59 protein-coding genes (2 of these 59 only partly in view) are annotated in these 57,671 nt (G+C 28.2%); 30 read left to right on the top strand and 29 right to left on the bottom strand.

Annotated features, from left to right (window positions below):
- Together ACW9XA_RS04575 and ACW9XA_RS04570 are read left to right on the top strand one after the other, a co-directional pair.
- A protein-coding gene (locus ACW9XA_RS04575; protein ID WP_457763210.1) for a nucleotide sugar dehydrogenase crosses the window boundary here: on the top strand, positions 1-969 show its 3' portion. Its footprint begins 411 nt before the window's first position; only the last 969 of its 1,380 coding nucleotides appear in the window; the start codon falls outside the window, past its left edge; its stop codon occupies positions 967-969.
- 3 nt (positions 970-972) lie between these two features.
- Positions 973-2,145 carry an asparagine synthase-related protein gene (locus tag ACW9XA_RS04570; RefSeq protein ID WP_457763209.1) on the top strand — a complete coding sequence of 391 codons (1,173 nt, stop codon included), beginning with the start codon at positions 973-975 and terminating at the stop codon, positions 2,143-2,145.
- 8 nt (positions 2,146-2,153) lie between these two features.
- Here ACW9XA_RS04570 and ACW9XA_RS04565 read toward each other — a convergent pair whose 3' ends face one another.
- Both ACW9XA_RS04565 and ACW9XA_RS04560 read right to left on the bottom strand, forming a co-directional pair.
- Positions 2,154-3,206 carry a glycosyltransferase gene (locus tag ACW9XA_RS04565; protein WP_457763208.1) on the bottom strand — a complete coding sequence of 351 codons (1,053 nt, stop codon included), beginning with the start codon at positions 3,204-3,206 and terminating at the stop codon, positions 2,154-2,156.
- Between the two features lie 72 nt (positions 3,207-3,278).
- Entirely contained in the window at positions 3,279-4,010 is a 732-nt protein-coding gene (locus ACW9XA_RS04560) for a class I SAM-dependent methyltransferase (RefSeq protein WP_457763207.1), read from the bottom strand.
- 136 nt (positions 4,011-4,146) lie between these two features.
- On the opposite strand from ACW9XA_RS04560, the gene ACW9XA_RS04555 reads away from it, so the two are divergent.
- A complete protein-coding gene (locus ACW9XA_RS04555; RefSeq protein ID WP_457763206.1) occupies positions 4,147-5,013 on the top strand; it encodes a glucosamine inositolphosphorylceramide transferase family protein in 867 nt (288 codons plus the stop codon).
- A gap of 74 nt (positions 5,014-5,087) precedes the next feature.
- Positions 5,088-5,585 (top strand): hypothetical protein, encoded by a 498-nt coding sequence (locus ACW9XA_RS04550; protein ID WP_457763205.1) that lies wholly within the window; start codon positions 5,088-5,090, stop codon positions 5,583-5,585.
- Here the strand turns inward: ACW9XA_RS04550 and ACW9XA_RS04545 are convergent, their stop codons facing one another.
- Positions 5,586-6,809, bottom strand: coding sequence for a glycosyltransferase (locus tag ACW9XA_RS04545; RefSeq protein WP_457763204.1), 1,224 nt, complete (start codon positions 6,807-6,809; stop codon positions 5,586-5,588).
- A 72-nt stretch (positions 6,810-6,881) separates the two neighbouring features.
- On the opposite strand from ACW9XA_RS04545, the gene ACW9XA_RS04540 reads away from it, so the two are divergent.
- The 3 genes from ACW9XA_RS04540 (at position 6,882) to ACW9XA_RS04530 (ending at position 10,162) form a co-directional block, all read left to right on the top strand.
- Positions 6,882-8,102 carry an asparagine synthase-related protein gene (locus tag ACW9XA_RS04540; protein ID WP_457763203.1) on the top strand — a complete coding sequence of 407 codons (1,221 nt, stop codon included), beginning with the start codon at positions 6,882-6,884 and terminating at the stop codon, positions 8,100-8,102.
- 46 nt (positions 8,103-8,148) lie between these two features.
- Positions 8,149-9,213, top strand: a complete 1,065-nt coding sequence (locus tag ACW9XA_RS04535; protein WP_457763202.1) for an ATP-grasp domain-containing protein — start codon at positions 8,149-8,151, stop codon at positions 9,211-9,213.
- Between the two features lie 70 nt (positions 9,214-9,283).
- On the top strand, positions 9,284-10,162 hold the full coding sequence (locus tag ACW9XA_RS04530) for an NAD-dependent epimerase/dehydratase family protein (RefSeq protein WP_457763201.1): 879 nt from the start codon (positions 9,284-9,286) through the stop codon (positions 10,160-10,162).
- Here the strand turns inward: ACW9XA_RS04530 and ACW9XA_RS04525 are convergent.
- Genes ACW9XA_RS04525 through ACW9XA_RS04515 form a run of 3 tightly spaced genes read right to left on the bottom strand, consistent with a single transcriptional unit; the run spans position 10,155 to position 13,125 of the window.
- Positions 10,155-11,000 carry a class I SAM-dependent methyltransferase gene (locus ACW9XA_RS04525; RefSeq protein ID WP_457763200.1) on the bottom strand — a complete coding sequence of 282 codons (846 nt, stop codon included), beginning with the start codon at positions 10,998-11,000 and terminating at the stop codon, positions 10,155-10,157. The genes ACW9XA_RS04530 and ACW9XA_RS04525 overlap by 8 nt on opposite strands.
- 13 nt (positions 11,001-11,013) lie before the next feature.
- Entirely contained in the window at positions 11,014-12,027 is a 1,014-nt protein-coding gene (locus ACW9XA_RS04520) for a class I SAM-dependent methyltransferase (protein ID WP_457763199.1), read from the bottom strand.
- A 3-nt stretch (positions 12,028-12,030) separates the two neighbouring features.
- Entirely contained in the window at positions 12,031-13,125 is a 1,095-nt protein-coding gene (locus ACW9XA_RS04515) for a DegT/DnrJ/EryC1/StrS family aminotransferase (protein ID WP_457763198.1), read from the bottom strand.
- Between the two features lie 75 nt (positions 13,126-13,200).
- Here ACW9XA_RS04515 and ACW9XA_RS04510 point away from each other — a divergent pair, with 75 nt between their 5' ends.
- Positions 13,201-14,082 (top strand): NAD-dependent epimerase/dehydratase family protein, encoded by an 882-nt coding sequence (locus ACW9XA_RS04510; RefSeq protein WP_457763197.1) that lies wholly within the window; start codon positions 13,201-13,203, stop codon positions 14,080-14,082.
- A gap of 62 nt (positions 14,083-14,144) precedes the next feature.
- Positions 14,145-15,482 (top strand): nucleotide sugar dehydrogenase, encoded by a 1,338-nt coding sequence (locus ACW9XA_RS04505; protein ID WP_457763196.1) that lies wholly within the window; start codon positions 14,145-14,147, stop codon positions 15,480-15,482.
- Between the two features lie 8 nt (positions 15,483-15,490).
- On the opposite strand, the gene ACW9XA_RS04500 is transcribed toward ACW9XA_RS04505, so the two are convergent.
- Positions 15,491-17,026 (bottom strand): ArnT family glycosyltransferase, encoded by a 1,536-nt coding sequence (locus tag ACW9XA_RS04500; RefSeq protein ID WP_457763195.1) that lies wholly within the window; start codon positions 17,024-17,026, stop codon positions 15,491-15,493.
- A gap of 171 nt (positions 17,027-17,197) precedes the next feature.
- On the opposite strand from ACW9XA_RS04500, the gene ACW9XA_RS04495 reads away from it, so the two are divergent.
- Complete coding sequence (locus ACW9XA_RS04495; RefSeq protein ID WP_457763194.1) at positions 17,198-18,637, top strand: B12-binding domain-containing radical SAM protein; 1,440 nt, start codon at positions 17,198-17,200, stop codon at positions 18,635-18,637.
- 8 nt (positions 18,638-18,645) lie between these two features.
- A complete protein-coding gene (locus ACW9XA_RS04490; RefSeq protein WP_457763193.1) occupies positions 18,646-19,542 on the top strand; it encodes a glycosyltransferase family 2 protein in 897 nt (298 codons plus the stop codon).
- Positions 19,543-19,552: 10 nt separating this feature from the next.
- Here the strand turns inward: ACW9XA_RS04490 and ACW9XA_RS04485 are convergent, their stop codons facing one another.
- From ACW9XA_RS04485 to ACW9XA_RS04470, 4 genes are read right to left on the bottom strand one after another with little or no spacing between them, the layout of a single operon-like run.
- Entirely contained in the window at positions 19,553-19,909 is a 357-nt protein-coding gene (locus tag ACW9XA_RS04485; RefSeq protein ID WP_457763192.1) for a holo-ACP synthase, read from the bottom strand.
- A gap of 4 nt (positions 19,910-19,913) precedes the next feature.
- Complete coding sequence (locus ACW9XA_RS04480; RefSeq protein WP_457763191.1) at positions 19,914-20,336, bottom strand: MaoC family dehydratase; 423 nt, start codon at positions 20,334-20,336, stop codon at positions 19,914-19,916.
- Positions 20,329-20,568, bottom strand: coding sequence for an acyl carrier protein (locus tag ACW9XA_RS04475; RefSeq protein ID WP_457763190.1), 240 nt, complete (start codon positions 20,566-20,568; stop codon positions 20,329-20,331). Before ACW9XA_RS04475 ends, ACW9XA_RS04480 begins: the two co-directional genes overlap by 8 nt.
- The gene (locus ACW9XA_RS04470) at positions 20,568-22,319 is read right to left on the bottom strand and encodes an HAD-IIIC family phosphatase (protein WP_457763189.1); all 1,752 of its coding nucleotides are present in this window, start codon (positions 22,317-22,319) and stop codon (positions 20,568-20,570) included. The genes ACW9XA_RS04475 and ACW9XA_RS04470 overlap by 1 nt, the downstream gene beginning before the upstream one ends.
- 99 nt (positions 22,320-22,418) lie before the next feature.
- On the opposite strand from ACW9XA_RS04470, the gene ACW9XA_RS04465 reads away from it, so the two are divergent.
- Genes ACW9XA_RS04465 through ACW9XA_RS04450 form a run of 4 tightly spaced genes read left to right on the top strand, consistent with a single transcriptional unit; the run spans position 22,419 to position 25,032 of the window.
- On the top strand, positions 22,419-22,949 hold the full coding sequence (locus ACW9XA_RS04465) for an acyltransferase (RefSeq protein WP_457763188.1): 531 nt from the start codon (positions 22,419-22,421) through the stop codon (positions 22,947-22,949).
- Between the two features lie 37 nt (positions 22,950-22,986).
- Positions 22,987-23,859, top strand: coding sequence for a polysaccharide deacetylase family protein (locus ACW9XA_RS04460; RefSeq protein WP_457763187.1), 873 nt, complete (start codon positions 22,987-22,989; stop codon positions 23,857-23,859).
- A 5-nt stretch (positions 23,860-23,864) separates the two neighbouring features.
- The gene (locus ACW9XA_RS04455) at positions 23,865-24,110 is read left to right on the top strand and encodes a hypothetical protein (protein WP_457763186.1); all 246 of its coding nucleotides are present in this window, start codon (positions 23,865-23,867) and stop codon (positions 24,108-24,110) included.
- 4 nt (positions 24,111-24,114) lie between these two features.
- The gene (locus ACW9XA_RS04450; RefSeq protein ID WP_457763185.1) at positions 24,115-25,032 is read left to right on the top strand and encodes an NAD-dependent epimerase/dehydratase family protein; all 918 of its coding nucleotides are present in this window, start codon (positions 24,115-24,117) and stop codon (positions 25,030-25,032) included.
- Here ACW9XA_RS04450 and ACW9XA_RS04445 read toward each other — a convergent pair.
- From ACW9XA_RS04445 to ACW9XA_RS04430, 4 genes are read right to left on the bottom strand one after another with little or no spacing between them, the layout of a single operon-like run.
- The gene (locus tag ACW9XA_RS04445; RefSeq protein ID WP_457763184.1) at positions 25,029-25,730 is read right to left on the bottom strand and encodes a TylF/MycF/NovP-related O-methyltransferase; all 702 of its coding nucleotides are present in this window, start codon (positions 25,728-25,730) and stop codon (positions 25,029-25,031) included. The genes ACW9XA_RS04450 and ACW9XA_RS04445 overlap by 4 nt on opposite strands.
- A 34-nt stretch (positions 25,731-25,764) precedes the next feature.
- A complete protein-coding gene (locus tag ACW9XA_RS04440; RefSeq protein ID WP_457763183.1) occupies positions 25,765-26,538 on the bottom strand; it encodes an SDR family NAD(P)-dependent oxidoreductase in 774 nt (257 codons plus the stop codon).
- Positions 26,531-26,770, bottom strand: a complete 240-nt coding sequence (locus tag ACW9XA_RS04435; protein WP_457763182.1) for an acyl carrier protein — start codon at positions 26,768-26,770, stop codon at positions 26,531-26,533. Before ACW9XA_RS04435 ends, ACW9XA_RS04440 begins: the two co-directional genes overlap by 8 nt.
- A 2-nt stretch (positions 26,771-26,772) precedes the next feature.
- Positions 26,773-28,521: an HAD-IIIC family phosphatase gene (locus tag ACW9XA_RS04430; protein ID WP_457763181.1), complete on the bottom strand. Its 1,749-nt coding sequence runs from the start codon at positions 28,519-28,521 to the stop codon at positions 26,773-26,775.
- Between the two features lie 132 nt (positions 28,522-28,653).
- Between ACW9XA_RS04430 and ACW9XA_RS04425 the strand changes: the two genes are divergently transcribed.
- Genes ACW9XA_RS04425 through ACW9XA_RS04400 form a run of 6 tightly spaced genes read left to right on the top strand, consistent with a single transcriptional unit; the run spans position 28,654 to position 34,120 of the window.
- Positions 28,654-29,295 (top strand): PIG-L deacetylase family protein, encoded by a 642-nt coding sequence (locus ACW9XA_RS04425; protein ID WP_457763180.1) that lies wholly within the window; start codon positions 28,654-28,656, stop codon positions 29,293-29,295.
- Positions 29,296-29,313: 18 nt separating this feature from the next.
- On the top strand, positions 29,314-30,102 hold the full coding sequence (locus ACW9XA_RS04420; protein WP_457763179.1) for a DapH/DapD/GlmU-related protein: 789 nt from the start codon (positions 29,314-29,316) through the stop codon (positions 30,100-30,102).
- A 53-nt stretch (positions 30,103-30,155) separates the two neighbouring features.
- A complete protein-coding gene (locus ACW9XA_RS04415) occupies positions 30,156-31,352 on the top strand; it encodes a glycosyltransferase (protein ID WP_457763178.1) in 1,197 nt (398 codons plus the stop codon).
- Between the two features lie 27 nt (positions 31,353-31,379).
- Positions 31,380-32,453, top strand: a complete 1,074-nt coding sequence (gene wecB, locus ACW9XA_RS04410) for a non-hydrolyzing UDP-N-acetylglucosamine 2-epimerase (RefSeq protein WP_457763177.1) — start codon at positions 31,380-31,382, stop codon at positions 32,451-32,453.
- A 36-nt stretch (positions 32,454-32,489) separates the two neighbouring features.
- Entirely contained in the window at positions 32,490-33,206 is a 717-nt protein-coding gene (locus ACW9XA_RS04405; RefSeq protein ID WP_457763176.1) for an SDR family oxidoreductase, read from the top strand.
- Positions 33,207-33,250: 44 nt separating this feature from the next.
- The gene (locus ACW9XA_RS04400; RefSeq protein WP_457763175.1) at positions 33,251-34,120 is read left to right on the top strand and encodes an FkbM family methyltransferase; all 870 of its coding nucleotides are present in this window, start codon (positions 33,251-33,253) and stop codon (positions 34,118-34,120) included.
- Here ACW9XA_RS04400 and ACW9XA_RS04395 read toward each other — a convergent pair.
- From ACW9XA_RS04395 to ACW9XA_RS04375, 5 genes are all read right to left on the bottom strand, one after another.
- Positions 34,117-35,055: an NAD-dependent epimerase/dehydratase family protein gene (locus tag ACW9XA_RS04395; RefSeq protein WP_457763174.1), complete on the bottom strand. Its 939-nt coding sequence runs from the start codon at positions 35,053-35,055 to the stop codon at positions 34,117-34,119. The genes ACW9XA_RS04400 and ACW9XA_RS04395 overlap by 4 nt on opposite strands.
- Positions 35,056-36,357, bottom strand: a complete 1,302-nt coding sequence (locus tag ACW9XA_RS04390; protein ID WP_457763173.1) for a nucleotide sugar dehydrogenase — start codon at positions 36,355-36,357, stop codon at positions 35,056-35,058. It lies immediately after the preceding gene.
- 47 nt (positions 36,358-36,404) lie between these two features.
- Positions 36,405-37,550, bottom strand: coding sequence for a glycosyltransferase family 4 protein (locus ACW9XA_RS04385; protein ID WP_457763172.1), 1,146 nt, complete (start codon positions 37,548-37,550; stop codon positions 36,405-36,407).
- A 97-nt stretch (positions 37,551-37,647) separates the two neighbouring features.
- Positions 37,648-38,814, bottom strand: a complete 1,167-nt coding sequence (locus ACW9XA_RS04380; protein ID WP_457763171.1) for a lipopolysaccharide biosynthesis protein — start codon at positions 38,812-38,814, stop codon at positions 37,648-37,650.
- A 2-nt stretch (positions 38,815-38,816) separates the two neighbouring features.
- Positions 38,817-39,758: a glycosyltransferase family 2 protein gene (locus ACW9XA_RS04375; RefSeq protein ID WP_457763170.1), complete on the bottom strand. Its 942-nt coding sequence runs from the start codon at positions 39,756-39,758 to the stop codon at positions 38,817-38,819.
- A 122-nt stretch (positions 39,759-39,880) separates the two neighbouring features.
- Between ACW9XA_RS04375 and ACW9XA_RS04370 the strand changes: the two genes are divergently transcribed.
- Complete coding sequence (locus ACW9XA_RS04370) at positions 39,881-41,929, top strand: radical SAM protein (protein WP_457763169.1); 2,049 nt, start codon at positions 39,881-39,883, stop codon at positions 41,927-41,929.
- Between the two features lies 1 nt (position 41,930).
- On the opposite strand, the gene ACW9XA_RS04365 is transcribed toward ACW9XA_RS04370, so the two are convergent.
- The 5 genes from ACW9XA_RS04365 to rfbF are packed head-to-tail and all read right to left on the bottom strand — an operon-like array spanning position 41,931 to position 46,323.
- Positions 41,931-42,731 (bottom strand): NAD-dependent epimerase/dehydratase family protein, encoded by an 801-nt coding sequence (locus tag ACW9XA_RS04365; protein ID WP_457763168.1) that lies wholly within the window; start codon positions 42,729-42,731, stop codon positions 41,931-41,933.
- A 1-nt stretch (position 42,732) separates the two neighbouring features.
- Positions 42,733-43,254 carry a dTDP-4-dehydrorhamnose 3,5-epimerase gene (gene rfbC, locus ACW9XA_RS04360; RefSeq protein WP_457763167.1) on the bottom strand — a complete coding sequence of 174 codons (522 nt, stop codon included), beginning with the start codon at positions 43,252-43,254 and terminating at the stop codon, positions 42,733-42,735.
- Positions 43,254-44,486: a methyltransferase domain-containing protein gene (locus ACW9XA_RS04355; protein ID WP_457763166.1), complete on the bottom strand. Its 1,233-nt coding sequence runs from the start codon at positions 44,484-44,486 to the stop codon at positions 43,254-43,256. Before ACW9XA_RS04355 ends, rfbC begins: the two co-directional genes overlap by 1 nt.
- Positions 44,483-45,547 (bottom strand): CDP-glucose 4,6-dehydratase, encoded by a 1,065-nt coding sequence (gene rfbG, locus ACW9XA_RS04350; protein ID WP_457763165.1) that lies wholly within the window; start codon positions 45,545-45,547, stop codon positions 44,483-44,485. Before rfbG ends, ACW9XA_RS04355 begins: the two co-directional genes overlap by 4 nt.
- Positions 45,544-46,323: a glucose-1-phosphate cytidylyltransferase gene (gene rfbF, locus ACW9XA_RS04345; protein WP_457763164.1), complete on the bottom strand. Its 780-nt coding sequence runs from the start codon at positions 46,321-46,323 to the stop codon at positions 45,544-45,546. The genes rfbG and rfbF overlap by 4 nt, the downstream gene beginning before the upstream one ends.
- Positions 46,324-46,428: 105 nt before the next feature.
- Here rfbF and ACW9XA_RS04340 point away from each other — a divergent pair, with 105 nt between their 5' ends.
- From ACW9XA_RS04340 to ACW9XA_RS04310, 7 genes are read left to right on the top strand one after another with little or no spacing between them, the layout of a single operon-like run.
- A complete protein-coding gene (locus ACW9XA_RS04340; protein WP_457763163.1) occupies positions 46,429-48,252 on the top strand; it encodes a UDP-N-acetylglucosamine 2-epimerase in 1,824 nt (607 codons plus the stop codon).
- A 60-nt stretch (positions 48,253-48,312) separates the two neighbouring features.
- Positions 48,313-49,626 (top strand): PQQ-dependent sugar dehydrogenase, encoded by a 1,314-nt coding sequence (locus ACW9XA_RS04335; protein WP_457763162.1) that lies wholly within the window; start codon positions 48,313-48,315, stop codon positions 49,624-49,626.
- A 34-nt stretch (positions 49,627-49,660) separates the two neighbouring features.
- The gene (locus ACW9XA_RS04330) at positions 49,661-50,218 is read left to right on the top strand and encodes a GNAT family N-acetyltransferase (protein WP_457763161.1); all 558 of its coding nucleotides are present in this window, start codon (positions 49,661-49,663) and stop codon (positions 50,216-50,218) included.
- A gap of 30 nt (positions 50,219-50,248) precedes the next feature.
- Positions 50,249-51,295 (top strand): ATP-grasp domain-containing protein, encoded by a 1,047-nt coding sequence (locus tag ACW9XA_RS04325; protein ID WP_457763160.1) that lies wholly within the window; start codon positions 50,249-50,251, stop codon positions 51,293-51,295.
- A gap of 2 nt (positions 51,296-51,297) precedes the next feature.
- Positions 51,298-51,975, top strand: coding sequence for an HAD family hydrolase (locus tag ACW9XA_RS04320; RefSeq protein ID WP_457763159.1), 678 nt, complete (start codon positions 51,298-51,300; stop codon positions 51,973-51,975).
- Positions 51,972-52,877 (top strand): NAD-dependent epimerase/dehydratase family protein, encoded by a 906-nt coding sequence (locus ACW9XA_RS04315; protein WP_457763158.1) that lies wholly within the window; start codon positions 51,972-51,974, stop codon positions 52,875-52,877. Before ACW9XA_RS04320 ends, ACW9XA_RS04315 begins: the two co-directional genes overlap by 4 nt.
- 6 nt (positions 52,878-52,883) lie before the next feature.
- A complete protein-coding gene (locus tag ACW9XA_RS04310; protein WP_457763157.1) occupies positions 52,884-53,612 on the top strand; it encodes an N-acetylneuraminate synthase family protein in 729 nt (242 codons plus the stop codon).
- Positions 53,613-53,615: 3 nt separating this feature from the next.
- On the opposite strand, the gene ACW9XA_RS04305 is transcribed toward ACW9XA_RS04310, so the two are convergent.
- The 3 genes from ACW9XA_RS04305 to ACW9XA_RS04295 are packed head-to-tail and all read right to left on the bottom strand — an operon-like array spanning position 53,616 to position 56,518.
- Entirely contained in the window at positions 53,616-54,698 is a 1,083-nt protein-coding gene (locus tag ACW9XA_RS04305) for a DegT/DnrJ/EryC1/StrS family aminotransferase (protein ID WP_457763156.1), read from the bottom strand.
- The gene (locus tag ACW9XA_RS04300; protein WP_457763155.1) at positions 54,699-55,457 is read right to left on the bottom strand and encodes a cytidylyltransferase domain-containing protein; all 759 of its coding nucleotides are present in this window, start codon (positions 55,455-55,457) and stop codon (positions 54,699-54,701) included.
- Between the two features lie 59 nt (positions 55,458-55,516).
- Complete coding sequence (locus ACW9XA_RS04295) at positions 55,517-56,518, bottom strand: SDR family NAD(P)-dependent oxidoreductase (protein ID WP_457763154.1); 1,002 nt, start codon at positions 56,516-56,518, stop codon at positions 55,517-55,519.
- A gap of 90 nt (positions 56,519-56,608) precedes the next feature.
- On the opposite strand from ACW9XA_RS04295, the gene ACW9XA_RS04290 reads away from it, so the two are divergent.
- The gene (locus ACW9XA_RS04290; protein ID WP_457763153.1) at positions 56,609-56,992 is read left to right on the top strand and encodes a hypothetical protein; all 384 of its coding nucleotides are present in this window, start codon (positions 56,609-56,611) and stop codon (positions 56,990-56,992) included.
- Here the strand turns inward: ACW9XA_RS04290 and ACW9XA_RS04285 are convergent.
- Positions 56,989-57,671, bottom strand: partial view of an SIS domain-containing protein gene (locus ACW9XA_RS04285; RefSeq protein WP_457763152.1) — the 3' portion only. 328 nt of this gene lie beyond the right edge of the window; 683 of the gene's 1,011 nt are visible here — the last part of the coding sequence; its start codon lies off the right edge, out of view; it ends in the stop codon at positions 56,989-56,991. The two genes, ACW9XA_RS04290 and ACW9XA_RS04285, sit on opposite strands and share 4 nt — an antisense overlap.

The following is a 57,671-nucleotide window of genomic DNA, read 5'->3' as shown; positions in this document are numbered from 1 at the left end:
AAATTGATAATCATTGAAAGTACAGTTGAACCCGGTTTTGTTGAAAAGGACTTTCTTGAAATTCTTGAAGGATTTGAAAAAAAATTAGGAAAACATTTCTGTTTAGGAGTCTGTCCTGAAACTGCCAATCCTGGACAAATTCTAAATGATTTTGAAAGATTACCCCGATTAGTTGGAGCTATGGATGAAAAAACACAAAAATTAATCACTAAAATCTATAAACATGTTTTTACAGTAAATTTAATTCCAATGCCTGATTGTAAAACAGCAAATGCTGTAAAATTAACAACAAATGTATTTAGAGATTTAAATATCGCATTTGTAAATGAATTGGCATTAATCTTTGAAAAAGCTGGAATAGATATAATGACAGTTCTTGATGCAGCAAAAACAAAATATAATTTTCAAGTACATTATCCTAGTGCAGGTGTTGGTGGACCGTGTTTACCTGTAAATTCTTACCAAATGATAAATTTTGCAAAAAAATTTACTTCTAAAACTTTTGAATTAGTTGAATATGGAAGAAAAATTAATGAAAAAATGCCTTACCATACTATAGATCTTCTTGAAGATGCATTAAAAGAAATTAAAAAATCATTATCAGGCTCATCTATTTTAGTTTTAGGCGTTTCATACAAACCAGATGTAAAAGACATCCAAATTTCTCCAGTAGAAAAAATTGTTGATTTATTAAAAGAGAAAGGTGCAATTATTTCTATTTATGATCCTTATTTTAAAAATTCAGAAGTATTTGGAATAAAAGTACTTGATGATTTTGTTCAAAATTTAGAAATTTTAGACGGATTAATTATTGCTACTGCACACAAAGATTTTCATAATTTAGATCCGGAATTTTTAAAATCTAAAATGAAAAATCCTATAGTAATTGACTCCAAAAATATCATCGATCAGCATTTGGCAAAAAAAGCTGGATTAATTTATCGTGGAATTGGAAGAGGAAAAATATAATACATGAATATAGATTCCATCAAATCCATTCTTACTCTAAGATATGATTATACTCAAATACCAATTCTTCCAAGATTAAATTGGAAGGATCTAGAAAAAAAAAAAGATTTTTCACTAGAAGATATTTCTAAACAATTAACTTTAAATTTATATAAACAAATACCCCGTGACTACTCTGGACCTATATCAATTTCATTAAGTGGTGGAGTTGATTCATCACTAGCATTATGTATGTTAAAACAAAGTTTTCCTAACAATCAAATTGATGCAATTTCAATAAAATTTTCTGATAGTGCTGATGAAACAGAAACTGCATCAAAAATTGCACAAGAGGTTGGAGTTGATCATCATATAATACAAGTTAATAATTTTCTAGAAAAACTTCCTGATGCAATATCAATCACAAAGCTCCCTTTTTGGGATATTCATTGGATATATGTTGTTGAAAATACAAGAAATTTATCAAATTATCTTGTTTCGGGTGATGGAGGGGATGAATTATTTAGCGGATATGTTTTTCGTTATTCAAAATTTTTATCAAAAATAAATCCTAATTCTAGCCCCAAAGACAAAATTCAGGCATATCTTTCGTGCCATGAGAGAGATCATGTTCCTGAACAAGATCAGATTTTTGAAAAAAAAATGCAATTTAAGTGGGATGATATCTGTGACAAACTTCATCCTTTTTTTGATAATCCCTTATCTCCTATTGAACAAGTCTTTTTAGCTGATTATAATGGAAAATTACTTTATAATTTCTCTATTGTTAACAATTCCATTGCAAAACATTTTAACATTAATTCTGTCACCCCCCTCCTATCTCCTGAAATAATTCAAAAGTCAATTAAAATACCTACAATTCAAAAATATGATTCTTTATCAAATATTGGAAAATTACCGCTAAGAAAACTTTTGAAAAAATTTGGAATTGAAGATCTTATTGAAAAACAAAAACTAGGTTTTTCTGTTAACACTGAAAATCTTTGGAAAAATTATGGGTTTGAAATGGCAAAAGAATATCTTTCTGATGGAAAAATTATTCAAGATGGTTGGATAAAAAATGATTGGGTTCAATCAAATTTGGATAATCAAAATATTGACATTAGACATATCAATAAACTTCTTGGATTGTTATCTTTTGAAATTTGGTATAGGGATATTGAATTACAAAATTAAAAATTTTATCATAATTCAAATTTTTCTTTAACAAATTTTAAAAAATCTTCTGAAATTTTTTCCCATGAAAATTTTTCTTTAACAAATTTTCTTCCTGTTTCTCCAAATTGCATAGATTGTTCATTCATTAAAATTGAAATTTTTTCAATTATGTCTGCATCATCATTCTTTTTTACTAAAAATCCTGTTTTTCCATCTTTCATTAATTCTGGAATTCCACCTACTGATGTTGCTATGGTGGGTTTTTTCATTAATTGTGCCTCTAACAATGTTAAAGGTGCCATATCAATTCCACTTATCAGAGCATAGATATCAATTTCTGAAAGAAACTGTCTTACTCCTTTTGGATATTCCAAATTACCGAGCCATTTAAAATTCCCATATTTTGATAACTCTGAATTAATAATTCTTGCATAGGGTCCATCTCCAACCCAATAAAATGTTAATTTTGGAAATTTTTTTAACACCCTTTTTAAAACAAGCATTTCTTGAGTTTTCCCCCAAATGTTGGCACTTTGTACTAATCCTACACATGGGTGTTTTAGCTTAATTCCTTTTTCATAAAACCAATTCTCTGAGTTGATTCCTTGATACAAAACATGTGTCATCTTTTTAGGAAATATTTCATTAACTCTATTTTCAAGGAATTTACAAATTGGTAAAATACAATCTGCATTTTCAAAAACTTGGTTTCCAATAGATTTCCATTTTTCTATGACAATATTTTTTGGAAATTTTTTATATGTTGTTTCTTTTGCCCATTCTATTTCTTTCCAAAAATCTCCTCTCACATGAACTAAAGTAGGAATTTCTTGTTTAACAGATTCTAAAGCAAAATGTCTAGGCCGATCAACAAGAATAAGATTTGGCTTAAAATCATTTACCAATTTATTAAATTGATTTTTTGTTTGAAACCATTTTGAAATTTTTCTGCTTGGAAATCCATCATACAATTCACTATCAATCACTACTTTAGTTTCGATTTTTAAATTTGAAAGAGATCTGGCAAAATCATTTAGATGAAAATTTTTTGATGGTGAACCTCCTATAAGTAATTTCAATTTCTATAGAACTTGAAATCTACTTACTAATATTAAGATCTATTTACTTTTTATCATATTATAGAAAAATTATCATGTATTTTTCATTGTAAAAATATATGAACTAGGAAAAATAGAAGCAAAATATTTTCTAATTTTATGACCTTTATCCTTAAAAATATTATGTCCAGAATAAACTAATGGACCATTTAATTCATCACAAATTGTATATCCATATGACACAAACAAATTTTTCCATTTATTTTTTGAAAATTTAACAATTTCAATAATAAAAGATTTTTCTGTTCCTAATGGGTGAAGAAACAATAAATTTATCAATTTATTTTTTTTATGATTAAATAGATTTTCTTTATTATTCTTTAAAAATTTGTCAAATTTATTTTTTTCAAACAAATATTTTGGCAATAATAAATAATGCAAAAAATTAGTAATGATTGACCACCAATTTGAAGGGACAATGTGTATAATTAGACCATCTTTTTTTAAAACTCTGTTAATCTCTTTGAATAACAAATTCTTATTTTTTACGTGTGCTATGACATGTGATGAAAAAATTAAATCGAATGAATTTTCTTCAAATTCCAAATTAGTACCATTCATTTTTTTTACATCAAAATATGTTGAAGATGGATCAATATCAATAGAGGTTACATCGAAACCCCAATCAGTTAAAATTTTTGCAAAATATCCGTCTTTTCCTCCAATTTCTAAAATTTTCCTCTTTTTTGAATCTAAAAAATACTTTTCAATGGATTCCAATTCTTGCTTCCGAATAAATTCAAGCCATATTTTTTGAACAATCATTTCCAATCTTTATTTTTTTTCTATATTATATGATTAAATCGCCAAATATACTATTTTGCAACATTTCTAATCCTATATTTTACTTAAAATAACTGAAAATTATAATTAACTTATAGCTAAATAGGTGATATCTAATTTGTTTAAAAAAATTCAATCAAAAATTTCCAATCTGCCTTATTTCTATCAATGGAATATTCTTGTAAAAATAAATGATGAAATTTCTACATCCTTTTCAAAATTCAAAGAAATTACTCCTCCTAAGGATAAATTTTGGGCAGACCCATTTGTACTCTATAAAGATGAAAAATATTATATTTTTTTAGAAGAATTTCTAAATTCTAAGAATAAAGGACACTTGTCAGTGTTCACAATTGACAAAGATGAAAATTACACTGAACCTGTAAAATTTTTAGAACGTGATTATCATTTATCATACCCCTCAATTTTTGAATTTGAAAATGAATTATATCTAATTCACGGAACTACTCATAATTCAAAATCATATGTTGAATTATTCAAATGTGAAGATTTCCCATTAAAATGGAAATATGATCGTAAATTAATTAGTGATATCCCACTTGTTGATACTACTATGTTTTTTTATAATAAAAAATGGTGGATTTTTGCATGTAATGCAGAAAATGATGGAACCTCACAGTCTAATGAATTAATGTTATTTTATTCTGATTATCCACTTAGTGATAATTGGATTTCACATCCTATGAATCCTATAATATCCGATATTAGAAAAGCTAGACCTGCAGGAAAAATTTTTGAAATGGATAATAAGATTATACGACCTGCACAAAATTGTTATGAAGTGTATGGAAATGGATTTTCTTTTAATGAAATCATAAAATTAAACGAAAATGAATATGAAGAAAAACAATTGGAATTCTTTAAACCTGATTGGAAAAATCATTTAATTGGAACTCATACTTTTAATTATGATCGTGGTTGTACCGTAATTGATTCAAGAAGAAAGCGAAGCCGACTAAATTAGTCAATTTTTAAAAATTTACGCATAAAATTTTATGGTATAGCGTAATTGATATACTACAATAATTAAAAAAAATCATGAGGCAAAATATTGGGTTTCGAGGATGGTTCTATTTTAGACAAGGATGGACTACTTACTTTGCGTTCGTTTTTGCAGCAATTAACACTATGGTAGTTACCTATTATCTCGCAATTGAAAATATTCCTTTCTTGAAGACTGTTTTCCCAACATTTTATGTCTACTTGGCAATCACAGCATCTTTAGGTATTCCACTACTAATTTTTGTAGGGTATGCACATCAGAAAAAAACTGCATCTTACAAAGCTGAAGCTGATATTTTTTATGAATCAAATCCTCATGCATTAAGAACCTATAATGACATAGAGTTACTTTTAAGATTAAATTTGAATTTAGTAAATTTTCTTATTCTAGATAATGAAAAAAACAATATCTCAAATGAAAAATTAAATGAATTAATAAACTTAAAAAATGAAATTGAAACTTATTTTAAGGAAAGAAAAAATAATAAACGAATTGATATTGAATACTTTAAAAAATTTTCAAACTTGACATAATTAACTCCTAGCCAATCTTTCATATTCTTCCTTCCCCCATACCTTGATATTTTTTTCTCTGAATTTTTTGATATAGATTTTTTCAATACTAAGAATAACAAAATTTTCAAATTTATCTAACATTGATAGTTTTCTATCTAAATCTTTGTTCTTTTTTAATACTGTATAAAAAATATTTTCCCAATCTTTTGAAACTAATTTGGGATCTGATATTTTCTTAACATATTCATATTCTTTTTGTGCTAATTCATCTCTAAATTGTTTTGATTCTACTACTTTATCAATAATTTTAGCAATTTCTGCAGGTTCATTTGATTGTGGTAAAAATGGTGGAATAACTAATTCTCCATCAATTATACTTGGTTTATTTGGTTCACTATAACAAATTACCGGTTTTTTACAATATGCAGCTTCTCTTTCTATCCCCCCCTGAATCCCTACTCTCATTTGTCCCATAATTGCATCAACTCCTGAAAAATAGTTCCCTAACTCCTCTCTTTTTATTAATGGAATAAACTTAACCTTATCTGGTTTTGAATTAATTAATTCTTGATTTATTGAGCTTAATTCATCAAATTCTTCAACAGTTGTGTCTTCAATAAACCACTTTACTTGTAATATTTCAAAATCTGATTTACATAGATCAATTGCCTTCCAAATCCGATCAATTCCTTTTTCTAACCCAACTCGTTGTGCAGATAAAATTGTAAATTTTTTCTTTTTTAATTCAACTGGTTTTATTTTCTCATTAAAAATATCTGTATCTACAAATACCCTATCTAATCTTATTGCATCTGATCTGTATTTTTTTAAAGCCAAAAAATATTCTTCAGATGTCGTAATACATGAAATTGATTTATCCAAAATTTTTTTATAAAAATATTTTTCAACAAAATTATAATTCTTATTATCTTTAGAAAAAGGTGGAGTAGTAATATCGTTTCCTACAAAATACATCATGTAATTTATTCCAGCTAAATATGCTATTCTTGCTCCGGCCCAAGGCAAAGCAATGCATAAATCGTATTCATTCTTAATTTTTTTAATTTTTTCTACTTGTTTTGAAATTAATAATGAATCAAAATATTCAATTTCATCTTTTCCTGTAGTAGTTTTATCTACTCCTTTTTTTGGAAAATCTATCAAATGAATTTGTACATTTTTACTAAATTTTTTCATCAAGTAAATATTACTAGTTGAATCCCCAATTGCCAATATTTTCATTTGTAAAATAACAAAAACTGTTATACTATATTATGTATTTATTATTGTGTTTGTACAAGAGTATGAAAAATTATGATCAAAAATTCAAAAATTGATAATATTTACATCCGTAACATGATGACACTCCGATATGACCCTAGACTGATCTCTAATACTGAGAAAACAATATCTAGAAATTTGTCTGATGAACAAAATGATTCATCAGGAGTAAAAACAGAAAAATTACTAAAACAATCTTTTATTACAAAATTTGGTTCTAATACTTCATCTAAATGTGTTTCATTAAGTAGTGGTATTGATTCTTCTCTATCTTTAGCTCTCTTAAGAAATCTTTATCCTAAAATAAAAATTACTGCGCTATGTGGTGTTTTTGATGAAAGTAATGATGAATCAAGATCAGCAAAAATTATTTCGGAAAAATTCAATGCAGATTTTAAAATTATCAAAATGCCCTCAATTTTTAAAACTTTACCCGAATTAATTTGGATTACAAAAAAACCTAGGTGGAATACTTATACTCATATTATTTCAAAAGAAGCAAAAAAGTTGAACTCTATTTTAATTACAGGTGATGGAGCTGATGAAGTTTTTGGCGGTTACACTTTTCGATATTCAAAGTTTTTAAAATTACATAAAAAAAATGATACTTGGAAAACTAAAACTAAAAATTATTTAGAATGCCATAATCGTGATTGGGTTCCAGATCAAAAATATATGTTTGGAACATCAATTAAATTTTCATGGAATATTATATACAACTATTTTAAAAAATATTTTTTAAATTCATTACTTCCGTTAAAGCAAATTTTTTTAGCAGATTTCAATGGAAAATTAATGTGTGATTTTATTCCTACTGCAAAATCAATTTCAAATTATTATGATATTCAAAATTTTTCACCTTTTTTAAATTCTGATGTTATAAGATTTGGTTTCAGTCTCCCATTAACTCAAAAATATCTTTCTAATACTGGTCAAGGAAAAATTGTTTTGAGACGAATTGCAAAACGATATGAAATTCCCCATATTGAGAGTAAGCAAGGCTTTTCTCCCTCTTTGTTGAATGATTGGAATAAAAATGGAAAAAAATTATTTGATTCTTTAGCAATGGATGAAAAAGCTAACATCTTCAAACAAAAATTAATTGATTACAATTGGGTTGTTTCTTCATTTGAAAAATTATCTCAGGATGGTGATATTAGGTATTTGAATAGATTAATTTCAATTCTATCTCTGGAAATATGGTATAAAATGATAATTTTAAAGGAATTTGATCAAAATTATAAATTCACATAAATCAACTTAATTTAAAATACATCCATGTTTTCTTAATTTTAGAGTTATGACAAATGAAAAAATCTGTGTTTTAATTGCTGGTACTGGTGGGGGCGGAACTGGTATGGAGATATTAAAATCACTCAAAATGGCCACACAAGAATACAAAATTGTTGCCACTGATATGTGGAAAAATAGTTTTGGTTTGATGGAAACTCCCTATAGATATGTGATTCCACCTGCAAATTCTCCTGAATACGTTGATTCATTACTTAAAATTTGTAAAAAAGAAAATGTTCAAGCTATAGCAACTGGATCTGAGCCCGAATTAAAGAAAGTAGCCCAAAACTCCAAGATTTTTGAAGAAAATGGTGTTAAAGTTTTGCTAAATTCATGGGAAACAATTCAGAAATGTACTGATAAATTTACATTAACAAAAATTTTAAAATCACTAAATGTCCCATGTCCAGATTTTTTTCTTTACGAGAATGATGATGACCTATCAAAAATCAAAACTTTTCCAGTAGTGATCAAACCTCGAGTTGGAGGAGGCTCACAAAATGTTTTCCTTGCCATGGATGAAGAAGAGGCAATATTTTTTACAAAATATCTTAAAAAATATGGATTTGAGCCATTAGTTCAAGAATATGTGGGAGATTTTAACAATGAATTCACTGTTGGAATTTTGTATGCAGATAATGGAAAATTACTCACATCTATCGCCATGAACCGTCTATTGGGAAGTGGATTATCTACCCGACAAACAATCGTTTCTAAATCAAACAAAAAATACATTATTTCCTCAGGAATTTCTCAAGGTCTGATAGATGATTTTAAAGAAATTAGAGAAATGGGAATTAAAATTGCTAAAGGTTTACGGGTTAATGGGCCAGTAAATATTCAATGTAGAAAAACAGATGATGAAATTATTCCATTTGAGATCAATCCAAGATTTTCTGGAACTTCTTCTCCACGAAGCTTGGTAGGTTTGAATGAACCTGATATTTTCTGTAGATATAAATTATTTGGAGAAATTCCAACAGAAATTAATTACAAACATGGTTATGTTGTAAGAGGTCTAGTTGAAAAGTTTATAGATTTTAATGAAGCAAAAACTATTCCAACAATATGATTAAACTAATTGTTTTTGATTTTGATGATAGAATTTATAATAAAACAATTATCTAATAATATTAGATACTTTGAAGGTTCTTTTAACAGGCAATACTGGTTTTGTAGGGAGTAATATTGGAAATTTTTTACTAAAAAAAGGATATGTGGTTGAAGGAATTTCCAGAAAAACAATCTCTAGGGATTATCTAACTCATAGTTTTGATCTTAAAAAATCTAATTTTATTGAAAGATTTCAACCCAAAACTAAATTTGATGCAATTATTCACTGTGCTGCAATTACCGACGAGTTGGATATTTCTACCATATTTGAAAATAACATACTTTCAACTTTGAACATTCTAAATTTTTGTAAATTACAAAAAATTAAAAAATTTGTTTTAATTTCTGGTCATAATGTCTATTCACAACACTCTCATACTCCAATTCATGAAAAATCAAAGATTGCCCCATCATCAAATTATGGATTAACGAAGCTCATTCAAGAAAATTTAACACAATTTTTTGCTAAAAATTTTTTGATTAATGTTGTAATACTTAGACTTTCATACACATATGGTGCAAATCAAGATTCCAAAAAAATGATTCCTACATTAATTAACAAATATGTAAATTCAGAACCTATTAAACTAGACAGATATGTTAATGGCTTTCAAAAAATTGATTTGATAAATATTCAAGATGTTTGTAAGGTAATTCCAAATACATTAAAACTAAAAAAACAATTTGATATTTTTAATATTGCATCTGGAAAAACTGTTACAGTTAAAGACATTATAAAAATTTTAAAACAAAATATGAAATCAAAATCATTAATTTCAATTAATGACATTAATAAAAAAATTAATCATTTTCAATACAACATTGATCATGCAAAAAAAATTCTTAATTTTAAACCATCTACAGATCTTGAGAAAGGAATAAATTCATTAATTCCTGATTTTACTTAATTGCAATAATCCTAACATATTTGAATAAGTTTCTTGATAATGGTAAACATTTTTGTAAGTGTTCTTTAATTAAATGATCTGTATTTTTTGAAATTTCATGCTTTACAAATCCTTCCCCAAGATACCATTCATAATTATAAAAGATTTTTCTAAAACCAATTTTTTTCATTATGTTTCTGATCTCCTCTTCTTTGAATCCCCCTTTAGCAGTTTTTTGATATTCTGATTTGATGATAGTTTTTTTCCCTGCAGTATTCAAACTTTTCATTTTTTTCTTTTTATAACCATCTGTAGGATCATTCACATGAATAACTTCATTTTTTAGAAATTCATTTTCAATTTTTCTAGGATCAAATTGTTTTCCATTTTCCCAATAATAATAATTGGGATCTTGATCAGAATAAAAAATTCCATTTTTCTTTAAGCATCTATATGCTTCTTTTAGTGTGGGAGTTAAATCATACAAATGATGTAGAAATCCATACGAGGTACAAATGTCAAAAAAGTTATCTCTAAATGGTAAAACAGAAGTGTTGCCTCTTGCAAGTTCTACATTTCCTTTCTTATTAACTTCTTTTAACATTTCATTTGAAATATCAATACCAATAACATTTGTACTAAATTTTTTTGCTATATCTATCACAAAACCCGTTCCACATCCTATATCAAGAATTTTTGGATTATTTTTTTTAATTAAAAAACCTTTAAAATATTTTTTAACTCGTTTAATATTTTCTGGCTTGTAGCTAGGTTCTTCTAAATTATAATCTTTAGCTTTATGTTTGAAAAATTTTAAATTTGCATCAATTATCTCATTTTCCATTTTTTTGATTTTCATGATATTCCCCTGATTATTGTTTCCTTGCAAGACATGTGTATCCTGCATCACTTTCTTTCAAAAATTTTATTCTTAATTTAAAATCTTTACACCATTCTTCAATTTCTTTCTTTGTATGTCTCCAAGCAAATTTTGGATGATACCAATCAAAATTTACTACATTTGAATATTCAAATCCCCATTTCTCGTTCCAAAAACATTTAAAAAAATGATTGTAAACAAATTGTTGCAAATCATATTTTCCTTTTTTTATGCCTAATAGAGGTAGATCTTCAGAAATTTTTATAGTGATTTTTTGTTTGTTTAAATCTTTACCAAATTTTGTTATACTTTCCATTTTCTTTAGAGATTGCTGTGGTGATGTGCCACTAATTTCTTGCCGAATATAATCATCTACAAATTCCCTAATTGGCGATTTTTTCTTGTATACATAAAATAAGCAATCCCCTCCAGGTTTCAATTTTTTTATAATGTTTTTTAGAGCATTTTTGGTATTTGGTGTATGATGTAGAACTCCATTACTCACAATCACATCAAATGATTTATCTTTATACGGCAAATTATTAAGATCTGCTTGTGCTAGAATTGGGCTTTTACAATAATTTTTGATCGCGTTAGGCACTTTATAGACTGCAGTTGAAATATCAATTCCGTGAAATTCCTTTGCTTGTCCAGCCCATAATCTTGCTGTTGAGCCACTACCTACTCCAATATCCAGAACAGTTTTATTTTTTAGAAATGATAAATCTTTTTCTGAAATTCCCATAAACCCCAGAATCGGCCCTTTCAATTTGGTTTCAAATTCTTTGTCATTTTGACCAAAACTAGAATTTGTCCATTTATAACCAAACGATTTACTTACTTGATTTTGTTTTTTATTCTGTATACTTTCTACAAAATTTGGAATTCCATTAGTAATTTTAAATTTATTATCTTTAGAAACTAAAAAATTATTTTTTTCAATTAATGAATTACCTGTTTGTGGATCCACCCATAAAATGAGTCTTTTTTTTGTATTTTTATTCATAAATTAACCATTTAATGTTTTATCAATAATCCTACAGATATTTTCTTGATCATCTTGAGTCAAATTTTTGTGTAAAGGCAGTGTTAAAGCATTTTTAAATAATAACTCTGAATTTTTTAAATCATCCACTTTTTTCATATTTTTGTATGCAGGCTCTAGATGTAATGCATATGTACCTATTTGACTTTGAATATTTTCTTTTGCTAGGGCCTCTCTGATTTTATCTCTAAAATTTTCTTTTTCTACATAACATGTGTAGGATTGATATGTTTGTCTAGTGTTTTTTCCAACATAAGCTGGTTTTATCCCATCAATCTTTTCAATTAATTCATGATATGTCTTTGCTTTAGATATTCTATCAGAAACAATCTTCTCGATCTTTTTCATTTGAACCACACCTATTGCACTTAGTATGTTTGATAATTTGTAATTCGTTCCTATACTTTCAAAAGAAGATCCTTTAGCTCCAAAGTGTTTAAACGAATAACATTTTTCTGCAATTTCATCATTATCTGTAGTTATCATCCCTCCTTCACCTGTTGTGATTACTTTCCTAGGATGAAAACTAAAACAAGAATAATCAGCAATTTTTCCTACATACTCTTCTCCAATTTTAGCCCCCAAACTACATGCTGAATCCTCTAGCATTTTCAAACCTAATTTCTCACTTTTTCGATAGATTTCTTTTTCTAATGGAACTCCTGCCCATGAAACTGGACTAAAAACTGTCATTTTCTCATCATATGCTTCTTCAAGAATTTCTGTAGTCATATTCATACTAGCAATATCTACATCAGCTAAAACTGGAATTCCACCTGCCAATACAACTGCTTCTGCAGTAGCTGGATATGTGTAATCTGGAACAATCACTTCTTGACCTTTGATATCTAGACACTCTAAAACTGCATGAAGTCCAGTTGTACATGATGTTACTGCAATTGCATGTTTGACACCTAAATAATCAGCGACCATTTTCTCAAATTCTTTTGTCGTAGCTCCTTCAGTTAGAAATCCAGTACCCATCACTTTTCTAATTTCATCAATTTCTTCTTCTCCTACATCTGGTACTGCTAATGGAACAACTTTTTTTTCTGACATAATTTTGACCATCCATTCTCTTGTATTAAGGTATTTTTTAGGAAGCTTTTTTACTTTACAAGAGTAGGCATTTTTATGAAAATTCTGATTATGGGTTCTGAAGGATTTGTAGGACAAAACTTGGTAAGTGGATTATCTAAAAAACATGATGTTCTAAGATCTGATCAGTTAGACTCAAATGAAAAAAATTACTTCAAATGTGATATTACAAATAATGATTCTGTTGAATCTGTAGTAAAAGATGTAGATGCAGTTATCCATCTTACTGCTCATTCACTTGTATCATCATTGGATGGTTCTATTGCTAATGCTCAAGTAAACATAATTGGATTACTTAATCTACTTGAAAGTTGCAGAAAAAATTCTATATCTAAAGTAATTTTTACTTCAGCATCTTCCTTAATTGGAGAACCCTCATCCTTTCATGTAGATGAAGTCCATATTCCAAAACCTAAAACAGCCTATGGAATAACTAAATTAACATCAGAACATTACCTCCGTCTATACCATGAATTATATGACATTGATTACACCGTTTTTAGATTTTTCAATATTTACGGACCATTTCAAAAAAATGGATTAATTCCATCTATCTATAAAAAAATAAAAAATAATGAACCAATTACAATTTTTGGTAAAGGAGATCAAATCCGTGATTATGTCTACATTGAAGATGTAATCCCGTTTTTTGAGAAAGCGGCAACTTCTGAAATTGGAAAAAATAAGGTTTTGAATATGGGTACAGGAAAAGGGACAACAATACTAGAGATTGTTAAAGAAATGTCAAAAATACTTGAAATAGAACCTAAAATTGAGTTTCAGCCTGCTAGACCTGGCGAGATTGGAAATTTTGTTTCTGATACTGTGTTGTTAGATAAAGTATTTGGATCTGTACCCTCAACAGATGTATCTGCAGGTCTTACCCAAACTATCAATTGGCTAAAAAATAATCCATAACTATCTTTAGCATTCTATAAAACGGCATGATTAAATTAGTACTTTTTTACCTAGTGCTATAGTTGGTTACTAAAAAACAGATTTTGTCTAAAGAAGTATTTGCAATCTATGGACTAGGTAATGTTGGAGGCTCTATTGCTGCTGTTTGGCTTAGACATGGTGCAAAAGTAATTGGAGTAGATATTTCAAAATCTCTTTTGACACAGATAAAAAATGGTAGTTCTCATAAAAAAGAACCTTTCTTGTCTGAAACTTTTTCATCCGCACTTAAAAAAAAATCCTTAATTTTGACTTCAGACGGAATAGATGCATCTAAAAATTCCACAGTCAAAATAATTGTAGTTCCAGTTGGATTAAAAAATAATAAAGCTGATCTCAAAGCAGTTGTAGCTGTTGCTAAAAATATTGGCAAAGGACTAAAAAAAGCAGATACTGTTATTTTATCACCTTCTGTTCCTCCAGGTACTAGTGAAAAAATTGTCTTACCAATTCTTGAAAAAGAAAGTAAATTAAAAGCTGAAAGAGACTTTTTCTTAATATATAATCCTGAAAGAATTTTTGAAGGAAGAGCTGTCAAAGATATTGAAGAAAACTATCCTGCAATTATTTCTGGATATGGATCAAAAAGTCTGAAAAAAGCTGAAATTCTTTTTAAAATAATTTCAAAAAAAGGTGTGCTTAAAATGCCTTCATTATCTGAAGCAGAAGCTGAAAAATTATTTGAAGGTGCATATAGAGATGTAAATATAGCACTTGCCAATGAATTGGCAGATTATTGTGAAAAAATTGGAATAAATTATTGGGATACTAGAAAAGCTGCAAACTCTCAACCTTTCTGCCATCTACACTATCCAGGAACTGGTGTAGGTGGTCTTTGCATTCCTGTTTATCCTAGAATTATAATAGAGGATGCATCAAAAATCGGAAAAACAATGCACCTATTACAATATTCTAGAAAAATTAATGATAGCATGCCCAAAAAATGTGTTGAAGAGTCTATAAAATTATTATCTAAAAATAAAATTAAACCTAAAAATGCAAAAATCGCTGTACTGGGATTAGGTTTCAGAGGTGAAGTTACTGATACTAGATTATCCCCTACATATGATGTTGTTAATGAATTTCTTAAAAATAAATGTAAAGTTATTGTACATGATCCTTATATTTTTGAAGATAAAAAATTACCTACATCTGTTCCTCTAACAAAAAATATTTTGGATGCTACAAAGAATGCCAATCTGATCTTTGTTTCATCTGATCATAAAATTTATTCTAAACTTTCTTCCAAATCATTTTCAAAAGAAAAAAAATTAACTCTGTTTTATGATGGACGAAATATTCTTAACCCTAAATTATTCTCAGAAGGAATTCTTAATATTATTGGTATTGGAAAAAACTAATTTTTTTCTTATATTTTTTCATCATGATATTTATCAAAATTAATTTTGAAAATTTTTAAATGTATGTTATATCCATATTTTTTAGAATCATATTCTTTTGTAAGGAATTTATAATTTCCTTCTTTTTTGAAAATATCATCTAAAAAAGTATAATTGTTGTTTTCTTTTATTATCAAATGAGTCAATTCCTTTTTGTTCGCTATTTCCATAAATTCTTCCAAAGAATTTACTCTTGAAATATTTACAACTTTCATTGTATGTGATTCAATTTCACTTGAATTTACTGGAAAAATCTGCATCTTTTCTAATTCTGAAGGAATTCTATATGATGTCTCATAACCAAAATTATTTACAATCTTTTTATTATCAGTAATATTTTTCATCAAATCAAACATTTCTAACTCATTTTCTATATCAATATCTTTCAAAATAAGAAATCCAGAAGACGAAATGATTAATCCTACGACAATCCCTATTTCTAAGATAGAAAATTTTTTGGCATTTAGATTTATCTTATTTAGAAAGAATAATGCTAATATTGAAAAAATTGGATAAAGTGGAAAAAGATATCTTGTCTCATTTGTAAATGAGAATGCATATAGCGTGGGTAGAGAAATAAAAAATAACAATGTAAAAATTATTCCAGTTTTTTGATTTTTAGAGATCAATAAAATGATAAATCCTGCAGGCACAAAAAATATCCAAACGGGAAGTTGTGACCATCCAAGAAATTTTATAAAATTTATCGTACCATCTATCAATAAATTAATCGGACCGCCAACTGATTTTGTTTCTGGGCTTGAATAGATTTCTATAACTCCAGAATCAATTCTGGAGAATAATCCATCATTTTCATTTTCCAAATATCTTTGATATGTTACAGTGCTTAAAATTGTAGATATGATTAACAAGCAAATCAAAATTCTTAAAATAGATTTTTTTGAAATACTTTTCTGCCAAAAATATACTATAACAAATGCTGGAATTAAGAATAATCCTTCACTTCTGACTATTATTGAAAGTCCTAAAATAGTAAAGGCTAAAAATTCAAAATTTTTTCTAGACTTGATTAAAAAAACTACTGCTATGGTCAATCCAATTATGTAAAGAGGATCAGAAATTCCAAATGTTGAATTTTGAACAATTCTTGGTTCAAAAACAAACAAAATGCTTCCTAATAATGCTAAATTATTTGAAAAGAATTTTTTTCCAAGAAAATAAATTGGAATTACAGTCAATGATGATATTATTATTGAAATAACCTTTTGTAATCCCATAAAATCCATATAATTATTTGAATTAAACATACTGAAAAAAAAGCTCAAAAATAATGGCCAACCTGTATTATGAACTTTAAAAGAATTTACTGATCCACCTAAACTATGATCAACTGCATACAAAAAATATTGTAAATTATCTGAATTAAGCGGTAATTCAAAATGAGAAAATACTAATCTAAAATAAATCCCTGAAGCAATAATTACTCCCAAAAGAAATACTGTTTTTTTTGGCGTTAGTTTTAATTCTAAATTACTCTGAGACATTCTGGTTAATCCTAATTTCTCTTATGTTAAGCAATATGTATAAGAAAATTTTGAATTTTTTATCATTTATAGGCATTAAAATTAAGGCTAATTTTCAAAAATATCACAATCAGTCCTAATGTCGAATAATTTCCATTGATGTTTAAATAATGTTCTAAAGAAAGACATAATGTGAAATATAAGCAGATTTTACTTACCAGACCTCCAACTGGCTCAAATGCTTTACAGGGAGGATCTGATAGAGATCCTCATCCACAACCACCTTTAGGATTGGCATATCTTGCAGGCGTAATTGAAAGAATGGATGATGTTAATGTTTTAGATATTCTTGATGGTAATTTTTCAGAAAATTATGTTTACGATGTTAAAATGGCAGTAAAAAAATACAATCCTGATTTTGTAGGTTTTAGTGCATTTACTCCTTTTGCAAATCCTGCATTAGAAGCTGCAACTGCTGTGAAGGAAGTAAATCCGTCAATTCTTACAGTTTTAGGGGGCCCTCATGCGGTTCTTGCCGATGTTACCATGAGAAAATGTCCTGCATTAGATGTAATTGTTTATGATGAAGGTGAAGGACAAATTGAAGAAATTGTTTCTGGAAAACCTCTCTCAGAAGTTTCTGGAATTTTTATTAGACAAAATGGTAAAGTGGTCCCAACAGCTCCTCGCTCATACATTGATAATATGGATTCACTTCCGTATCCCGCATATCACAAATTACCTAATTTCCCTGATGGATACCATCCACATCCTCCAAAAAGTACCGGTAAGAAATGGTGTAGCATAATGTGGTCAAGAGGGTGCCCATTTTTCTGTAATTATTGTAATAGGGAAAATAGTTTTGGATTGCAGTTTAGAAATCAATCTCCTGAATATGTAATTGATCATATCAAATATCTTCATTCAGAATATGGAATTGAAGAATTAACTTTCTATGATGATGTTATGTCTCTTAATAGAAAAGCAACTATGAAATTAATGAAAGAGATGACTCCGGAAAAACTTGGATTCAAACTAGACTGGGATGCAGAAACTCGTGTTGATTTAGTTGATCAAGAATTACTTTATGCCATGAAAAAAGCAGGATGTAGAATGATTTCATATGGTATAGAACATGGAGAATTTATTCATGAAATTAAAGGTGGAAGGGCAACATTACAACAAGCTGAAGATGCTATCAAATGGACTCATAAAGCAAAAATACAAACTGTGGGATATTTTATGATAGGATTACCTAAAGAAACTGAAGAAACAATCAAGAAAACCATATCTTTTGCAAAAAAGCTCAATTGCACATATGCCATGTTTGCAATAACTATGCCATTCCCAGGAAACAAATTGTATGATGAAGCAGTAAAATCAGGTTTAGTAAAACTAGATGAAACATGGGACAAGTTTGTTTATTCTGGAGTGGGTGTAGGTGGTATTCAAGCACCTGTTTTAACCACAAATGCATTATCTGCAACAGATTTGGAATCTTGGGCTAAAAAAGCGTACAAGGAATATTATTTCAGACCCTCCTATATTTTGAACAAGTTTTTTAGTGCCAGAAGCATTAAAGATTTGAAAATGTTTTACGATGGCTATAAAATGTTAAAAAAAGACATGTAGTGAATTTTATGGAAATTACAATAGGAATTCCAGCATATAATGAAGAAAAAAACATTTCAACCATAATTAAAAAATTACAAAAAATCACAGATAGGATAATTGTATGTGATGATGGTTCTACTGACTCAACTGGGAAAATCGCCAAAGAACTAGGTGTAACTGTAATTCGACATGAAAAAAATATGGGTTATGGTTCTGCAATTCGTTCAATTTTTTTAAAAGCACGTGAACAAAAATCTGAAATTTTAATCACTTTAGATTCTGATGGTCAACATAAAATTGAAGATATTCAAACAATTTTAGAACCAATCAAAAATGGTAAAGCTGATCTTGTAATTGGTTCTAGATTTTTAAATAATGATGGAAAAAATGTCCCAAGGTACAGAAAAGTGGGAATCAAAGTTCTTACAAAATTAGCAAATACTTCAATGGAACAAAACATAACTGACTCACAAAGTGGTTTTCGCGGATATGGAAAACGAGTAATTGATGAAATAATTCCCGTAGAATCTGGAATGGGTGTATCTAATGAGATATTAATTAAAGCAAGTAAAAAAGGATTCCAAATTGTTGAGGTTCCAATAGTCATTCTATATGATGGGGATACCTCTTCCCAAAACCCTCTGTCTCATGGAACATCTGTTTTGTTAAGCACGATAAAATTCATCTCAATGGAACATCCACTAAAATTTTATGGAATACCTGGAATTATTTTCCTTGTAATTGGAATGATATTTCTAATTTATACTGTTAGTCTTTTCACTGAAACACGACAAATTCTTTTAAGTTCAGCAATAATCGGAGTTGGTTCTGTAACATTTGGAATTGTTTTGATACAATCTGCTATACTTCTTTATGCAATGGTTAATCTTATTAGAAAAAAAATCTTAAAAAATAATTTTTAAAATTAAATTTTCAATTTTTCTTTTCAAATGAAATTACAACTGCGATAGCAATTTTTTTATCATGACTAACAGAAACTTGAAATTGATATTTTTTTTTGCTTTTTTTAATTTTAATGCTAGGTTTTGATTTAATATGTATTGTTTCTATATCTAACATATGTATATTTTCTGTAATTGATTTAATCGTAGCTTCTTTAATGGCAAATTTTCCTGCAAATCTTTCATAGGGATTTTTGTATTTAAGACAATATGAAATTTCTGATGGTAAAAAAATTTTTTTGTAAAATCCTGGTTTTTTTTCAAATTTTATTCTTTCAAATTTTTCAACGTCTGTAATATCTATGCCAATTCCTACTTCCTTGAACATTTCTTTATCTAACCAATACTTGTGCAGTTCCTTCAACCAATGATTTCCCATCTTGATTTTTAATTGTAGTTTTTAATTTGATTATTTTTGTAGACTCACTTTTATCCATAACTTCTCCTTTTACCGTAACTTGATCAGCTATGAAACATGGTCCAACAAAATTTAGATTTTGAGAGAAATAAAGAGCATTTTTTCCTGGTAAATACATTCCAACTAATCTTGAAAAGAATGACGACAATAACATGCCATGACATACTCTTTTACCAAATTTTGTTTTTATTGCATATTGCTCATCCATATGTAACGGATTAAAATCACCTGAAATTTTAGCAAAATTATCCACTATTTCGTCATTAATAATAACTTCAAAAGAGTGTTTTAACCCAATTTCGATTTTATCAAATGAATAATCTAACGGATCATTCATCTACGTTTATTCCCTTATTTCCTAAATGTCTTTTAATGTCTGCAATATTTTTTACATCCATTGCTTCATTGATAGTGAATTTTACCTCAAATCCAGTCTCTAACTCATTAAGTAATACATATCCATTAAAAGAAGTCCAATTCTCAATCGTTTCTGGTCCTAGTTCGTCAGTAATAACCGAAATATCTATTTTCATCACTTGTGAAATTATTTGATAAAGTTTTTTCAACATTAATCCACCTGTATCTTTAGGTATTCTGGAAATTTAATCTTTGATTTTATTGTATAAGTCCAAGATTTTCCTTCTTTTTCAAACTCACAATTTGGCAAAAAATTCTCAATTGGTTTATTTTTTTGTGTTGGAAGAAAATCTGCTTTTATTTTTTCTACTTTATGTTCATATGCTGTATTAACAATGTATGCCATTATTCCTTTTTCAATATCTCTACCCATTATCCTACAACTCATAAGAAATGTATCTATTACCCATTCTTTTTCATTTTCTTTTTTAATAATGAATACACCTGTAATTCCATTATCTCCAAATTTGTCTTCAACTTGAGCACAACCGACAATAAAATTTGTATCTTGAATCATTTTTTTGATATCTGTTTCTTGATATCTTTTTGTAGTGAGATTAAACTGATTGGTTTTTAAAATTAATTGCGATACTCTGGGTAATGTAAATTCATCAACTTTTTTAATGGAAATTTTTAGATTAAGTTGGCTAAGAAATGTTTGAAGATCTGGAGTTGACTCTTCTAATTTAGTAATCATTTTTTGTTTAAAATACATTTTACCTCTATTCTTATCCTCATCAGTGATTTTTAAAACACTAAAATCAATAATATTTTCAATAGTAGAAGCATATGTAGATGGATCATCTGAAATATCTACAACTAAAATTTCTGGAAAAATAGATTTAACGAATTCCCTATTTACAGGATCATCATCTATGAAAACTAGACTGTCTAAACCAATGTTCATTTCTTGAATTAATTCTTTCATGTTCGTAACTTTATCTTTCCAATTAATCCGCATTGAAGCAAAATGCTCTTCTTTTAAAACCATGTAAGGATGTTCTTTAATGACTTTAATTGCATCATCAAAATTATTTTTACTATTAATTGCTAAAATAATTCCTCTCTGATGTAATGATAACAACACACGTTGAAATTCTATAAATGCATTTCCTGGAGGTTCAGGACCCAACTTGATTCCATTAAAACCATCTTCACCAATAATGCCGCCCCAAAGCGTATTATCTAGATCCAAAACAATACATTTTTTTGTAATCCCAAGATAAGCAATCACATATTTCATTAAATCTTGTCCAAAAACAGGCAAGTATTCCATTGAAATTTTCAAATCCCCAAAAAAGAATTGACTATAATCAAAAACGTGATCTTCTCCATTCTTTGCAACAAACTTTTCAAAATCATAAACAAACACATTTTCAGAACTAAGATAATTTTTAGTTAATTTATGATTAAAATCTTCTATCATATTTTGAAAACTATATTCCGTTTTTGATTCAAAAATACCATTCGGAGAAAATGTTGGAGTAGTTAATTTTGATATAACAAGTTTTGAATTTGTTTTTTCAACAAATTTATCTATCAAGTTTTTTAGCTCATTAATTTTTTTCCTAACAAATTGTTCTCTATCAGAATTAGATATAGAATAAGGAAAACGAAAGATCTCTCCAAAAATACTTCTTGTATCTATAATTAAAAATGTAATATCTGGTAAAAATTTGTAAAGATTACTTTCTTGATTTAAAATTTCTTGAGAATATTGATTATACGGAGCTTCATATACAATGCAAGAAATATTCCTTTCTGCAGATTTTACTTGAAGAATTTCTTTTAACCCATTAATTGTAAAGCTTGACAAAAGACCAATTCTAATTTTTCTATCCATTACTTCCGTAATCTCTTTAGATTTGTTGATGTAATAGGAAAGTGATTTTTCTTCAGGCATGCTGATTATCTTTCTTTTTTCATGTTAATTATATTAACGATTAATTTACACAATTTATCAGAAACCTTTTAGATGTAGTTTTATTTTTGCAATATTATCTTGGAAGATACAGAAAATCCATACACAATTAATGAAAATGAAGTTTTAAAATATTATGATCTTAATGGAATCTCTGGTAAATTTTATCTGAAATGTAAATTTTTTAAAACTTGGATTTTACATTCATTAGCATATTTTGCACCCTTGTCAAGTTTTGTAATCAAAATGCAACGTGCTCGAGGAGTGAAAATTGGAAATTTTTGTCATATGTCACCTTATGTATTAATTGATCTTGTTTATCCACAACTAGTAAAAATTGAGGATAACGTTACTATTGGAAATAATTCAATGATATTTGCTCATGTAAACCCAACTGCAAGTATTGAATTGAAAAAAATTCATCCACGTAAAGTTGCTCCTGTGACAATAAAAAAAGGATCTGTAATTTTTCCTGGATGTATTATTACTGCTGGTGTGACTATTGGAGAAAATTCTTTGATTGGTGCAGGAAGTGTGGTTGGTGAAGACATTCCAGATTATTGTGTTGCACTAGGAAATCCCGCAAGAGTTGTAAAAAAGATTGATCATTAATGTTTTAGTTATTTCATGTGCCAAATAGGTTAGAAAATTGAATTTATTAGGAATTGATTTCGAAGATTGGTATCATCCAGAACTGATTAGAAAACATCAGAAACAAAAATCTCCTAAACCACTGATCATTAATGGAATCAATAAAATTCTTGATTGGTTACGTAAAAATGATACATATGCGACATTTTTTGTTGTAGGTGAATTATTAGAATTCAAACCTGAACTCTTAGATCAAATACTTGAAGGAGGACATGAAATAGGATTTCATACCATGCATCATACAAGATTGGATGAACCAAATTATAAAGAAAATTTTTCAGATGAATTAAAACAATTTTCTGAACTTACAAATAAAAAATCTAAAGGATTTAGAGCTCCTAGTTTTTCCTTTTCTAAATCCACTTCATGGGCTATTGATACTCTCGTATCCCATGGATATGTTTATGATAGTAGTGTTGTGCCTGTTAAAACTAGACTATATGGAATAAAGAATGCACAAACTACTCCCTATATGATATCTAGTTTATCCCCTGAACGAAATGATCCTTCTGGTAAACTAATCGAATTCCCTTTACTCACAACAAATTTTATGACTAAAAAAATACCTGCAGGAGGTGGATTTTATCTTAGAATATTGCCTCTGAAAACTATTCGTTCTGCTATTAAATCATCTAACAACCTTGATAATCCTGCCACCTTTTACATTCATTCATGGGAAATGACACCTGAGTTGATGCCAAAAGTTTCTTTACCTTTTGTAGATGATTTCATCACCTACTATAATATCAAAAAAGCTCCTGAAAAAATGACTAAAATTATCAAAGAATTTGAATTTACTTCTTTTGAAAGATATATTTCTAAAAACAAGATTGATCCAAATAAATATAATCACACTTCGGGGGATTTTTAGTAATCATGAAAACTCTAAAATTTATTTCCATTGAACATCCACTAAAATTTTATGGAATACCTGGATTAATTTTCTTAGGAATCGGATTAATTTTTACAATAATAACAATTCAAGGGTTTGCAGAAACACGGCAAATATTACTGAGTACTTCTATCATTGGATTTGGTTCTATAATATTTGGAACTATTCTTTTGCTAACATCTATAATTTTATACACTCTTGTAACTCTAATAAAGGAAAATTCTGAGTGATTGTATGAAAATTATTGTTACTGGAGGAGCTGGCTTTGTAGGTTCTCATTTGGTAGAACTTTTAGTGAAAAAAAAACATTATCCAATTATAGTTGATAATTTACACAGTGGAAATTATTCATATATCAAAAAATTTGTTAATAATAAACAAGCAGAATTTCATAAGATTGACATAAGAAATCTAAAAGATCTAATGAAGTTACCTAAATCTAACACTGTGATTCATTTAGCAGCAATTGCAAGTGTTGTTGAATCTATCAAAAATCCAATTTTAGTAAATGATGTAAATGTAAATGGAACCTTAAACATGCTTGAATTTTGTAGAAAAAAGAAAATCAAAAAATTTGTTTTTACCTCCTCTGCAGCTATTTTTGGTGATTATGAAGGAAAAAGCAATGAAGATACAAAAACTGTCCCAAATACCGTGTATGCAGGTTCGAAATTAACTGGAGAACAATACTGTAAAATATATTCTAATTTATTTGGAATGAATATTGTTTGTTTACGTCCATTCAATATCTATGGTCCTAGACAAAATGATGCATATGCTGGAGTCATATCAAAATTCTATGATCGTTTAAAAAATAACAAACGACCAATAATTTTTGGTGATGGTAAACAAACACGAGATTTTATTCATGTCCGTGATATTGCAATGGCATTTTTCTTATCCATTAAATATAACAAGAAAAAATTCGATGTTTTTAATCTAGCAACATCAAAATCTACATCCATTCTTCATCTAGCAAAATTATTTGCACAAATAATGAACAAATCTGAATTAAAACCAATTCACAAAAATGCTATTCCTGGAGTTGTAAAACAAAATTCTACAAATAACAAAAAACTACGTACTGTGTTGAAATTAACTCCTTCAATAAAACTCGAAACTGGTTTATCAGATCTTGTAAAACAATACTAATTTTCAAATTTGATTGCTATTTGCTGATAATAATTTTCGGTAGCTGCAATTACTTTGTATTTTCTATTATATGCTGAACAATAATCTTCCAATGCTCTAAATTCATCCATCACATTACTGAATTCATCAAAAATTATAATTGTATTTTTTTTCATTATATTATGTGAACGTGTTAGAACATACAATGTTGATGAATATAGATCTGAATCATTATGAATTACCAATTGATTGCTAGCATCATAATTTTGTAGAAATTCATCTAATGTATCTTGAAAAACTCCTTTAAAAAATTGAACTCTCTCATCGTCGATTTTTGGTATTTCTCCTTGACAATCCCAAGTTCCTTTTGGTCTATCTGAAAGAATATTTTTCCAATCTTCAGGTAATCCTGTAAATGTATCAAAACCATAAAATCTTGAATTTTGGTTTTCATTTAATTTTCTCCAAAAATCAATTGTTGCACCCTCAAAAACTCCAAATTCTAAATAATCAATTGGTTTATTTTCAAAGTAATCCTTTTGAAGAAACTCATACAATTCAAATCTAGTTGAGAATTTTTTGAAATCTTTATTTTGATTTTTTTCCCATGTTTTTAATTTTGGAAATCTTACAATAACTTGCATTTTATAACTATCTGGTAATACAGATGATAGGAATTTCTTAATACTAGCATAAGTTTTTGTTGGATTTTTTATCATGGTATCATTCTGAATTTAATGTAATTTCAAGCTATTAATGCATAGTATATCCGCCACTTATCAGGATATTTTCACCATTAATGTAATCTGAATCTTTTTTGCACAAAAAAAGAATAACATTAGCTATGTCTTCTGGCGTTGCCAATCTATTTTCAAACGGAATTTGTGATTTAGTCATTTCTTTAAGTTTTGAAGGTAATTTTTTAGTAAATGATGTTTCGACAATTGAAGGTGATACTGAATTAACATTGATACCAAATTTCCCTAATTCTACTGCCATACACTTCATAATTCCTAATAATGCGTATTTCCCAGTTATGTACTTGCTAATCCCATTAGGCGGTTTTCCCACTACATAAGATGTCAATACTGAAATTATCTTACCCTCTTTTTTTATTTTCATTTCGGGAACTATGTGTTTAGAAATATTGAACAATGATTTTGCTTGTAAATCAATATTTTTTTGAAAATCGTTCCAATTTGTTTTCATAATGTCTTTGTGCTCATGTGGAAAAGTTGGTAAATGTATGAATATGTCTATTGGTGATTTTTTTAAAATCATTTTTAGTGTATCATCAATATTTTTTTCTTTTAACAAATCTAATTTTTGAATTTGTATATTTTTCTTTTTTTCTTTATGTTCTTTAACTAAAAAATCAATGTTTTCTCGATTTTTATGATAACATAAGATTACTTTGGCATTGTTGTTGACTAATAATCTAGCAATTTCATTTCCAATTCCACCATTTGCTCCAGTTACAAGAATTATTTTATTTTCTAGTGTTCCTGATTCTTTATTTTTAATCATCTAAGACCACCCCGTGAGTTTTTAAATGTCTCTTTATGTCTGAAATTGAATGAACATCATATACTTCTTCAACTAAAAATTTCACGTTAAATTCTGATTCTAATTCATCAACTAATAATAATCCATTATATGAATCCCAATTTTCGATAGATTCTGGAGTAGATTCATCAGTTAACTCTGTTTCAGATATTTCTAAAACCTTTGAAATGAGAGTAAATAATTTCTTTGACATAATTATACATTTAATCCAATTATTGTTGGTTTTTTAAATTCTTTTGATGTGTTAAAAATCCAATGATTGTCTTTCTTTTCAAAACCACATTCTTCCAAAAAATTACTTGCAGGAGCATTTTTTTTGGTTGGAATAAATTCTGCAATAATTTTTTCAAAGCCTTCTTTTTTTGCTTTATCTATGATAAAACCCATTATAGTCTGTTCTACCTCTCTTCCAATTACTCTGCAACTTAGGAGAAATGTATCAATATGTAATGTTTTTCCATCTTTTGAATCAAGAATGAATGAACCTGTAATTCCATTATCTCCAAATTTATCTTCCACCTGAGCATAACATACTGTGATTTTGGAATCATTAATCATTTTTCTAATTTCTTCTTCATGATATCTTTTTGTTGTTAAATTAAATTGGTTAGTTTTCATTGTTAATTGAGAAACTCTTGGTAAAGTAGTTTCGTCTACATTTTTTATAGTAACTTTTGTTTCTAATTTTCCTAAATATTCTTCTAAATTATTTGTTTTATTTTTTAACATACTTCTTTGTTTTTGCTGAAAATACATTTCTCCTCTTTTTTTATCTTCATTTGTAATCTTTAGTACGTTAAAATCATTCATACTTTGAATTAATGGTAGATATAATGATGGATCTTTTGGTAGATTTATAGTCTTAACTTGAGGTAAAGCTATTTTCACTATTTCACAATTTCTTGGATCATCATCAAAAAATACCATGCTATCTAAGCCTATATTGATCTCATCTGCTATATCCTTCATGTTTTGAATTTTATCGTACCAATTAATTTTCATTGAGGCAAAATGTTTTTCTCGTAAAATCATATGTTTATGTTCTCGAATTACTTTAAGTGCATCATCTGGATTATTTTTACTATTAATTGCAAGAATAATACCTCTATTATGTAATGCAAGTAACCACTGTTGAAACTCCCTGAAAATATTTCCAGGTGGCTCTATACCAAGCTTTATTCCCTCAAAACCGTCTTCACCAACAATCCCACCCCAAAGCGTGTTGTCTAAATCTAGAACAATGCATTTTTTATTTAACCCCAAGTATGGTTTTATGTATCCAATTAATTCCTCTGCTAAATATGGAATGTAATCAAATGTAATTTTTATATCGCCAATTGAAATCTTATGTGGTTCTGCAACATTCTGCTCTCCAAATCTATAATGAAATTGTAATAAATCATAAACATAGATAGAATGTTCATCTTTTAATCGTGAATTCAATTTTTGATTAAACTCTAATATCATTTGTGAAATTCCAAAATCTTTTGTTTCTAAAATTCCTAAAGATGAATAACTGGGAATTGATAAATTTGAAATAATAATTTTAGTATTTGATTTTTCTACAAATGTTTTTGCAAGTTCTATTACTTCATCTAATTTTTCATCAACAATTCTTTTACGTTCATCAATACTTTTCTTGTAAAAAAAATCAAAATCATCCTTAAAGATATTTTTTGCATCAATAATCAAAAATGTAATTTCTGGATTAAACTGATACAAATTACTCTTCGAGTTTAAAATTTCTTGATTAAATTGATTATATCCACTTTCATATGATGTACAATTAATTTTTGACTGATTACATTTTACTTTGATTGTTTCTGCTAGACCATTAATAGTGAAACTGCTCAAAATTGCAATTTTTACTTTTTTTTCATGATTTTCCTCACTTTTTTTTGATTCTCTCATATAATGAGAAAGATTTTTTTCAATTGGATACATGGTAATTTATTCTATAACTCCTATTATTTTTTAAATCCTACTGTTAAATACTATTTCAAGAGTTCTTTTCACAAATGCCTTAGCCAATCATTATGTTTTTATGAAAACACACTTCAATCTTTTTGAATAAGAATGAACATTCTAGCTATTGGTGCCCATTGGGATGATATTGAATTAGGATGTGGATTGACTTTAAAAAAAATGTCTGATAATGGACATAAGGTGTTCACTTCTGTAATTTGTACTTCTCTTTATGGAAAAGATGTTGATGAGGGAATGTTAGAAGAAGATGCTCTAAAATTTGGAAATAATTCTTTTAAATTACTTGGAGCAAACTATATTCCTACACCTAAAGAACCTAACAGTAATTTAGTCTATAACAAAAAAATCATGCAAATTCTTGAAGAAATTGTTTCAAAAAATCATATAGATACTATATTTACACATTGGTTTGGTGATGTTAATACTGATCATCGTACAACGTGGGAAATTTCTAGAACTGCATTTAGAAATGTTAAAAATTTTTTAATGTACCAATCGAATTCCTATAATGATCATGTGAATATTTTCAAACCAAATATGTTTGTAGGTTTTTCAGAAGATCAATATTCTTTCAAAGAAAAAATCCTTTCTCAATATGTAACTGAATGGGATCGTAGAAAAAATAGATGGCAGAAAGAAATCTTTAATCGAGAAAAATATTGGGGGTTTTTGGCTGGCAATGATTTTGCTGAAGCTTTTCATGTTGGTAAGTTGGTGGATTTTATTCCTTAGTATGGATGTGATTGATAATTGACTAAAAATTTAGATGAAACAAAAATTGAAATGGGTACCAATTGTAATATTGGTAAAAATGTAATTTTCTCTGATTTTGTTAAACTTGGAAATAATTGTAAGATTGGAAATAATGTTTCTTTGCATAATTGTTCTATTGGAGATAATACTGTAGTTGAAGCAAATTCTATCATAGGTTATGGAACAATTACTGGTCATTACTATGAGAAACAACAATTTGGAGTAGAAAATATGGTTTCAAATGCAGCTAACTATAGAATAATAATTGGTAAAAATGTCTTGATTAGAACTGGGGTTACAATATACTTTGACTCCATCATTGATGATAATTGTTGGATTAATCACAATGCAATAATTCGTGAAAATGTTAAAATTTGTGAAGACTCTTCAATAGGCTCAAATACTATTTGTGAAAACAATGTTTCAATTGGAAAAAGTTGTATTATTCAAAATAATACTATGATTTGCTCTGAAACAATTATCGAATCTTTTGTATTTGTGGGACCTGGAGTGACATTCACTAATAATGCCCCAATAGGACATTTAAGAGATATAGAACCAGTAATCCGTGCCCCAAAACTAAGATTAGGATGTGCTATAGGAGGTGGTGTTACAATCTGTCCTGGAATTGAAATTGGAGAAGAATCAATAGTTGCTTCTGGCTCTGTTGTTACAAAAAATATTTTATCTCGAATAATAGTTAGTGGAAATCCTGCTGAAAAAACAAAAAATGTTGGACAAAAAGGTTTCATTAAAAAAGAAATTAGAGAAAAATATGAATTATAGAAAATTTTTAAAATTTTTGATAACATTAAAAGCTAGTTCTTGAGATTGAATCTATGAATATTTTAATCATACATGAGGTTGATTGGTTAAAAAAAATCACATATGAAATACATCATTTATCTGAAATTTTTTCCTTAAAAGGCCACAATGTATTTGCTATCGATATCCCGGATCCTGGCTTATTTTCTTTAAACAAAGAAATTTGGCAAACTATTGATGATTATAATCGAATTTATGAGGATTCTTCAGTTAAACTTTTACGCACTCCGATAATTCCTATAAAGGGACTTAATAGAATTTCTGCATATTTCACGTCTTATCGTTTTATTAAAAAAATTATTCAAGAAAATAAAATTGATATTGTTTTTGTATATTCTATAGTAAATAATGTTCAAGCCACAATTAGAGCATGTAAAGAAGCAAATGTTCCAATGATTCATAGAACTTTTGATATCGTTCATGAAATTATACTTGAAAAATATCTCCAAAAAAAAGTCTTAAAAATTGAACAAGAATCCTACCCAGAATTTGATAAAGTTATTGCAAATACTTCATACATGAAATCATGGGCAGAGGAAATGGGTGGAAAAAATGTTATTGTAGTTGAGCAAGGAGTTGATCCCAAAATTATGAAAAAATTACCCAAAAATGAAACTCTCATGAAAAAATATGGTCTAACTGAAAATGATGTTGTTGTAATGTATCTTGGAAGTATTTTATCTCATTCTGGACTAGAAGTTATTTTTGATGCGATGCCAAATATTTTGAAACACATCCCAAATTTCAAATTGTTGGTAGTTGGTGATGGTTCTCATCTTTTATCATTAAAACATCAAGCAAAAAAATTAGATATTGATAAAAAAATTATTTTCACAGGATTTGTGGATTATAAAGAAGTCCCTAAATATTGCAGCTTGGCAAACTTATGCATTAACCCTTTTAGGATTATTGAAATGACAGACAAATTATCTCCAGTAAAAATTTTTGATTTTATGTCTTGTGGAAAAGCTGTTTTGGCAACACCACTAAAAGGAATGCTATGTGATTTTCCAAAAGACTCTGAAACAATTATTTATTCAGAACTTGACGATTTTGAACAAAATATTATCTCTTGTTTACAAAATAATGATCTTGAGGAAATTGGAAATAGATCTAGAAATTTTGTTGAAAAACATTTCACTTGGGAAATTGTTGCAGAAAAAATGCTAAATGAATTTGAAAAATTAAAAAATAATCAAAAACCCTTTTAAATTACATTTGGAGATAGCCGTTGTCTTATGAAAGTAATGTCTATTTTTGGAACTCGACCTGAAATAATTCGTTTAAGTAGAATATTTGCATTATTGGATAAAAATTTTGAACATGTAATGGTAAACACTAGTCAAAATTATACCAAAGAGCTTAATTCTGTATTTTTTGATGATTTGAATATTAGAAAACCCGATTATGATTTGAAAGTAAATACAGAAGCATATGGAATTGAAGTAGCCGATGTAATAGTAAAAACTGAAAAACTTCTAAAGAAAGAAAAACCTGACATATTACTAATTTTAGGCGATACTAATAGTGGTCTTTCTGCAATCCCTGCAGCTCACCAAGGAATCAAAATTGCTCATCTTGAAGCTGGCATGAGAAGTTATGATCTTAGAATGCCGGAAGAGAAAAATCGCGTAATGATTGATCATTTATCTACTGTATTATTGCCATACACTCATTATTCACGAGAAAATTTAATTCGAGAAAATATTCATCCAAGCAAAATCTTTGTCGTTGGAAATCCAATAATTGAAGTAATTGAACATTATATGCCAAAAATTAATAAAAGTAAAATCCTCCAAAAACTAAAATTAAAAAATAATGATTATTTTCTTGTTACAGCACATCGCAGTGAAAATGTTGATAATCAAAAATCATTAAAAAATATTTTTTCTGGATTAGAAAAAATACATAAAAAATTCAACAAAACAATTCTTTACCCTATTCACCCTAGAACCACTAGTAAAATGAAACATATTGAAATCCCAAAGGGAATCAAATTGATTGATCCATTGGGATTTTTTGATTTTACATATTTGGAAAAAAATGCATTTTGTTTACTAACTGATTCTGGTACTGTCCCTGAAGAGGCACTTTTTTTCAAAAAACCTTGTGTTACAATTAGAGATAGTACAGAAAGACCTGAAATAATTGAGGCAGGATCTAATATTTTATCTGGATTAAAACCTGAAAATATTGTTCGCTCTACTGAATCCATCACAATGGATAAGCCTAATTGGCAATGGAAAGAGGCTTTAGGGGATGGAAAAACTGCTAGAAAAGTGATCAATATTTTACATGGAAAACTTTACTGAACATATTTTATACCTAAAATTTTACCCCTATCATAATTGACTATATTAATTACTGGTGGAACTGGAGCATTAGGTTCTGAGTTAAAGAAAATTTTTCCAGATTCAATTTCTCCTGAGCATAAATTTCTTGATATATGTAATTCAAAATCTGTAGATGATCTTTTCAAAAAAGATAAAATAGATCTTGTTATTCATACTGCAGCTTTTACTACTGTTCGTGGTTGTGAAGATGATAAATCACGTGCAATGCAAGTAAATGTTACTGGAACAAAAAATTTAGTAAATCAATTACACAAATCCAATCCCTCAGGAAAATTTGTTTACATTAGTACTGCATGTGTTTTTGATGGACATTCAGGAATGTATGATGAAAATTCAATTCCTTATCCTGAAAATTTTTACTCTTTAACCAAATTACTTGGTGAATATGAAACTAAAAAACTTGAAAATTTTCTTATAATTCGAACAAACTTTGTAGCACGTAAAAAATGGCCTTATTCTAAAGCTTTTACAGATAGATATGGAACCTATTTGTTTGCAAATCAAGTTGCCTTAGGAATTAAAGAAGTACTTGATGAAGCAAAGACAGGAACAATCCATATCGTGGGAAATAAAAAACTCTCAATGTTTGAACTTGCAAAAATAACTACTCCTGAAATTCAACCAATGACATTAAATGATTATTCTGGTCCTTCTTTAACAGTTGATATGAGCTTGGATACAATAAAATGGAAAAAATACGATTTAATTTGATACTAGAAAGACAATTTAAGTTAATTATCCAATGAAGAATGTATATGAATTTGAAAAAAATATCGGGCAAAATTTTTAAAAAAAGTGTAACTAAATTTACAGGTTATGGAATTGGTAATAATAAAGCAGTATCATATGTTTTCAATTATTTGAAATCAAATCTAAAAAATGATTTTGTTGAAATTGATGGAAATAAATTATTTTTAGACAAAAATGATTCTCTGAATCTCTCAATAAACGAAATCTATGAAGAATTTGAAACTGATTTAGTAAAAAAGGAAGTTCATAAAGGAGATGTAGTTGTTGATATCGGAGCAAATATTGGATATTACACAATAATGTTTGCAAAATTAGTGGGTAATTCTGGAAAAGTTTTTGCATTTGAACCAGATCCAACAAATTATGAATTGCTGAAAAAAAATATTGAAATTAATGGATTCACAAATGTGATTCTTGAACAAAAAGCATTATCAGATAATCCAGAAAAGATGATGTTAAGTCTAAACAATGAAAACACTGCAGGCCATCATCTTGATTTTAAAAATGAAAATTCTATTAATTCGATAGAAGTAGATGTGTTAAGTTTGGATGACTATTTTTCAGATAAAAATATTGAAATAAATTTTATAAAAATGGATGTTGAAGGCGCCGAATCAAATGTAATTAAGGGGATGTCAAATACCTTAAAAACTTCTAAAAATTTAAAGATGATGGTTGAATACAATCCATTTGCAATTAAACAATTAGGACTAATGCCAGAAAGTTATTTGGATCTTTTAATTAAAAATAACTTTTTACTTTATGACGTTGATGAAAGAACAAGGACTTTAACAAAAACCCAAAAACATGATTTGCTAAAAAAATATGACAAACTATACACTAACTTATTTTGCATTAAAGCAGAAAAAAATTAACTTTTAGAATACCATGAATGAACTATTTTCAATCCTTCTTCTAAACTAGTTTTTGGATCAAATCCCATCTTTCTTATTTTTGAAATGTCAGGTAATCTTCTAGATGTCCCTGCATTTGCTTTTTCTTTGAAAAATGGTTCTCTTTTTTTTCCTGAAATTTGAATTAATAATTTCACTAAATCTGAAATTTTTGTTTCAATATTTGTTCCAATATTAAATGTGTTAAATTCTTCTTTTTGTTTATTTTTAATCATAATAGTTGCATCAATTGCATCATCAATATAGCAAAAACTTCTTGTTTCTTTTCCATTTCCTTCAACAGAAAATTTTTTCTTAGATTTCATTTTTTTAATTAAATCTGGAATAACGTGACCTTTTTCATCTCTAGGACCATAAATGTTGTTATATCTTAGAATCGAGCATCTAAATCCATATTTCCTAGCAAAATTAGCACAATAAATCTCTCCGATTATTTTACTACCGCCATAAGACCATCTAGGATTACTTACATCCTGAATAACCAATGGAATATTTTCAGGAGTAGGAAATTTTTTTGGAATTCCGTATGTTTCTGATGATGATGCAAATGCAAAATATTTGATTTTATTTTTAATAGAATATTCTAGAGCGTTAATGGTTCCTTTAACATTAACATCTAGAACTACTTCTGGAATCTCGTAAAAATTTGGTGTTCCATTAATAGCTGCTAAATGAAATATTCCGTTAATTTTATCATTATATTTTGGCCACTCTGAAAGTTTTCTTACATCTCCTTTTTTAAGAATGATGTTTTTAGATTCTGACAAATTTTTTTTTGAACCTCGAAAATAATTATCCATACAAATTACTTTGTGTCCTTCATTTGCTAATCTCTCAACTAAATGAGAACCAATGAAACCAGCACCTCCAGTTACTAGAAATGTCTGTTTCTTCATTTAATCAATTCCTACACCAGTATAGATGATATTTTGTTCAGATGATATTTCTGGAAACATTGACCAGCAATCAACAAATAAGCAAGGTTTAGAGGCTTTGGATAACAATTTTTTCATGTCCAAATTTTGATACGATTTATGATTATTCATTAGAATGACACAATCTGCATTTCTAATTCCTTCTTCAACGTTTACATTTTTTACATTCAATTGTTCAATCTCTTCCTTTTTGACAACAGGATCAAATCCATACAAATTTTGATATTTCTTTTTTAATCCATCTACTAACAATAATGTAGATGAGTTTCTTATGTCTCCTGTCTCTGGCTCTCCTTTAAATGCAAATCCTAAAATGAAAATTTTAATTTGATCTTGGTTTTTCTCAAATTTTTCTAATTTTTTTAAAATCTTTTTTGCAATAAATGATGGAATAAATTCATTCACCCATCTACTATGTATTATCAAATTTGGTTTATAATTGAATTTAGATGCAACATGAGTAAGAATGTAAGGATCTTTTGAAAGACATGGTCCTCCAACCCCTGGACTTGGATTGGGAATTTTATTTCTGGGATAATTGTAATTTGCTTTTTCTATGCATTCTCTAGCATTGATATTTAACATTTCACAAATTATAGCTATTTCATTTGCATAAGCAAAATGCACATCTCTATAGGTATTGTCAATCAATTTCATCATTTCGGCAGCTTCTAAACTAGAAACAGGAACAATCGTTGGTGTCATTTTTTTGAATAACTCCCCCGCACTGTTGATTCCGTTTTCATTCAAACTTCCTATTATCTGAGGATTTGTTTTTAATTCTGATAATGCAACTCCTTCTGCTGTTCTTTCAGGAGCAAATATTACATCAAACTCTTCCCCACTTTGTAAATTAGACTCTTTTTCTAAAATTGGTAGTACAACTTCTCTAGTGGTTCCGACAGGTATGGTAGATCTAAGAATGACCATTTGTTCTTTTTTTAAATTCTTTCCAACTTCTGTACTGGCATTTATCACATATTCCATGATGGGCATTTTATTTTCATTTAAAGGGGTTCCAACACTAATGATAAATGCATCAATTTTCTTATCAGGAATTTTTTCAAAAATAAAAAATGTTTTATCTAATGTTTTTTTTAAAATTATTTCACTATTTTTTTCTGAGATTGTTGAAATACCACTTTTCAATGAATTGACTGTTTCTTTTTTCGAATCTACTCCTAAGACTCTTATTCCACTATCTGCCATTGATAACGCTAATGTTAATCCCACATAACCCAATCCAATTATGCAGACATTCATAATATGAAAATTTTTTAAGACAATTTAAACTTGAAGAAAAATTTGAATTAAGCGTTTCCCTTTTTATCTATCCAGTTTAATATCAAATCTCTAAATTCCTGATTTTTTTTATTCATCTCAAATCTTTCCTCAACCCATTTTCTCCCATTTTCTCCCATTGAAACACTTAATTCAGGATTATCAAGAATTTTTGAAACATATTTTTCAAGTTGCATTGAATCATCTTCCTTAATCCAAAATCCTGTCTCATCATGTTTTATTGTCTCTTCTGTACCTCCTGGAATACATCCAATAACTGGAGTTCCACAAGCCATAGATTCTGTGACTATCATTCCAAATGGTGGTTGACGAACTAAATGAACCGTAACAAGTGCTTCTGAATACAACTCAATCAATTTCTCATCAGAAACAATACCAAAAAATTTTACCCATTTTGAAATATTTTCAGATTTTACCAATTTTTTTAGTTCATTCTCATGAATTCCACGACTTCCCACAATCCATATTTCAAAATCCTTCCTTTTTTTAAGCAAATCAGAAATTGATTTTATTAAAAAATCACTTCTTTGGGCTTTTTGTGCTGCAATACATAATACTGCATTTTTTTTCTTTCCAACCGGTTTGAAAACATTTGATCTTGTTCCTAAATGAATTACTTTTGTAGGAACATTATACTTTGATATTATTGATTTTCTAGAATATTCACTGTTACATATGACTTCATCAAAATTTTCCCATTTTTTCTTATCTACAGTTCTAATAAAAATTCTAAAAAAATACCAGAAATAATATTTCAATGGAGATAAATTTTTAATGTATGTATTTGTGTAAAGTAAGTTAATATCTTGAGGATAACATAAAACTGGTATTTTACCGAATTTCTCAGCCCATAATGTTGCAGGAAAATTCATGAATAATACAATATCAGGATTTAAATTTTCTACAAGTTGTTTTATTTTTCTCCTAGTTTTTGACAAGTCTGTCCAAAATTTTATTGATTGAGTCATTGATTTTTCATCAGCTACATCAATCAGTTTCAAATTATCTTTTTCTTTAAACAGTTCTCTATTGGAATATAATGAAATTATAGTTACATTATCATTTTGTGATGCCAAAAATTCTGAAAATTCCCAAGTAAATCTTGCTGCCCCTCCTTTAGTAGGTAATCCTGGTGCAATTATTGCAACTTCCATTTCAAATTTTGTTCAGTCTTGTTTAAAAATAATGTTATGCATGAGTAATCTACTTTGTAATTTGATTAAAATAAACACTTCAAATTTCATCAAAAAATCAAATATTCTCATTTTTTGGCAAAAATTTGTCCATGCTTATTAGAAAAATAGCTTGAACTGAACTTGCAATTATTAAAGAGAAAGCTACACCATTTATACCTAAAATATCTCCAAGAATGAAAATTAATGGAATTTGAACTGACAAAAATATTACAGATCCAGAAAGCACAATCTTACTCTTTGCCATTCCGAGAAACTTGGATGTATATGTCATAATTATTGTAGATGGAATAATTGCTACACTAATAATCTGAATCAGATTTATGGATTCGTTAAATTCTTCAAAAAATATTGGGATTAGAATTGGTGCTAAAACTATCCCTAATCCTGCTGAAATTACAGAAAATACTATTACGACCTTCTTTAATTTTTTATTTGCATTTCCACTAGAATCATGAGGTAAAATATATTGAAAGATCATTGATGGGATGATTATTAATACTAGAAAAAATTGTTGGGCTAACTGATAATTTCCTAATAATACATATCCAAATAATGGTAAAATAATTAATTTGTCTAATGTTCCATTAAATGCTCCTATTACATCAAGAAGATAATTGTTAAAAATAAATCCCTTTCTTTCTTTCAAAAGTTGGAAATTAATTTTTGAGTTTTTTATTTCTTTTATAGCTACAATTACATAAGGAATAAAAGAAAAACCTATTCCTAAGATCACTCCTTCTAATCCTATTATGTAATAAAGTGATATTGAAAAAATTATTAATAAAATTTTTTGTGAGATGATGAACTTTGCATATTGTTTGTAGTCTTTTTTCCCGAGAACATCATACGTAATCAATGTAAAAAATACAAATCCTAAAATGTAAACACTAACACCAACATTATTTAAAAATAAAAAGTATACAACTAATGAAGCAATTATTGATGAGCTTATTGAGCTTACAAAAATTGCCGGTTGAATTTTTACTCCTTTTGCTACATAAACCATTAATGTATTAGGTGATCCAAGCAATGATAATTTTGAAGCAATTATTGCAATCGCCAACAAATAACTTACTTGACCATATTGTTCAGTGCCTAAAATTGATGCTATACTAAACCAGAATATTGCACCAATTGCGTTGCTTGCAGCAGTTGCAGCACTAATAGTAGTAAGACCTCTAAAACTCTGGTAAAGTTGTTTTATTTTTTCTAAGTATGTCATTTTTATTCAATTTTCTTAGGATTTACTAGATTGCCTAATCCTATTTTTCTTATTATGTCTACAATTAAGTAAAAAATTACTTCAAAATTAAACTTCATCATGCAATCAAAATTTTTGAAAAAAATTTTGACTCCTAAACTTTTCCAACACCATTTGATTAATGGATAATACAAAAAAATTGAATCAAAGAAACTTAACTTAAACGATTTACTATAATTGAATAATCCACTACTGGACGTTCCTCCATCATATCTGTAATTTAGGACTTCATCTAAAACAAAAAAATCTCCGTATTTCAAAGCATTTAGCATTGTTGCTAAATCAAATCCAGTTACAAAATTTGAGACAAAAAATTCACGTAATTGTCTAGTACGGAAGATTCCATAAAATACTTGTTGGTGTCCTCGTAATTTTAAATATAATCTAATTTTTTTGTCAAGTGTTCCAGATGTTGAGTAATTTTTCATAGGTGTAAATTTTCTAATTAATTTTTTCTTGATCTTCCCTAATGATTTATCTCTTTTTTCATCATTAAGATATTTTGTTTTTTCTCCATATGGTTTTACTTGAGAAATACTACATACAACATTTTCTCTTTTTTCTAAAACAGAAATATTCTTTTCAATAAATCCTGGTAAAATTTTATCATCTACTGAAGTCCACATAAAATATCTGCCTCTAGCTTTTTCTAAAATAAAATTAAAATTCCAATTTGGACCCATGTTTTTCTCATGGGAAAAAAATCTTATTCTTTCATCCTTTGATGCAAATTTTTCACATATTTCTCTAGTTGAATCGGTCGAACCATTATCTGAAATAACTAATTCAAAATCACTAAAATCCTGATTAATAATAGATGAAATTTTTTCAGATAGAAATTTTGTTCCGTTATATACCGGAATGCCTATCGTAATTGTAATTTCTTGTGAATTTTGTTCTGTCATGTTTGATACCAAATAAAGGTAATATGTTAAATCTTATCTTACTAAAGATAACATCGTTATCTAATCTAGTTTACTATCTTTTCACCAAGTCTTTAATATGGTAACCAAAGTATTATGTTGAATTGGAGCCCCTTAAGATTTACCTGGGTGATCTTACCTATAACACAATAGCCGTTTCAACAGAATCTTTACCTATCAATATTGGATTTATTGCCAGTTATTGTTTAAAGCAATTTGGAGATAAAGTTGATATCACATTATTCAAATACATTGATGATTTAGAAAAGGCACTTTCAGAATCCCCTCCCGCTATTTTGGGTTTGAGTAATTATTGTTGGTGTCAAAATGTTAGCCAAGAAATGTTTAAGCTCTTTACAGAAAAAAACCCAAATGGATTAAGGATATGGGGAGGACCGAATTTCCCAATTGATGCTCCTTCTCAAAAAAAGTTTTTCAAAAGATTTGAAAATTTCGATATTTATGTCCCAATAGATGGTGAAGTAGGATTCTCAAATGTTGTTGAAAGAGTATTAGAAAGAAACTCAGAAAATATTAGAGAAAATGTTTTGGGATCACCATTAGATGGGTGTATAATTAAAAATTCTGAAGGGAAATTACTTTACTCTTTAGCTGACACAAGACTGAAAAATCTTGATGAAATCCCATCACCGTATCTAACAGGTTTAGTTGATAAATTTTTTGATGATAATTTGATTCCTATGCTACAAACAAATCGTGGTTGCCCATTTAGTTGTACATTTTGTACTGATGGACGTGAGGCCGTAAACATGGTTAATAGATTTAGTAAACAAAGGACATCTGATGAAATAAACTACATTGCAACACATGTCAAAAAAAATGTTCATAGTATGTTTATCAGTGATTTGAATTTTGGAATGATTCCTGGTGATATAGAAACATGTGAGGCAATCAAAAATGTGCAAGAAAAATACAACTATCCACATAAACTTCTAACAACTACAGGAAAAAATAACAAAAAGAAAATAATTGAATCCATAAAATCACTCAGTGGTTCGCTTTCACTTTCAATGTCTGTTCAATCAATGGATGATCAAGTTCTAAAAAATATCAAAAGAGACAATATTAGCAAAGAGGTAATGTTGGACCTGGCTCCAGTTATAAAAGAAAATAATATGAATACTACTGCTGAGGTGATTTTAGGATTACCTGGTGAAACCTACAAATCACATCTAGAAACAATTCGTAAACTAATTTCTGCAAAATTAGATGATGTCATTACTTATACTTGCTTTTTACTTCCTGGTTCTGAAATGGCAACTCCTGAACAACAAATGAAATGGAAATTTAAAACAAAATTTAGAATGCTCCCAATGGATTTTGCAAAACTGAGTTCAGGGAAAAAAATCTGTGAAATTGAAGAAGTTATTGTGGGGTCTAAAGATCTAAGCTTTGATGATTATGTTCAACTTAGAATGATAGGATTTACTTTATGGATGACAAATAAAGGCATTCTATATACTTCAATCATAAAATTTTTGAGACAACAAAATATTGATGTTGCAGATTTATTTTTCCAAATGGTTGAAAGACAAAAAACGGCACCTGAAGCAATTCAAAAAGTATATGCAAAATTCAAACAAGCAACAATAGATGAATTGCATGATTCCCCTGAAGAAATTCTTACAAAAATCCAAGATGATGATGAATTTCAAAAATTAGTAGATGAAAAAGCAGCAATTAACGTAATCAGATTCCATCACACCATGATACTTTCTGAATACATGGATGAATGGACCAAGTATGTTTTGAAAATTGCTCATGATTTATTGGAAGAAAAAAATAAACTCAACAATGAAATCGAAAAACAATTTCATGACGTCTCGAATTATTGTCTAGGAAAAAGCCATAATCCATTAGGGAAAGATAGAATGACAACTAACCCTGAATATGTTTTCAATTATGATATCGAAAAATGGCTTGATGATAAATTAGAAATTTTATCATTAGATGAATTTAGAGTTGATGAGCCCTTCAAACTCATTTTTAATCTAACTGATGAACAATTCAATATCATAAAAGACAACCTTGAACTGTTTGGTGATTCTACAGTAGGATATACTAAGGCACTAAAAATGGTTCCAGAAAGAATGTTCTGGAGAAACCCTATGTTGCTGAATAAAAATGACTAAATTATTTTTTGTATTCGTTAACAATTTCATCAAATTTATCCAAAATTGAAATTGGCTTAAAACTAAATTCATTTCGAATTTTTTCTATGGATATTGTTGGAAATGAATATTTTGTAGCATTTTTTGCAACTTCTACTTTACATCCAGTGATTCTTTGTAATTCTTTTACAATTTGTTCATTAGTGATGTTTTTTCCGCTTGCAATATTATATATTGAATCTTTTCCTTTGAGAGAAATCTTTGGTAAGATATCCAAAACGTCGTCAATGTATACGTAGTCTTTTTCACTTTCCAAATCAGTTTGTAATGTAACTTTTTTAGATTTTAATGACTCTTGAATTATTGATGGAAGAAAGAGATTTGAATTAAAATTTTTTCCTGTAACATTTGATAATCTTACAATTCTGACATTAGCTTTTTTTGATGAATTACAAATTGCTTCTCCCATAATTTTTGAAATATTATACAAATTATTTTCACCTAGTGGATTTACCAATAGGTCTGATCTTTCATCAGTTGATGATGCATTTTGATAAATTCTTGTAGATGAAAGATAAAGAAACGATTCAAAATTTGTTTCATTCAATAATTTATTTAATAAAATAACATGTGCATCAATTGCTTTTGAAGGATATCGTTTGAAGTTGGGTACTCCTATTGCATAAATTACATGACCCAAGTTTTCTCCAAGATTCTTTTCATTTCTTAAATCTGGAGCATCATATTCTATGCCACCATCTTTAAATTTTTTAATCAATGATGAACCCAAATATCCTGTAGATCCAAAAACAGAAAATTTCATCTTAATTCTCCCAACTAGCATCTTTTTCTGAAAGAATTGGAGGAACAATTGGCCATAATATTTCAAAATCTTTGGAATCCCATCTTCTTCCAGTTGCATATTTTTCATTGAATTCTTGAGACATTTGATAAAAAACTTCTGAATTTTCTTCTAGAGTTTGGAAACCATGAGCAAATCCCTCTGGCACATACACCATTTTATGATTTGTTTCACTCAATTCAATCCCGAACCATTTGTTTTTTGTAGCAGAATCTTCTCGTAAATCTACAATTACATCAAATATCTTCCCTTTAGTGCAACGAACAAGTTTTGCCTCTTCAAATGGCTCTTTTTGAAAATGCATTCCTCTCAAAATTCCCTTCTTTGAATTAAATGAAATGTTGCACTGAATTAAATTTAGATTTAATCCTTTTTTGTCAAATTCTTTTTTATCCCATGAACGAGCAAAAAATCCTCTTTCATCTTCTAACTTTTCTAATTCAATTACAAATGATCCTTTAAGTTTAGTTTCTGTAAATAACATTAAAGAATTTTCACCTCAGGTATAGGAATTATAAATTTTCCTCCCCATTCTCTAATGAATTCTAATTGCTTCATAATTTCTTTTTTTAAATTCCAAGGTAAAATGAAAATATAATCCGGTTTTGAATCTTTTATTTTAGATGGATTGTATATGGGAATATGGGTTCCAGGCAAAAATAATCCTTGTTTGTATTCACTTATATCAACTGTATATTCCATCATTTCGTTATTAATTTCACAGTAATTTAACAATGTATTTCCTTTGGCAGGTGCACCATATCCAACAACTTTCTTCTTTTGATTCATTGCCATGATAAAAAAATTATTAACATCTTCTTTAATTTTATCAATATTTTTTTGGAATTTTATATATTTCTCAAAATCAGTACATCCAAAGTCTTTTTCTTTTAGATTTAATTTTTCAACATTTTCACTGATTTGTTTTAATTCATCATCTTCATGTTTTACATAGATCCTTAATGAACCCCCGTGAGTTGGCAATTCTTCTACATCAAAGATTCTTAGTTTATGATGTGAAAAAATCTTTTGAACAGTATAAAATGAAAAATACGAAAAATGTTCGTGGTAAACAGTGTCAAATTGATTGTTTTTAATCAATTGTAAAATATGAGGAAACTCCAAAGTGATTACTCCTCTTTTTTTAAGAATAATTTTCATTCCTTCTACAAAATCATTAATGTCAGGAACATGTGCTAAAACATTGTTTCCTAATAACAAATCTGCAAAAATTCCTTTTTCTGCCAATTCTTTAGCAAATTTTATGCCAAAAAACCTAGATATTGTAGGAATGCCTTTTTCTTGTGCAACTTTAGCTACATTTTGAGCGGGCTCAATGCCTAAAACAGAAATTTTTTTGTCTTTAAAAAATTGAAGTAAATATCCGTCATTACTTGCTACTTCTATGACTTTACTTGATTCGTTTAATTTTAAATTTGAAATCATTAATTCAGAATACTTTCTAGCATGTTCTAACCATGTTTTTGAATACGATGAAAAATATGCATAATCAGAAAAAATATTTTCAGGTTTTTCAAATTCTTCCAATTGAACTAAAAGACAATTTTTACAAATGAATGCATGTAAGGGATAAATTTTCTCTTTGTTTTCTAAATCTTGTTTTTTTAAAAATGAATTAGATAATGGAGTGAAACCAAGATCCACAAAACTTGTTTCTAATGATTCATTGCAAAATCTACATTTACTTTCTGTCATTTTATTTTTGAAAAATATCTTATTTGCTCTTTTGTAACTTTCTTCATGTCTTCACCCTTCTTGAACATTGAGTACCATTCAACAATCAATCTTATGGCTTCTTCTAATTCAATCTTGGAAATCCACCCTAATCTTGAATTCGATTTTGAACTATCTAGCTTTAAGAATTTGTTTTCATGATGATATTCATTATCATCCAATTCCCATTTTATCCCATTTCCCCATAATTCATTAAATTTTTCTAAAATCCATGATACAGGCTTTGCATTATTTTCTATTGGTCCAAAATTCCAACTTTCAGCAAATTTTTCCTTTTCATTCCACATTTTTTCTGCTAACATCAGATATCCATTTAGAGGATCTAACACATGTTGCCAATGTCTAACATAATTTGGATTACGAATTCTAATCGACTCATTTTTCAAAATTCCCTTCATTATGTCGGGAATCAGTCTATCTTTTGCCCAATCCCCTCCTCCTATTACATTTCCTGCTCTAACTGATGCTAACGAAATGTCACTATTTTTGCTTTTATTAAAAAATGATTTTCTATAAGCAGAGGTAATTAATTCAGCACATCCTTTACTACTGCTATATGGATCATGACCTCCTAAAGGATCAGATTCTGTAAACCCTCTTTGAAGATCTTTCTCTTCATAGCATTTATCGCTTGTAACATTTATCATTACTTTAGCAGATTTACATATTTTTACTGCTTCAAACAAATTTACTGTGCCCATTACATTTGTAGAAAAAGTTTCTAAAGGTTCATTGTATGAATCCTGTACTAAAGACTGTGCTGCCATATGAATAATAATTTCAGGTTGAAAATCTGAAATTTCTGTTGTTAACTTTTCCAGATCTCTTACATCTGCAATAATTGATTTCATTCCTTCTTCAACATTTGCAATATTGAACAAACTTGGTTCAGTGGGAATGTTATTAGAAAATCCAACAACTTCTGCTTCTAATTCTTGGAGCCATAATGACATCCAACTCCCTTTAAATCCCGTATGTCCTGTGAGAAAAATTTTTTTTTGTTTCCAAAAACTTGGGTTCATTCCCATTTCTTCCAAGGAGCCTTATTTAATTTCCATAATTCTTCTAAGTGATTTTTATCTCTAATAGTATCTATTGGTTGCCAGAATCCAGAATGTTTGTATGCTGAAAGTTGATTATCTTCTGACAGTTTTTCTAATGGTTCGCGCTCCCAAATAGTTTTGTCATCTGTCAAATAATCAAAAATTTTTGGTTCTAAAATGAAAAAACCTCCATTAATCCAATCCCCGTCACCTTCAGGCTTTTCTTGAAACTTTGTTACTCTATTATCTGAAATTACCATTGCTCCAAATCTTCCTGGAGGTCTTACTGCTGTTACTGTAGCTAATGTTTTTTGATTTTCATGAAATTCAATTAATTCTTTTAAATTAATATCACTTAGACCATCACCATAAGTAAAGCAGAATGGCTCGTCATCTAGAAATTCCTTGACTCTTTTTAGTCTCCCTCCAGTCATTGTGTTTAATCCTGTGTCTACAAGCGTTATTTTCCATGGCTCTACATCACTAGAATGCACATAAGTAGAATTTGCTTTAAGATCCAATGTGATGTTGGATTTATGAAGAGAGTAGTTTGCAAAGTATTCTTTAATCATGTATCCCTTGTATCCACAACAAATTACAAAATCGTTAATTCCATGCTGAGAAAATATCTTCATAATATGCCATAGTAGAGGCATACCTCCAATTTCGATTAGTGGTTTGGGTTTAACTTGTGTTTCTTCGCTAATTCTGGTACCGAATCCACCTGCAAGAATTACTGCTTTCAATGAAAACACCTCATAGTTTTATGTTCAAAAAATTTATTCTCCAAATTCAACATATCTTCAAATAAGAATTAGTTTAAAAAAGGTTTTATTAATTCATATCCATCAAGTTCTCAATTGACATCAAATGATTACTTGTTAGTAGATAAAATTCAAGATATTGATGAAATTGGCGATCATTCATCTAAAACAATTATCTCCTTTGACTATGAATCACATATTTTATTGAACGAGCAAAAAATTCCACATACTATTTCAGATGAATTTAGCTCGCCTGAAGAATTACATTCAATTGAAAAACAAGTATATTCTTTAGTAAATTGGTATGAAATTCCATCTGTTCAAAATTTGATAGTTGAAGATGGAATCAACTTAGGTGAGCTATTTTTTCTAGAATTTCGTGCAGAATTAGTTTCATTCTTGAAAAAATTCAGTGAACTTTCTAAATTGGTTAAATTACATCCTGATTCAAATTATTTTGTTTCTGAAACAATTTGGGAATTAATTTCACGTTTGACAAAAAATGTTACTAAAATAAATATTAAAACTCGAGACATTTCGATGTATAATTCCATTGACGTTCCATTAAAACTAGGATCAAAACAATTGACAATGAAACTTTCTACAAAAAATGCATCTCGAATTCAAAATTTTTTAAATAAGGCAAGTCAGAGTCTTTTTTTAAACAAAACAATTAACAAAAAATTCCCCACCGTACTAATAGTAAATTTTTCTACTTTGAAAACTGAATCTTTTCTTTTAGAAATTCCAAAATTTGATTTGAATGTTGTAAAATATGATAGAACAACCCCTGCAATATGGAACACTAATACTCTAAATATTATTAAAAATTCAAAATGTGTTATAGAAAATGAATCTACATTATTAGATAAATCATCTTCGGAGAAAATAAAATTAATTGAAAAATCAATGATGACTAAAATTGATTCAATTCTATCATCTAAAGACTTTGAGACGTTCTTCGCTCTTAATGGAGAGAGCTTTTGGAATGAAATAAAGCCTTTGATAACAAGATTATGTAGAAAAAGATTTCTTCAGGCATCAAAAGAAATTCAATTAGCAAAAAACCTTCTTAAAAAATACTCATTTTCTAAAATCTTACTTTTTCATGAATCCGGAATCGTTGAACAAATTGTCCTATCGTTAGGAAAAAAACAAAAAATACCAGTGTGTGTTTTACAACATGGCTTATATTTTGATTCCAAAGAAATGATTGATGAAAATCAGTTTCAACGAGTAATTCCCAAAAAATCTGATTATTTTTTAGGATGGGGTGATATTTTTAAAAATTTCTTAGAAAATAATAATGTAAGTTCTAATCAAATTAAAAACATTGGATCAATTTTTCATGATAGACTTTTCAAAATTAAGAAAGAATCAAGTAAAGTAACTGGAAATGTACTTTTAGCATCTGATCCATTGGCATTTAATCGCCCAATCGATCTTTCAATTAATCAAAAAGAGCTTTACAATAAAACAATAGAAAATATCTGCAAAACAATATATCAAAATAATAAAAAATTGATCATTAAAACTCATCCTCAAAAACATCAATCAGAAGAAAACATTGCTAAAAAAATTGATGAAAAAATTTCCGTTCTTCATTCAGGGGATATTTTACCATTAATTGAATCCTCTGATTTAGTAATTGTAACTGATGTAACAACTGTTATTATTGAGGCAATGATGATGCAAAAACCTGTAATTTCAATCCGAATAAAAGATCATTATGGAAAACCTAAAGTCTTCGATTATTGTGATCAAATCTCTTTGGATTCTTTAGATTCATGGATAAAGTCATTTTATAATGAACCAAACATAAAAAATCATCTTATTGAAAGAGGTAATGAATTTCTTAACACATATCTCTCAAATCAGGAAAACTCTTCAAAAAAAATACTTGAATTTTTACAAGATTAATATTAAATATACCTGCAAATGTATAGTACATTTTTAAATTAATGCTGTAAATTTGTTTATATGAAAAAAATTATTATACCAATAGTTGTTATAATTTCGATTTTAATTATTGGATATGTGGCATATTCAAATGTCTCTATTTTACCCCCTGAATTACTAAATTTACTCAGAACGCTACGTGATTCAGGTCAGGAAATTACCAAATCTGCTGAACGTAGTGCAGGAGTTCCACTAAAAGCCAAAATTTTTGATGATGAATTCATAGTTAAGGAATATGTCACTGGATTAAGTCAACCTACAACCATGACTTTTGTAGGGGATGATATTTTGGTCTTAGAAAAAAATTCTGGTCATGTACAATTAATTCGAGATGGAAAACTGATATCTGAACCAATTTTTGACTTTGAAGTTAGTTCAACAAATGAATCTGGTCTTTTAGGAATCGTTTCTCATAACAGTGATGTATATATTTTTGTTACAGAAGCAAAATCTGATGGTGGAGAAATTATTGGCAATAATATTTACAAATTTACTTGGAATGGAAATTCTCTAGTTGATCAACAACTAATTAACACACTTTCCAGTGAATCATCATGGCATAATGGGGGAACTATGACAATTAATTCCGATGGTCAAGTATTTGCAGTGATAGGAGATCAAATGGGTGGAGGTCGTCCAGACCTAAAAAATGATTTTAGAGTTCTACAAAATGTCAATAATGGAGAAATAGATGATACAGGTGTAATTGTAAAAGTTGGATTCGAAGAAGGAGTTATTCAACCCAAGACTTCGGGAAATCCTTTAGATCATTATTTTGCAATTGGAATAAGGAATAGCTTTGGAATAGCGATTGATCCTCTGACAGGAAATATCTGGGATTCTGAGAATGGCCCTGATCATTCTGATGAAATTAATTTTGTTCCAGAAAATTTTAACAGTGGATGGTCTGTAGTGATGGGACCTGCAACCAATGAGCAAATTTCCCAAATTCCCCCATTAGGTAATTTTCAATATAGCAATCCTGAATTTAGCTGGGAACGCACAGTAACTCCAACTGGTCTTGAATTCATTAATTCTGATAAATTCTCTAAATATAAGGGAGATCTGATTGTGGCAAGTTGTAATTATGGTCAGTTGTTCAAATTTTCTCTAAATGAATACAGAACTGGTTTAAAATTTGATTCTGAACATTTGCAAGATTTAGTAGCAAATAATATTGAAATTGATGAACAAACTGATATAGAATCTATTGATGAAATCTTATTTGGTGAGGGATTTGGATGTCTGACTGATGTAGAATTTGGACCAAATGGATATTTGTATTTGGTATCTATTTCTGATAATACAATATACCAAGTATTGCCAAGAAATTAATTGAATAAATATGAATTCTCAAAATTATGCTTGTTTGAAAAAAAATGATTATCTATTTAAAAATTATCAGTTAATACCGATTAGACTACAAGATGCAGAAGAAATTCGTAGATGGAGAAATGAACAAATAAATTTTCTTAGGCAAGAAAAACCCCTGTCAAGTTCTGAACAAATTAAATATTTTGAACAAGTTATTGTTCCGACATTCCAAAAATCCAATCCAACACAAATTCTATTTAGTTTTCTAAATAACTCAAAAATTATTGGATATGGTGGATTTGTAAATATTGACTGGAATTCAAAAATTAGTGAAATTTCATTCCTTGAAGAAACAGATAGGACAAAAAATCATTCATTATATGAGGATGATTTTTCTGTATTTTTAGATTTTTTAAAAAAAATTGCTTGTAATGATTTGAAATTTACCAAATTATTTACTGAGACATATGATATTAGACCTGAGCATATCAAAATTCTTGAAAAAAATGGCTTTTCCATTAACAACATAGAAAAGAATGGAAAAATAATTGATGGAAAAAGAGTTGATATTTTATTTCATTCTTATATTTGTAATAATTATGATAATTTATGATATTTTGTTTATTTGTAGGAGGTTCAAAAATTGAATAAAATACGAGTGTTAGTGACAGGTTCGGGAGGAGCTGGAACCTTAGGACGAGAAATTGTTAAATCATTTTTGATGATTCCCGAATCATATGAAATCATCGCTACAAATTCTAATTCCATAGATCTTGGTATAAACAATGAAGTAAATAATATCATTATTCCTAATTCATCATCTCCAGATTATATTGAAAAACTATTAGAAATTTGTAAAAAAGAAAATATTCAAGCCATTGCACCCGGATCAGAGCCTGAAACAGACATAATTTCAAAAAATTCTAATCTTTTTTCTGAAAAGAATGTTATCACTTTAACAAACAAACATGAACTAGTAAAATTATGTAATGATAAGTCTTCATTATCCGAATTTCTTTCTTCAAATGGAATAAAATCTCCTCAAACCTATGATATTGAAAATATATCTGAGATTAATGCATCTGATTACCCCTTACTGATAAAACCCACAATAGGGTCAGGTTCAAGAAATGTGTTTGTAGTAGAGAACTTGGAAGAATTAACATTTTTTACAAAGTATTTGACTAAACAAAAAATCATCCCAATTATTCAGGAATATATTTCAGGAAATGATGATGAATTTTCAATTGGAGTTCTTTATTGTGAAAATGGAAAATTAAAGACATCAATTGCAATGCGTAGAAATCTCCATAATGGATTATCTGCTAGAAGTGTAACAAAAACTGAAAAAAATGAATCACTTATTGTTTCGTCAGGAATTTCTCAAGGATTTTTTGATGACTTTTCAGAGATTAGGAAAAAAGCTGAAGTAATAGCAGCAAAATTAAACTCTGACGGTCCAATCAATATTCAATGTAGAATGAAAGATGATGAACTTTATGTTTTTGAGATAAATCCTAGGTTTTCTGGAACTACATCTGCTAGAGCATTAGTAGGCTGCAATGAGCCTGATATTCTAACAAAATTTAGATTATTGGGAGAAATTCCAGAAAAAATATCATATAAGCATGGATATGTTATGAAAGATTTTTTGGAAAAACACATTCCTTACAGTTTCAGTGATGAATAAAAATGAAAAATCTCATAATATTTGATTTTGATGATACAATTACTGATAATAGTAAATTAGATTACATGGGATTCAAAATACCATGCAAAAAACTTGATGTATTTTTTCCTAGTAAATTAGAATTAAAAAAATTTAGAAAAAATGGATATACTGCAAAAAAAATTATCTCTTTTTTTTCTAAGGATGATGATAAAATATCTGAATTTTTAAAACAAAGAAAATCTTTCCTTCAAAAAGAATCTTTAACCTATCTAACATTAAAATCAAATTGTAGATATATTTTCAAAAAATTAGTTGAATTAGATTGTGAATTAGTTATATGTACTGTGAACTCCAATCCCAAAATGATTAAAGCATTTTTGAAAGCAAATAAAATAGATCATTATTTTCAAAGAATTTTCACATATAAAACACTTGGAATTACATTAGAAAATAACTCACCCTCAAATAGAATTCTTCTTAAAAGAAGCCTTCTTCACTTAATAATTAAAAAAACTAATTCTTCAAAAAATATATTTTTTATTGGAAATTCGCTAGAAGATTATTTTGCTGCAAAAAAATCTAAAATTATCTTTTTTTATTTTCTTAATTCATATCTACCAAATCCTAAGATAAAAAATTTGATAAAATTCACTGAAATGAAACAACTTTTTTCATTATTAAGGAGGAAAATAATTTGAAAGTTCTTTTAACCGGTGGGACAGGATTTATTGGAAGAAATTTAGTCTCCTACCTGAAATCTAAAAAAATTTCTGTAGATAATATTGATCGTGAGTTTTTAAAAAGTGACAAACAACTAAACGAATACATTAAATCTAAACAATCGAAAATGAAGCAAAATTATGATGCTTTAGTTCATTTAGCTGCTGAACTTGATGATTCATCTAAAAAATTGATTTCAGTAAATGTCAATTTGACTAAAAGACTTCTAAAAATGTGCCTAAAAAATCAAATAAATCGTTTCATTTTTGCTTCATCACATTTAGTATATGGAAAAACAGAATATCTGCCTATTGATGAAAATCACCCTACTAAACCGAAAACAAATTATGGAAAATCTAAACTTATGGCAGAAAATTTTTGTAGAAAATTCTCCAACGATAATGATATAGAAGTTTCAATTCTTAGAATTTCATCTGTATTTGGTAATGGCCAGAATGAAAATTATGTAATTCCTAGAATGCTTAATAATGCTTTCGTAAAAAATATTATTTTACATAAATTTTCTAATGGATTCCAATTAATGGATCTTGTTCATGTTGATGATGTATCAAAAGCAATTCTAGGAGCATGCAGATCTAACAAAACTGGAATTTATAATCTATCCTCCGGAGTTGGAATTACTCCCTTTGAATTAGGAAAAACCATTTCAAAATTATCTACTGGTTGTAAAATTTCTATCATACATAAAAAACAAGATACAAATCACTTTCTCTATGATGTTTCAAAAATTCAGCATGAATTAGGAGTTAAATCAAAAATAAATCCCACTCAAAAAATATTGAAACCTTGGTATCAAAAACTTAAAAAATCAAAAAAATCTTCTAATTCTAGAAATATTAATAATAAAAGAAAATATTGATTTGCTATGAAAGTATTTTTAGCCGCTGAAATTGGTTCTAATTGGGAAGGAAGTATAATTAAAGCAAAAAAAATCATCTCCGAATGTAAAAAATCTGGTGCTAATGCTGTAAAATTTCAAATGTGGAGAGCTGAAGATTTGTACCCTGGTCATCCTCTTTTTAAAATAATAAAAAAATCTGAATTATCATTTAAACAAGCAAAAATCATCAAAAATTACTCTGATTCTATTGGAATTGAATTCTTTTGTTCGGTTTTTTATCCTGAGGCTGTAGATTTCCTTGAAAAAATCGGAATTAAACAATACAAGATTGCATCTAGAACGTGTATTCTTAAAGATCCACTATCCATAGAAACCCTCAATGCAGTCAATCAAACCAAAAAACCTACTTTTGTAAGCATGGGGATGGGAGGGAATAGAAAATCCATAGAAAAATCTCTCTCTAAGAATAAACTTGACTTTTGTTACTGTATTTCGGAATATCCATTAGATATTAAAAAAGTGAATTGGAAAAATTCTACTAAATTTACTGGTTTTTCAGATCACACTTTGGGAATTACTGCACCCATTGTATATTCTTCATTAATGAACCAGAAAAAAGCAAAATCAATTTTCATAGAAAAACATGTAAAACTTTCAAACTCAAAGAGCCTTGATGCTTCTACCTCTATTGATACACATGAATTATCTATAATGAATCACAGTCTTAGAGAAATCGAAAAAATTAAACTATAGTTTTTAAGAAAATTTGTTAACTGTTTTAATTATTTTTTCTATTTCATCATCTTTAAGGTTTTGATGAATAGGGATAGAAATCACTTCATTTCCTATTTTTTCTGTAATAGGTAATTTTATTTTATTTTTATAATATGTCATTTTATGAATTGGTTTGTAATGTATCCCGACTTCAATTTTCTCCACCTCCATTTTTTTTACAAATTTTTCTCTATTTTTTATCCTGATCCAATAAAGATGATATGAACAATTTTTATCATATGGCATTTTTCTTTCAAGCTTGATTTCTTCAGAATATCTTTTAGCTATTTTTTTCCTTATGGAATTCATTTTATCTAATCTTTTTAATTGAGTTAATCCTATTGCAGCTGAAAACTCGTTCATATAATAATTCCATCCAATTTCACTTACATCATATTCCATTTTTTTTCTATTTTTGATCCCACACCATCTTTTAGATTTTAAGTCTTCTAAAATCGAATTTGATTTATTTGAGTTAATAGCTATTAGTCCTCCCGTAGGCATTGCTAAATTCTTTACTGGATGGAAACTAAAACATACTGCTTTTCCATGTTTACCAATTTTTTCTTTATTAAATTCTGAACCTGCTGCATGTGCTGCATCTTCAACTAATTCTAAATTATTTTTCTTACAAATTTTTTGAATAGATTTAAGATCACATGGCATTCCTCCAAAGTGAACAGGAAGTACAACTTGAGTTTTTTTGTTAATACCCTCTTCAATTTTTTGTGAATCAAGACATAATGTTTCATCATCAATTTCTGTAAAGATAGGCTTTCCTCCATTCATAATTACTGCATGAGCCGTTGAAACAAATGTCATAGATGGCAAAATTACTTCTTTTCCTTTTAAATCAAACAAAGATAATGCCAAATGTAATGCTGCAGTACCAGAATTTACTGCTATGCATTGGTCACAATTAATGTATTTTTTAAAAGAATCTTCAAATTTTTTCACATTTTCAATTCCCGCACCAGATGCCCAAAAATGACTTTTTAATACTCGTAATACAGTTTTTTCCTCTTCTTTTGTAATGAATGGATCAAAAAGTTTTATTGTTTTCATCTAACTATCTCCAAACATTTTATCTTCTAGTTTTGATTTATTTATTCCCTCATTTGGATCAATATTAGAATTAATTTTTAATAGATTTGGCTGTTGCTTCAAAATGGACATAATATCTTTCATCAAAATAGGCCTCTTTTGAATTCTTTTTATTATTTCACGTATGAACTCTAAATCCTCTTTTCTATCTAAAGTCCATCTATATTTTGAAAAATTTTCTTTGTTTTCATAATTTTTGATTTTAAATGTAGAATTATTTCTAATAAATTTTGTTACATGCTCTCTATCTGAAGGTAATTTAGCTTCTTTCCATGCCCTTTCTAATGCTTCAATTGTGAATACTTCTATATCCAATCCTTTAGGGAATGTATTTTTTAGAGTATTTGAAATATAGTCTTCCGTATTAGGTTCAAAACTTTCTATAATTTTATCTACTATTTCAGGATCAATTAGTGGACAATCTGCTGTAACTCTTACAATAACATCAAATCCAAATTTTTTGGCACAATTATAATACCGATCTAAAACATCTCTTTCATTTCCCCTAAAACAAACAATCCCGAGTTTTTTTACAAATTCTTCAATTAAAACATCTTCTTTTAAATCCGTAGTTGCTACTACAATCTTATCAATTCTTTTACAATAATTCAATTGATTTATCACATAAAATAATGTGGGATTTTCTTCATCAATGTTCATCAGAACTTTTTGAGGAAGTCTAGTTGAACCTAGTCTTGCTTGTATGATACAACCTATCATTATTGAAATTTAGTTTCTGTTCTTATTATATCTGAATAGCTTTTCTTACAAATATTGATTTAATCTAGAAGGCCGCTATTTTTGATCAAAGTGGCAAGTTCTGCTGAAGTCATTTGTTCTACTACGTCTGAAGAGTATTGTTTCTCAAGAGTAGTTTTTCTCATTCCTTCATAAGTCCCATTCTCAATTTCATCTGCAAACGATCTAGAAATTATGTATCGAGAATCGGTCTCTAATGTATATTTTAACTCATCACCATTAATCATGGTTTCATGATATTTTTCTCCTTGTCTTACAGGAATTCTATCTATTTCAACATTAGCAAATAATTCTTTCATTGTTTCTTTGAGAGTTTCAATATTGTAAGCTTTAATTTTAGGAACAAAAACTTCTGAACCTTTACTAATGTTAACTGATGACAAAATAAATTCTAGAGCTTGATCCATTGTAATACTAAATCTTGTCATCCTTGGATCTGTTATGCTAATTTTTTTACCTGCCTTAATTTGTTCAATAAATTTTGGAATAACTGAACCACTACTTCCTAATACATTCCCATATCTTAATGCCAAAAATTTTGTTTTATGTCTATTTTTATCTAAATAATTCCCTGCAGTAACAAATAATTTTTCCATTAATAGTTTTGTAGCACCATATGTATTCAAAGGTGAAACTGCTTTATCTGTACCAACTCCTACTGCAATCTCGACATTCTCGTGTAAACAAGCTTCTATAACATTACTCGACCCAATAACATTTGTTTTAATTGCTTCAAAAGGATTATACTCAATTATTGGCACGTGCTTCAAAGCTGCAGCATGAAAAACAATATCTATATCCTCTAATGCTCTTTCTAATCTTGGAAGATCTCTTATATCTCCTAATAGATATCTTAATCTGTCGTCGTCAAATTTTGACTCCATTGTAACTTGCTTGTTTTCATTTCTACTGAAAATTCGAATTACATCAACTTGTTCTTTCAAAAGTCTTTTTGTTAATGCTTGACCTAATGAACCAGTGCCTCCTGTAATCAGGACTTTTTTACCTTTGAAAATCTCCATTATTCATGAAATCATTTGATTATATTTAATAAACTTGTCACGATAAATGGTTTAGAATCAAATAAGTTGATTATTTGAGGAGTTTATTAAATGTCTGAAATTCACAATTTAGAATATCTAAAAACAGTCTCGGATGCGCGTGGTTCAATTATTTTCATGAAAAATTGGTCTAAACTTCTAAATTTTGTTGAAATAAAAAAGGGATTTTCTAGAGGTGGTCACTTTCATGAATTTTTTTCAACACATAATCTAATTTCAGGCAAAGTAGAATATCATGAATTTAACATTAAAACAAATGAAGAGAGAACTGATATTTATGAAGCACCATTTGTTATTGAGGTCCCTCCATTTGTAGCTCATTTGTTGACTGCCATTGAAGATGTTTTATTTGTTGAAACATTTGATAATGAATATCAAGCTACAGAATTCCCCAAATATAGAAAAATTGTGGAAGAAAAACTTCAAAAATCTTAATCTAATCTTTCTTTAACAAAATTTATTGAATCAATTGATGTTGGATCTGTTTTGTTAATAATTGCTAGATAAATTGATGCATAATCTAATAAATAAATCAAATTAATTAATTTTGAAATAATGCTTCCTTTTACTGAATGTATTTCTTGAAATTCAATTTGTTTATTTGCAAAAAATTCTTTAAAAATTTCCCACCTTTCTTTTGTTTTTGAAAAATCATCCTCTCCCTGTAATAAAATTGGTTGAACGTTTGATGACTTTTCCCATGACATAATACCATTATGACATGCCTCAATCACATCTTCTGCAATTGCATGCATTTTAGAATTTTCTTGGAGAGAATTTTTAAATCTAATTGCTGCTGCATTCAATCCTGCAGGAAAATAAATCAATGGGATCCCATCTATCCATTTTGCTAAATCTAATGCTTTATTTCCATCACGCAAATTTTTAGATGAAATATTTTGACTTAATTTTTCTAATTCTACCAATGATTCTTCCACATCATTTTTATCAATCGGCAAAATTGGTTGAAGGATTTTTAGCATTCCGTAGAAGAATCTAGTAAATGATGCTCGTGGAGAATGTTCCATTGATATTATTCTAAAATCAATACCATTTTCTTTACAAAAGTTCTTCATTTTACCATTAGAAGATAATGCAATTACTTTACAAGGTA

This window comes from Candidatus Nitrosopumilus sp. bin_6a, from assembly GCF_054095695.1.
The sequence above is the reverse complement of the archived record's forward strand: the minus strand, read 5'-3'. Positions and strand labels throughout refer to the sequence as shown.

Coding starts and splice junctions, on each gene's coding strand:
- ACW9XA_RS04570 (WP_457763209.1), top strand. CDS start 973: ATGAATATAGATTCCATCAAATCCATTCTTACTCTAAGATATGATTAT.
- ACW9XA_RS04560 (WP_457763207.1), bottom strand. CDS start 4,010: ATGATTGTTCAAAAAATATGGCTTGAATTTATTCGGAAGCAAGAATTG.
- ACW9XA_RS04550 (WP_457763205.1), top strand. CDS start 5,088: ATGAGGCAAAATATTGGGTTTCGAGGATGGTTCTATTTTAGACAAGGA.
- ACW9XA_RS04545 (WP_457763204.1), bottom strand. CDS start 6,809: ATGAAAATATTGGCAATTGGGGATTCAACTAGTAATATTTACTTGATG.
- ACW9XA_RS04540 (WP_457763203.1), top strand. CDS start 6,882: ATGATCAAAAATTCAAAAATTGATAATATTTACATCCGTAACATGATG.
- ACW9XA_RS04535 (WP_457763202.1), top strand. CDS start 8,149: ATGACAAATGAAAAAATCTGTGTTTTAATTGCTGGTACTGGTGGGGGC.
- ACW9XA_RS04525 (WP_457763200.1), bottom strand. CDS start 11,000: ATGAAAATCAAAAAAATGGAAAATGAGATAATTGATGCAAATTTAAAA.
- ACW9XA_RS04520 (WP_457763199.1), bottom strand. CDS start 12,027: ATGAATAAAAATACAAAAAAAAGACTCATTTTATGGGTGGATCCACAA.
- ACW9XA_RS04515 (WP_457763198.1), bottom strand. CDS start 13,125: ATGTCAGAAAAAAAAGTTGTTCCATTAGCAGTACCAGATGTAGGAGAA.
- ACW9XA_RS04510 (WP_457763197.1), top strand. CDS start 13,201: ATGAAAATTCTGATTATGGGTTCTGAAGGATTTGTAGGACAAAACTTG.
- ACW9XA_RS04500 (WP_457763195.1), bottom strand. CDS start 17,026: ATGTCTCAGAGTAATTTAGAATTAAAACTAACGCCAAAAAAAACAGTA.
- ACW9XA_RS04490 (WP_457763193.1), top strand. CDS start 18,646: ATGGAAATTACAATAGGAATTCCAGCATATAATGAAGAAAAAAACATT.
- ACW9XA_RS04485 (WP_457763192.1), bottom strand. CDS start 19,909: ATGTTCAAGGAAGTAGGAATTGGCATAGATATTACAGACGTTGAAAAA.
- ACW9XA_RS04480 (WP_457763191.1), bottom strand. CDS start 20,336: ATGAATGATCCGTTAGATTATTCATTTGATAAAATCGAAATTGGGTTA.
- ACW9XA_RS04475 (WP_457763190.1), bottom strand. CDS start 20,568: ATGTTGAAAAAACTTTATCAAATAATTTCACAAGTGATGAAAATAGAT.
- ACW9XA_RS04470 (WP_457763189.1), bottom strand. CDS start 22,319: ATGCCTGAAGAAAAATCACTTTCCTATTACATCAACAAATCTAAAGAG.
- ACW9XA_RS04455 (WP_457763186.1), top strand. CDS start 23,865: ATGAAAACTCTAAAATTTATTTCCATTGAACATCCACTAAAATTTTAT.
- ACW9XA_RS04450 (WP_457763185.1), top strand. CDS start 24,115: ATGAAAATTATTGTTACTGGAGGAGCTGGCTTTGTAGGTTCTCATTTG.
- ACW9XA_RS04445 (WP_457763184.1), bottom strand. CDS start 25,730: ATGATAAAAAATCCAACAAAAACTTATGCTAGTATTAAGAAATTCCTA.
- ACW9XA_RS04440 (WP_457763183.1), bottom strand. CDS start 26,538: ATGATTAAAAATAAAGAATCAGGAACACTAGAAAATAAAATAATTCTT.
- ACW9XA_RS04435 (WP_457763182.1), bottom strand. CDS start 26,770: ATGTCAAAGAAATTATTTACTCTCATTTCAAAGGTTTTAGAAATATCT.
- ACW9XA_RS04430 (WP_457763181.1), bottom strand. CDS start 28,521: ATGTATCCAATTGAAAAAAATCTTTCTCATTATATGAGAGAATCAAAA.
- ACW9XA_RS04425 (WP_457763180.1), top strand. CDS start 28,654: ATGAACATTCTAGCTATTGGTGCCCATTGGGATGATATTGAATTAGGA.
- ACW9XA_RS04415 (WP_457763178.1), top strand. CDS start 30,156: ATGAATATTTTAATCATACATGAGGTTGATTGGTTAAAAAAAATCACA.
- wecB (WP_457763177.1), top strand. CDS start 31,380: ATGAAAGTAATGTCTATTTTTGGAACTCGACCTGAAATAATTCGTTTA.
- ACW9XA_RS04400 (WP_457763175.1), top strand. CDS start 33,251: ATGAATTTGAAAAAAATATCGGGCAAAATTTTTAAAAAAAGTGTAACT.
- ACW9XA_RS04395 (WP_457763174.1), bottom strand. CDS start 35,055: ATGAAGAAACAGACATTTCTAGTAACTGGAGGTGCTGGTTTCATTGGT.
- ACW9XA_RS04390 (WP_457763173.1), bottom strand. CDS start 36,357: ATGAATGTCTGCATAATTGGATTGGGTTATGTGGGATTAACATTAGCG.
- ACW9XA_RS04385 (WP_457763172.1), bottom strand. CDS start 37,550: ATGGAAGTTGCAATAATTGCACCAGGATTACCTACTAAAGGAGGGGCA.
- ACW9XA_RS04380 (WP_457763171.1), bottom strand. CDS start 38,814: ATGACATACTTAGAAAAAATAAAACAACTTTACCAGAGTTTTAGAGGT.
- ACW9XA_RS04375 (WP_457763170.1), bottom strand. CDS start 39,758: ATGACAGAACAAAATTCACAAGAAATTACAATTACGATAGGCATTCCG.
- ACW9XA_RS04365 (WP_457763168.1), bottom strand. CDS start 42,731: ATGAAATTTTCTGTTTTTGGATCTACAGGATATTTGGGTTCATCATTG.
- rfbC (WP_457763167.1), bottom strand. CDS start 43,254: ATGTTATTTACAGAAACTAAACTTAAAGGATCATTTGTAATTGAATTA.
- ACW9XA_RS04355 (WP_457763166.1), bottom strand. CDS start 44,486: ATGACAGAAAGTAAATGTAGATTTTGCAATGAATCATTAGAAACAAGT.
- rfbG (WP_457763165.1), bottom strand. CDS start 45,547: ATGAACCCAAGTTTTTGGAAACAAAAAAAAATTTTTCTCACAGGACAT.
- ACW9XA_RS04335 (WP_457763162.1), top strand. CDS start 48,313: ATGAAAAAAATTATTATACCAATAGTTGTTATAATTTCGATTTTAATT.
- ACW9XA_RS04320 (WP_457763159.1), top strand. CDS start 51,298: ATGAAAAATCTCATAATATTTGATTTTGATGATACAATTACTGATAAT.
- ACW9XA_RS04310 (WP_457763157.1), top strand. CDS start 52,884: ATGAAAGTATTTTTAGCCGCTGAAATTGGTTCTAATTGGGAAGGAAGT.
- ACW9XA_RS04305 (WP_457763156.1), bottom strand. CDS start 54,698: ATGAAAACAATAAAACTTTTTGATCCATTCATTACAAAAGAAGAGGAA.
- ACW9XA_RS04300 (WP_457763155.1), bottom strand. CDS start 55,457: ATGATAGGTTGTATCATACAAGCAAGACTAGGTTCAACTAGACTTCCT.
- ACW9XA_RS04295 (WP_457763154.1), bottom strand. CDS start 56,518: ATGGAGATTTTCAAAGGTAAAAAAGTCCTGATTACAGGAGGCACTGGT.
- ACW9XA_RS04290 (WP_457763153.1), top strand. CDS start 56,609: ATGTCTGAAATTCACAATTTAGAATATCTAAAAACAGTCTCGGATGCG.